Here is a 57,671-nt window from a genome sequence, read left to right on the forward strand (position 1 = left end):
TACCAACTTGTCCTTCTGTTTCTGTAGAGGCTAGTGCTACAACTTTCTGTTCTGGTGATGTTTCTACTTTGAGTGTGTCATCAGACTATACGTCTTATCAGTGGTATTTAGGTACTTCAAATAACAACGGTAACGGCAACGGCAATGGCAATATCACTTACAACATGATTGATGGTGCAACAAGTTCTACTTATTCAGCTTCTTCAGCTGGTAATTATTATGTTGTTGTACTTACTTCAGAAGGTTGTGAAGTAACTTCAGAGGTAATGACTTTAAATATGATTAGTTTAACTGCAGTAAGTACTATGGAGATTGACAATGTTACTTCTACTGCAGCGACTTTGGATTGGAATAATGCTTCACCGACAGGGGTTTACAACATCCGTTACAGTACTGATGGAGGTGCGACTTGGACTGCAATCGATGGTCATTTAGGTTCCTCTATTAATCTTACTAACCTTATTCCATCAACTACTTATGAAGTTGAGATTTATTCTTCAGCTTATGGTTGTTTATCAGTGCCTTATGTTACTTCGTTTTCAACTTTATTTGAGTGTTTAACTCCTGAAAACATTGTAATAAATTATAACCCATCTGAAGCTACTATTTCTTGGGATGAACTTGTCGGGTCGTTATCATATGAAATTTTGTATAATTTTGGTTCAGGTTTTACCACAGTAACAACAGAATCAAATAGTATTACGCTCAGCCTTTCGGGTTCTACAACAAATGTTTTCTATATTAGAGCAAACTGTCCAAACGACCAACAATCTGCTTGGTCTGCAGTACAGTCTTTCTCTTTAACTTGTGATGTGCCATCTGATATAGTCGTTTCTAATTCGGGAACAGACTTGACCATTGATTGGGAAGGTTCAGCCCCAATGTATAGATTGATTTACAATGTTGGTAACGGTTGGGTGAATGTTTATCCAACAGTTTCAGACTATACTGTTTCAGATGTTCCTGTTGGTACTAACGTTACCTATTATATAAGGTCTATTTGTGATGACGAAACAAACTTCTTCTCATCTTGGGCTTCAGGTTCGTATACGACACTGTCAGGAGGTAAAATAGCTCAGGACAATTCATTTGAGGTTGAAGTATATCCAAATCCAACTGATGGATTGGTTAATATTTCTTTCGATAAGATAATTGAGCAAAATGTAAATATTAGATTAGTCGATGCGTTTGGTAAAGAAGTTTATCGTAAGCAATTCAATGTTGGTTTTGAAACAAGTGTTATAGGCTTTGATATATCAAATTATGCTAAAGGAGTTTACTTCTTGCAATTGGTTTCGGACGATATTGTAAAAACAGAAAGAATAGTATTGCACTAGTAATAAGGTTTATTTTTGAAATATCTCTAAAAAAGTATTACATTTGCACACGATTGTTTTTTAATGAGGGGGCCTATCGCCCCCTCTTTTGTTAAATGTTTTTATGTTAAAAAAAGAGTTAATAATAAAACTTGTTGGCGATTACATTCTAGAAAACGAGTCTATTTTTCTTGTTGATGTGAAAGTTAGTTCGTCAAACCAAATAGAAGTTTTGATAGATTCTTTTGATGGTATAAGTATCAAAAACTGTATTACTTTGAGTAGGCATATAGAGTCAGCTTTAGATAGAGATGAATGCGACTTCTCTTTACAGGTTGCTAGTGCTGGTTTGAGTGAACCATTTAAGGTTTTTCAACAATATAAGAAGAGTATTGGTAGAGATGTCAACGTTTATCTAAAAGGCGGAAAAGAGCTGTTAGGTAAAATGCTTGATGCGAAAGAAGGAGAAGGAATAACATTAGAAACAATCACAAATAAAAAACAAGGAAAAAAGAAAACACAAATTATTGAACAACAATCATTAAGTTTTGACCAGATAGACAAAACTAAGGTTGTTATATCCTTTTAAATTACATTATAAAGATGAATGCGACAAATTTAATTGAATCATTTTCAGAGTTTAAAGAATTTAAAAACATAGATCGTGAAACGATGATGAACGTTCTTGAAGATGTTTTTAGAAGTATAATGATAAAACAGTATGGCACAGATGAAAATGTAGATGTCATTATCAATATTGATAAAGGTGATTTAGAAATCTGGAGAAACCGAGAAATTGTAGCTGACGAAGAAATTGAAGATAGTAATTTACAAATTTCTTATACAGATGCCATTAAAATTGAGCCAGATTTTGAGATTGGAGAAGAAGTATCTGAACAAGTTTTCTTGAAAGACTTTGGCAGAAGACAAGTTTTAGCATTAAGACAAACCCTTACTTCTAGAATTTTAGATTTAGAGAAAAAAGAAATTTTTGATAGATATGAAGATAGGATAGGTGAAATAATCAATGGTGAAGTTTATCAAGTTTGGAGAAATGAAGTTCTTATACTTGACGGGGAAGAAAATGAATTGATTTTACCAAAGTCTGAAGCTATTCCAAGTGATTACTTTAAGAAAGGTGACACCATAAGAGCAGTTGTTAAAAGCGTAGAGATGAGAAATCACAATCCATTAATCATCCTTTCCAGAACAGCTCCTGAGTTTTTAGCTCGATTATTTGAGCAAGAAGTGCCAGAGGTATTCGATGGACTAATAACTATAAAAAAGATTGTTCGTGTGCCAGGAGAAAGAGCAAAAGTAGCGGTTGAGTCCTACGATGAAAGAATTGACCCTGTTGGAGCTTGTGTCGGAATGAAAGGTGCTAGGATTCACGGAATTGTACGAGAATTAAGAAATGAAAATATTGATGTAATCAACTACACAGATAATATTCAGTTATTCATTACAAGGTCATTGAACCCAGCTAAAGTATCTTCTATTCAGCTAGATGAAGAAAATTCTAAAGCTGATGTATATCTTCACCCAGATCAAGTGTCTCTAGCTATTGGTAGAGGAGGATTCAACATACGATTGGCGAGTATGCTAACTGGATATGAAATTGATGTATATAGAAATATTGATGAAGCCGATGACGATGTTGAATTGACAGAATTTGTTGACGAAATTGAAGGTTGGATTATTGATGAATTAAAATCTATTGGTTGTGATACTGCAAGAGATGTAATAAAATTAGATATTGCAGATCTTGTAAAGCGTACCGATTTAGAAGAAGAGACTGTCAGTGAAGTATTAGAAATACTAAAGGCAGAGCTCGAATAAATATGATTTGAAACGAAATTATGGCAGAACAGTCACAAAGATTATCAAAGGTTGCTAAAGAATTTAATGTTGGTGTTGACACTATTTTAGAATTTTTAGCTAGTAAAGGGGTGGATGATTTGAATAGAAATTCAAAGATTTCACCTGAAACCTATGAAGTATTAGTAGATGAATATCAGCCTGATAAAAAGGTTAAAGCTGAGGCCAAAGAATTGAAGAAAGCTGAGACCGAGCAAAAAAGTCAGGAAAAAGAAGAAGTTCAAACAGTTCGTGTTTCTGTTCCTAAGATGGAGGGCTTAAAAATAGTTTCAAAAGTTGATATTGCTGAGGCAAAATCTACACCTAAACAAGAGGAGGTAAAAGCAGAGGTTGCTGAGCCATCGACTCAAAAGCCTGAAGCCCCTGTTCATGAAAAACCTTCTGATTCTCAAGAGTCTGATGAAAAAGTCGTTGAAAAAACTGACAAACAATCAAAAAACCCTGAAGAATCATCTCAAGATAATGTTGTTACAACTGCCTCTAAAGATAAAACGACAAAAGGAGTTTCTGTTATTCGTGCAAAAGCCAAAAAGTTGGATGGACCAACTATTGTATCCTCTGAAAAAATTGATTTATCTAAGTTTAAAAAGCCAGTTGCTTCTTCTTCTGCTAAAATTGAAGGTAAAAAGAAAAGAAAAAGAGTCTCTACAAAACCTAATACAGCTAAACCTAATAAAGATAGAAAAAACACGACTCCAAAGGTTGAACTTACACCTGAACAAATCCAAAAACAGGTTAGAGAAAACTTGGCTAAGTTACAAAGTGGAGGAAAGAACAAAGGAGCTAAGTTAAGAAGAGAGAAAAGACAAGCTCGAAAAGAACAAGAAGAAATAGACTTAATAAAAATTGAGGAGGAAAGCAAAACTATACAAGTAACAGAGTTTGTTACTACGGCTGAATTTGCTCAATTGATGAATGTTCCGCCAACAGAAGTTATATCTGCTTGTTTTTCACTTGGTATGATGGTGACACAAAATCAACGATTAGATGCAGAAACATTATCTATTGTTTCAGAAGAATTTGGATATACTATCGAATTTGTTGGCGCTGAAGTACAAGAGTCTATTTCTCAAGATGAAGACTCTGAAGAAGATTTGATGCCAAGAGCACCTATCGTAACGGTAATGGGACATGTTGATCATGGTAAAACTTCCCTTTTAGATTACGTAAGAAACGCAAACGTAATTAGTGGTGAAGCAGGTGGAATTACTCAGCACGTAGGTGCATACGAAGTGGATTTAAATGGTAAAAAAATTACTTTCTTAGATACGCCGGGACACGAAGCTTTTACAGCTATGAGGGCGCGTGGTGCTCAAGTTACAGATGTGGTAATTATTGTTGTTGCTGCTGATGATCAAGTAATGCCTCAAACCAAAGAAGCAATTAGTCATGCTCAAGCAGCTGGTGTTCCTATGGTTTTTGCAATCAACAAAATAGATAGAGAAACTGCCAACCCTGATAAAATTAAAGAGCAGTTATCAGCAATAAACATTTTACTAGAAGATTGGGGAGGTAAGTACCAATCGCAAGAGATTTCAGCAAAAACAGGACAGGGGATTAACGAGTTATTGGAGAAGGTATTGTTAGAGGCGGAATTACTTGACCTCAAAGCTAATCCTAATAAAAATGCTATAGGCACTGTAATTGAAGCTTCTCTCGATAAAGGTAAAGGTTACTTAACAACTATATTAGTGGAAGCAGGAACTCTGAAAGTAGGAGATTACGTCTTAGCTGGTTGCTATTCTGGTAAAGTCAAAGCCTTATTAGATGAGAGAGATGCTAAAATGAACCATGCAGGGCCGTCTACACCAGCTGTTCTACTAGGTTTAAATGGAGCAGCTCAAGCTGGTGATAAGTTCAATGTAATGGACGATGAGAGAGAAGCTAAAAACATCGCCACAAAGCGTATGCAGCTTCAAAGGGAGCAAGGAGTAAGAACTCAAAAACACATTACTCTAGATGAAATTGGTAGAAGATTGGCACTTGGAGACTTTAAGGAACTTAATATTATTATAAAAGGTGATGTTGATGGTTCTATAGAAGCTCTTTCAGATTCTTTACAGAAGCTATCAACGGATTTAATAGCAGTAAATATCATACACAAATCTGTTGGTCAAATTTCAGAGTCTGATGTGATGTTAGCAGCAGCTTCAGATGCGGTAATTATTGGATTCCAAGTAAGACCATCAGTTAATGCTAGAAAATTAGCAGAAAACGAACAAATTGATATACGTCTTTACTCCGTGATATATAATGCTATTGAAGAACTTGAAAAAGCAATGGAAGGAATGTTATCACCTGACATTGAGGAGAAAATAGTATGTAATATTGAAATTAGAGAAACTTTCAAAATTTCTAAAGTTGGAACTATTGCGGGATGCTATGTGCTGGATGGTAAAATGACTAGAAACACCCAAGTGAGAGTCATTAGAGATGGAATAGTAGTATATACCGGCGAATTAGCGACCTTAAAACGATTCAAAGACGATGTTAAGGAAGTTTCTTCTGGATATGAATGCGGATTAAGTATCAAAAACTTTAATGACATTAAGGTTGGTGATATTATTGAAGGATTTGAAGAAGTAGAAATAAAAAAGAAACTTTAATTAGTTTACAACTTCTTCGAACGGAACCGTAGCTGGAACGATGTAAGTACCTCTATATTTTCTGCTTATCTCTTTTTGAACTTTATGAGCATCAAGTTTGTTTACGAAGTTTCCAACTTGTATTTTATAATATGGCGATTTGAATTCTAGATAAGTCTTCAAATGAGGAAAATCTGATGAAAATTGTGCGCGTACTTTTTGAGATTCCTCCCTACTTTGACTTTGATTATGATGAATTTGGACTCTGTAGCCATCTACGCCACGTTTTGAATTATTTAGTTTAATTTGAGTTGACATTAAGCTATCAATTCGACTATCATTTATTGTCATATTTTCAGTGTTTTGGGCTATAATTGAGCCAGAAAAAAGACAAATTGTAATAAATATTAAACCTTTCATTTTGCAAATATAGATTTTTATGTTTCTAAGTGTGTGAATTTGAGTGTAATATAAGATTAAACGAAACTTATTTAGAATCAGTATAAATTGGGGTAAAAAAATAAAACTCATAAGACTAAAAATAGTGGAATGTAATACATTTGTGGTCGAGAAAAATCTAGCTTTTGCTACAACTGAATTATACGTTTATAAACATGACTAAATTTATTAAGTTAAGTAAGTATCCTGTCACAATATTCTCCTCGCTAATTATCCTATTATTTGCTATTTCCACTTCTGTATCAGCACAAAATGTTGAAGAAGGTGAGAAATTGTATAAAGCTAATTGTACAGCCTGTCACCAGATTGACAATAAGTTAATTGGTCCAGCCCTAAGAGGTGTTAGCGATAAATATTCTGAGGAATGGTTGATTAAATGGATTAAAAACTCTGCCGAGTTAATTGCTTCTGGAGATGCTGATGCAATTGCTATTTATGAAGAGTACAACAAGTCACCAATGACAGCCTTCCCGTACTTTTCAGATGATGATGTGAGAAATATCTTGGCTTATGTCGAAGAAGCTCCTGAAAAACAAGCTGTTACAGCAACAGCTTCTGCTGATGGTGGAACGCTTGTAGTTGAAGATCAAAAATCAGACTATGTAATACTCACTATTGCTATTGTCTTATTGCTTGTTATTGCAGGTTTATGGAAAATTAAAAACACGCTTAAGGAAGTTGCGGGAGAAGAAAGTGAAGATTTATTTAAATCTACAATCACACTAGCTAATGCATTCCTTGAAAGAAAATCATTAGTTGTTCTTACGGTCTTGTTTATTGCAGGTTTAGGTCTAAACTCTGCCTGGAATTTAATGTCAGGAGTAGGTGTTACTAAGGGCTATGCACCTGAGCAACCTATTGCATACTCTCATAAATTACACGCTGGTATTAATGGAATTGACTGTAATTATTGTCACCATTCTGCTAGACACGGTAAGTCCGCTGCTATACCATCTGCCAATGTTTGTATGAATTGTCACACTTACATTAACGAAGGGCCTTCAGGAAAAGCAGAGATTCAAAAGATTTACGATGCGGTTGGTTTTGACCCTGAAAAAGGACAATATATAGAAGGCTATGAACAAAAACCAATCAAATGGGTTAGGATTCACAACCTGCCTGACTTAGCTTACTTCAATCACTCTCAGCACGTTGTGGCTGGTGGTCTTGAATGTCAAGATTGTCATGGTCCTATTGAAGAAATGGAAGTTGTTGAACAACATGCTGAGTTAACAATGGGTTGGTGTATCGATTGTCACAGACAAACGGAAGTTAAAGTGGCTGACAACGATTATTATGAAGAAATGCATGCCAAATTTAAAGAGAATCATCCTGGAGAAACATTTAATGTTGAAGCCATAGGTGGTCTTGAATGTGGTAAGTGTCATTATTAGAATAGAAAATAAATTAGTTTAACATATGACTAAGCAAAAAAAATACTGGAAGGGATTAGCGGAATTAGCTAACGACCCAGTTGTTGACAAACTAAAAGAGAATGAATTTGTTGAAGACATTCCTGTTGATGATTTCTTAGGAGACGACAAAAATTTGTCAGAAACAAGTACCTCAAGGAGGGACTTCTTAAAATTCTTGGGTTTTAGTACAGCCGCTGCTACACTTGCTGCTTGCGAAACACCAGTTATTAAGTCTATCCCTTACGTAGTAAAGCCAGAAGAGATTACTCCGGGTGTTGCCAATTGGTATGCTTCTACTTTTTATGATGGCAATGATTTTGCTAACGTACTTGTTAAAACTCGTGAAGGAAGACCAATTTTTATTAAAGCTAACGATTTAACATCAGCAACTCCTAATGCAAGGGTTATTTCTTCTGTTTTATCACTATACGATTCAAATCGCCTTAAAGGTGCGATGAAAAATGGAAAGCCAGTTACTTGGTCTGATGCTGATGCTGATATTACAACTAGGCTTTCAAATGTAGAAGGTGATGTTGTAGTATTAACGAATACAATTATTAGCCCAACAACACAGGCCATTATTGATGCATTTGGTAAAAAGTATGCCGCAAAGCACGTTCAATATGACGCTATTTCTGCTCAAGGAATGCTAGATGCAAACAAAGAATCTTTCGGTCAAAGAGTAATACCTACTTATCACTTAGATAAAGCTGATGTTATCGTATCCTTTGGTGCTGACTTCTTAGGAAGTTGGTTAAACACCTCTTTTGAAAAACAATACATAGCAAATAGAAATCCGAAATCAGGAAAAATGTCTCGTCATTTTCAGATTGAGACCAACATGTCATTATCGGGCTCTAATGCTGATGTAAGGATTCCAGTAAAGCCTTCTGAGAAGCTAAACTTACTAGAAAACTTATACGATACTTTAAAAGGAAATTCTACAGCAAACGATAAAATTAAAGATATCGTAGAGGAGTTATCTTCAGCCAAAGGAAAATCCTTAGTAATTTGTGATAGCAACGATAAAGCTGTTCAGATTATGGTTAACGCTATAAACGATATGCTCGGCAACTATGGTAAGACCATAGATATGGGGCAGCCATCCTTGTTGAAAGCTGGTGATGATAATGCTGTTGCTCAACTAATAAAAGATATGAATGACGGAAAGGTTGGTGCACTAATTATGAGTGGTGTCAATCCTTCATACACTTTAGCTGACGCACAATCCTATAATGCTGGTTTGAAAAAAGTTTCTTTAACTATTTCTACGGCATTAAGTATGGACGAAACATCTACTAATGTAGAATATGTATGTCCTGATCGCCATTATTTAGAAAGCTGGGGAGATGCCAAAGCAACACCAAATCAAGTGGCATTTACACAGCCTACTATACAGCCTTTATTTGACAGCCGTCAAATACAAGAGTCTTTACTTGTCTGGAGTGGTGACGATACAGAATACTACACCTATTTAAAAAATTATTGGAGAAGTAAGGTTTCTTGGTCTTCTTCTTTGCACGATGGAATTGCAGAACTTTCTTCAGATACACTATCAGTATCCTCTTTCGCAGCTAACGTCAAGTCTGTTTCAATACAAGCTCAAGGATTAGAATTAGCACTTTATCAATCTAATTCCATTGGTGATGGCTCACAAGCCAATAACCCTTGGTTACAAGAGTTGCCAGATCCTATTACAAGGTCATGTTGGGATAATTACCTCACTATTTCGGCGACTACTGCTCGTGAAAATGGTCTTTCTAATTGGAATATTTCTGATGGTGCTCTAAATGGTGATATGGTTAGACTTACAGTTGGTGATGTCGTATTAGAAAATGTTCCTGTACTTATTCAGCCAGGACAAGCGATAGGCACTCTTGGTTTAGCATTAGGTTATGGACGTACAGCATCAGGTAAAGTTGGTAATGGAGTAGGAGTAAATGCATACCCATTAGTTCTTAACAATAGCTACACTTCTTCCGATGTTAAAATTGAGAAAGTTGAAGGCGAACACGGTTTTGCTTCAGTTCAGTTACATCATACCATGATGGGTAGAGACCTAATTAAGGAAGCAACACTTGTAGACTATATTGCTGACCCTAAAGCTGGTAATCCTGATCTTTTGTTTGATACTCATAAAGGTAAATTGTTTGCTGATGAGGTGAGTTTATGGAAAGAACACGATCACGAAACTGGTCATTTTTGGAACTTATCTATTGATTTAACTTCTTGTATAGGTTGTAACGCTTGTGTTGTAGCTTGTCATTCTGAAAACAACGTTCCTGTTGTTGGTAAAGAAGAAGTAAGAAAAAGTAGAGATATGCACTGGTTACGTATTGATAGATACTTCTCTAGTGATATGACTAAAGAAATTGCTGAGGAGCAAGGTCTTGGAGCAGTGTCAAAATACAAAGCTATGGAGGTTCCATCAGAAAATCCTGATGTGGCATTCCAGCCTGTTATGTGTCAGCACTGTAATCACGCACCTTGTGAAACGGTTTGTCCAGTGGCAGCAACTTCTCATAGTGCAGAAGGACAAAACCATATGGCTTACAACCGTTGTGTAGGTACACGTTATTGTGCTAACAACTGTCCTTATAAAGTACGTCGTTTCAATTGGTTTAATTATGCTGAAAACGATGCCTTTGACTACAATATGAATGACGACTTAGGTAAAATGGTATTGAATCCTGATGTTACTGTTCGTATTCGCGGTGTAATGGAAAAATGTAGCATGTGTGTTCAGATGATTCAAAAAACTAAACTTGATGCTAAACGTGATGGCAGAAAGGTATTAGATAAAGATGCACAAACCGCTTGTTCAACAGCTTGTCCTACCAATGCTCTTGTATTTGGTGATGTCAACGATGAATCAAGTGAAGTTAGACAATTAAAATCAGATGAAAGAAGGTATTTCTTGCTTGAGGCATTGAATACTGCTCCATCTGTATTTTATCAAACTAAGATTAGAAATAGAAAAGCTTAATTAATAAATTATGCAAAAAGAAAGCCCAATAAGAGAGCCACTAATTCTCGGTAACAAAAGCTACCACGATATTACCGTGGATGTAGCAAAACCAGTATTAGCCAAAGCCAACAAAATGTGGTGGATAGTATTTGGTATCTCATTAGTATTATTTGTTTGGTGGATTTTATCCGTAGGATATACCATAGGAACAGGAATTGGTGTTTGGGGATTGAACAAAACGGTCGGATGGGCCTGGGATATTACCAATTTCGTATGGTGGGTAGGTATTGGTCACGCTGGTACCTTAATCTCAGCAGTATTACTATTGTTCAGACAAAAATGGAGATTATCCATTAACCGTTCTGCAGAAGCCATGACCATTTTTGCCGTTGTTCAGGCAGCGATGTTCCCTCTTATTCACATGGGGCGTCCTTGGTTAGGGTATTATGTATTCCCAATTCCTAACAACTTTGGTTCGTTATGGGTTAACTTTAACTCACCATTATTGTGGGATGTATTTGCGATATCAACTTATTTTTCTGTATCCTTTGTATTTTGGTATGTAGGTCTTATTCCAGATTTTGCTATGATTAGAGATAAGGTTAATGAGAAATATTGGCCTTTACGTAAAAAGATATATAGTATACTATCATTTGGTTGGAGTGGTAGAGCTAAGGATTGGCAACGTTTTGAAGAAGTTTCACTTGTTCTGGCTGGACTAGCTACACCTTTAGTTTTCTCGGTACACTCTATTGTATCTTTTGACTTTGCTACTTCTGTAATACCAGGTTGGCACACTACTATTTTTCCACCATACTTCGTTGCAGGAGCGGTATTCTCGGGCTTTGCTATGGTACAAACCTTATTATTAGTTATGCGTAAGGTAGTAGGTTTAGAAGCTTATATTACCATCAAGCATGTTGAGTATATGAATATCGTTATTATGCTAACGGGTAACCTTGTTGGTATAGCCTATCTTACTGAGTTGTTTATGGCGTGGTATTCAGGCGTTGAGTTTGAGCAGTATGCATTCCTTAACAGAGCGACAGGACCATACTGGTGGGCTTATTGGAGTATGATGACCTGTAACGTTATATCACCACAGTTGATGTGGTTCAAAAAATTAAGAACAAACATTGTGTTTACATTCATATTAGCTTTATTCGTGAATATTGGAATGTGGTTTGAGCGTTTTGTAATTATCGTGACATCTATTCACCGTGATTACTTACCATCGAGCTGGAGTATGTTCTCTCCAACCTTTGTTGATATAGGTATTTTTGTGGGGTCTATTGGTTTCTTCTTTGTACTATTCTTATTGTACTCAAGAACGTTCCCAGTAATAGCACAAGCAGAATTAAAAACGATTGTTAAATCTTCTAGCGAACAATATAAAAAGTAAAAGACATGAGTAAAAAAGTCATTTACGGAATATTTGATGATGAGGAGGTACTACTTAACAGTGTTAAGGAAGTCCGTTCAAAAGATATTTCTATTAAAGAAGTGTATTCTCCATTTCCTATTCATGGTTTGGACCATGCCTTAGGTTTGGAAAGAACACGTTTGGCAATTGCAGCCTTTATTTATGGAGCCATTGGTTGTGCCTTAGCAATATGGATGACCTATTATATAATGATACTAGATTGGCCACAAAACATAGGGGGTAAACCAAGTTTTGCTTATTATCTGAATATGCCTGCTTTTGTACCTATTATATTTGAGATGACTGTATTATTTTCAGCTCACCTTATGGTAATAACTTACCTATTCAAATGTAAACTATTCCCTGGTCAGGAGTCTGCTAGTCCAGACCCAAGAACAACTGACGATAAGTTTCTTATGGAAATAGAGTCCGATGATGATAAGACAATTAGCACACTTTTGAAAAAGACGGGTGCTACTGAAATTAACGTTAAAGAAATTGCCTAAAAATGAAAAAAGTTTATAGTAATATCCTTCTAATAGCGATACCATTTTTAGTCTTATCGTTATTGTCTTCTTGTTCGAACAACGAAGTTGGCAAACCGGGTTATGAGTTTATGCCTGATATGTACCGTTCACCGTCCTTGGAAATTTATTCTTCGAATACATTTTTTAAAGATAGTTTGAATGCACGTCCGTCTGTTGAAGGAACTATGCCTAGAGGTTTTGTCGCATTCGATTATGATAATACTTTGGAAGATTATCTTTTAGCAGGTAAAGAGCTAGAAAATCCTTTTGAAAATACGGAAGATAATGTTGAAAAAGGAAAACAGCTTTATCAAATGTTTTGCGCACACTGTCATGGAAAAAATGGCGATGGTAAAGGAAGTATAACGCACCCTGTTTATGGAGCTATTCCTTCCTACGCTGATGATGTAATGATTCGTAGAACGGGTGAGAATATGAATGATTTAAATGCTGGTCATATTTATCACGCTATCTATTATGGGCTGAATGCAATGGGTCCTCACAATACACAAATAAATGATACGGAACGTTGGTTGATAACAATGTACGTTCAAGAATTACAAAAAGGAAACTAATTAAGATTAAACCAACTGTATATGTACACAGTAACAAAAAACACCAAGTTAATTTCTTACGTCTTAATGGCAATAGGATTAGTCGCTATTGTATTCGGATTTATTAATGATGCACACCGTGCATGGCCGAGTTTGATGGTTAATAATTACTTTTTCTTAGCCATATCGGCATTTGCTATATTTTTTATAGCACTTCAGTACGTTTCTGAGGCAGCATGGGCTATTCCTTTCAAGCGAATAGCGGAGGGTATTACTTCTTACTTCTTAGTTGGAGGTATTATTATGTTACTCATAATTGTAGCAGGAAAATTACATTGGAATCACATTTGGCACTGGATGGCTGATGGTATTATGGATCCTAATGATGAGCATTATGACCCTATAATTGCAGGTAAAGAAGGGTATTTAAATTTCCCATTTTTCTTTATTCGTGCAGCCGCTTACATCTTTGGTTGGTGGTATGCTGCCAAACGTTTAATTGCACTTTCAAGACAAGAAGATACAGAAGGTGGACTAAGTAGCTATAAGAGAAGTATAACCCTATCAGCCATCTTTATTGTATTCTTTGGCTATACATCTTCTATGATGGCATGGGACTGGATTATGTCTATAGACACTCACTGGTTCAGTACCTTATTTGGTTGGTTTGTATTTTCTTCAATGGGAGTTACAGGCTTTACTATGATTGCTATGGTTGCCATTGTATTAAAGCGTAAAGGCTATTTGGAGTATGTCAATGAAAACCACATTCACGATTTAGGTAAATGGATTTTTGCATTCAGTATTCTATGGACTTATATGTGGTTCTCACAATTTATGCTAATCTGGTATTCAAATATTCCTGAAGAAGTGACCTACTATATGGCACGTTGGGACAACTACAATGCTCTATTTTGGATAACTTCTGTGATTAATTTCATCTTCCCATTACTTATTCTGATGAGTAGAGATAGTAAGAGAAACTTCGGTTACATTATGACTATTGGTGTTATTGTTTTAATTGGTCATTGGTGTAACGTATTTTTAATGATAGAACCAGGAGTAATGAAAGATCATTGGCACATAGGCTTTACTGAAATAGGCATGTTTGCAGGATTCTTAGGGTTGTTTTTGTTTATCGTAAATAAAGCATTGACAAAAGCCCCACTATTTGTTAAGAATCACCCATTTGCTGATGAAAGTATACATCACCACATTTAATATAAAAGAGATAACGAATAAAATATACAGGCGAATATGACTACTTTTTTAAATTTCTTAATCATAGTCTTGACCATAATAGGAATCGTACAGATAGTACGTATCATTGAAATTGCGGCTAAATTAAAAGGGCCTCAAGACAAGATTACGACTGATCAAGATAATCGTTACAATGCCCTCGCAATGTTAATTGTCGGTTTAGGCTTCACAGCTTTTGTGGCTTATTCTTTCAAACTATGGGGACATTTAATTCTCCCAGACCCAGTAAGTGTACATGGTGCTGGAATAAAAATGTTATGGGATACAACCATGATATTGATACTTGTGACTTTCTTCATTACACAAACATTATTATTCGTTTTTGCATACAAATACAGAGGGAAAGAAGGTAATACGGCTCTATTCCAAACACACAACAATAAGTTAGAATTGCTATGGACTTCTGTTCCTGCATTTGTTTTAACAGGTCTAATTTTATTTGGGTTGAGTACTTGGAACAACACTATGGTGCCAGACACTACCAATGCCAAAGTAATGGAAGTTTACGCTCAGCAATTCAATTGGACGGCTCGTTATGCTGGTGATGACAATCAGTTAGGAAAAGCACATTACACACTTATCGGTGGTATAAACACTTTAGGGGTTGATGAAAGAGACTCTTTATCGCACGACGATGTAGTCGTGAGAGAAATACACTTGGTTAAAGACCAACAGGTATTAATGAAATTTAGGTCACAAGACGTTATTCACTCGGCTTATTTACCACACTTCAACGTACAAATGAATTGTGTACCAGGTATGAGCACTCAATTTGCATTCACGCCAACAAAAACAACCAAAGAAATGCGTGAAGACCCTGAGATGATTGAAAGAATGAAATTCATCAACGAGGCACGAGCTAAAAAAGGGGAGGAAGCTGTAGAGTTTGATTACGTCCTTCTTTGTAATAAAATATGTGGTTCTGCCCACTATAACATGCAGATAAAAGTGATTGTAGAAACCCAAGAAGAATTTGATGCTTGGATGGCAGAGCAAGACACCTTTAAAACTTTAGTAAGCGCACAATAAGAACATAGAATAATTAGAGATATGTCAGATCATAACGAACACCACCACCACGAAGAAACATTCATTTCCAAGTACGTTTTCAGTACTGACCATAAGATGATTGCTAAGCAATTCCTTATTACGGCTATGGTAATGGGTGTCATTGCTATATTGATGTCCGTATTTTTCAGAATGCAGTTAGCATGGCCTGCTGAAGGCTACCCTATACTAGAAACATTTTTAGGTAAATGGGCACCTGACGGTGTAATGGACCCCAATATTTACTTAGCCTTAGTAACTATTCATGGTACCATAATGGTATTCTTTGTGCTTACAGGGGGGCTTAGTGGTACGTTCTTTAATTTACTTATTCCTCTACAGATTGGAGCGAGAGATATGGCATCAGGATTTTTGAATATGTTGTCCTATTGGTTCTTCTTTGTATCATCTGTAGTGATGGTCATATCTTTATTTGTCACCTCTGGACCTGCCGCTGCTGGTTGGACTATATATCCGCCGCTTAGTGCTTTGCCACAAGCTATGCCGGGTTCTGGATTGGGTATGACACTATGGTTAGTTAGTATGTCTTTATTTATTGTTTCAGCACTACTTGGTGGTCTGAACTATATTGTAACCATTCTAAACCTTCGAACAAAAGGTATGTCTATGACGCGTATGCCTTTAACAATGTGGGCATTTTTAGTAACAGCTATTTTAGGGGTATTATCTTTTCCAGTTTTACTTTCAGCGGCTCTACTCTTGATATTCGATAGAGGTTTTGGAACAGCCTTTTACCTTTCTGATATTATGATACAAGGTGAGATGCTAACGCAAACAGGAGGTTCGCCCATTTTATTCCAACACCTATTTTGGTTCTTAGGACACCCTGAAGTTTACATTGTATTATTACCAGCTTTAGGTATTACTTCGGAAGTAGTATCAACAAATTCTCGTAAACCCATCTTCGGTTATAGAGCTATGGTAGGTTCAATATTAGCCATTGGATTTTTATCCTTTATTGTATGGGGACACCACATGTTTATGACGGGTATGAACCCATTCTTAGGTTCTGTATTTACTTTTACGACCTTACTAATTGCTATTCCTTCGGCAGTAAAAGTATTTAACTACTTAACTACTTTATGGAAAGGAAATATACAATTTACACCAGCCATGTTATTCTCTATTGGTTTAGTATCTACCTTTATTTCGGGTGGTTTAACGGGACTTATCTTAGGAGATAGTGCTTTGGATATCAATGTACACGACACCTACTTTGTAGTAGCTCACTTCCATATTGTAATGGGGCTATCTGCTATCTTTGGTATGTTTGCAGGTATCTACCATTGGTTCCCTAAGATGTATGGTAAGATGATGAATAAGAATTTAGGCTATGTACACTTCTGGCTAACCTTCATTTCAGCTTATGGGGTATTCTATCCTATGCACTTTATTGGATTGGCAGGTGTACCAAGACGTTATTATTCCAACACCGCTTTCCCAATGTTTGATGGCTTAGTTGAGATTAACGAATTAGTAACGGTATTTGCTATTTTGGGTGCGGTGGCACAAATCTTTTTCTTCTTCAATTTCTTCTACAGTATATTCAGAGGAAAAGATGCCCCACAAAACCCTTGGCGTTCTAACACTTTAGAATGGACCACACCTACACACGATAGAATACACGGTAATTGGCCAGGCGAAATACCAAGCGTACACCGTTGGGCATACGATTACAGTAAGCCCGGTGCTGATGAAGATTTTATTTCTCAGGTAGTACCACTCAAAGATGGCGAAGAAGAACATTAAAGTTTATTTAATATTGATTTAATAAAAGCCTCATCGACAGATGGGGCTTTTTTATTAACTTTGCTTATTCTTAAAGTCCCCATTATCATGAAAAAACAACTCAATGTTTCTGAAGAAACCAATTTTAAGATTGAATTTTATATTGATAAATTTCATGATATCTGTTTTATATTAACCAATAATTCAAACTTTGAAACTTTCGAAACCTATTTTGCTGGTTACGAAGTTGAATATTGGTCTGATGAATTGAGAAAATGGTTAGAGCGTATTGTTAAAGGCTCAAAGCACACACTTTTAATGTATAATGCAGAAAGTCTTGAACCTTCATTATGGTTTTATATCAAAGATAATCGTTACTATTTTAAAGTTATAGAAGAATATTCACCATTGAGACCACCATTTTTTGAAGTTCAAATTATAAATCTTGGGTCATTCATTAATGAAATTTACACAAAATATCTTCAGTTGCTTCAAGACTTAGTTAAGAAAAAAGATGATAACCAACATATTAGTAGTTGGAATGAGTCTCTTAAAAGTTTTAAATCTAGCAAAATAGAAAATTACCTAAATTCAAATTTTTAATCATGAAAACACACATTCTCTTATTTCTTTTTGTAGCGGCAACTTGTAGTCTGTCAGCCCAAGAAAACAGCAAAAGCAGTATTAAAGTTGGTTTGGGTTTAGGATTTTCTGATAACGATTTTAATTATGGTATTGGTTATGTTTACTCTTTAGGTTATCAAAGAGAAATTTGGAAAGACCGATTGAGAATAAACCCTAACTTAAGTATTGGTCATTATAATATGAAATTCCTAACTGGTGAGAGTGGCAATCAGTTTAGGTCTATATCTTATGCTTTGAATTTTAATGTTGATGTCCTCAAATACAAATCCACTTCTTTGTTATTTGCTTGTGGTGGCTTAGTCAATAATTCGCGCGGTAATAGCGACTATCACTATTATGACGACTATGGCACATACGTTTCATTAAATGAACCAATATACTTCAACGACTACTATTATGGGATTTCTCTAGCTGCTGGTTTTCGTGTGAATTCTAAAGATAAGCGCACCGCTATCAATATTTTACCTTTTTTTTATGAGCTAAGTAGTGTTTCTTTATTCGAATTTCACCCTAGCATACAGTTGGATTTTAAGTTTTAACAAACACTTTTTTCAAATTCAGTGTAACCAAAGCCTTAGTATATGCGTACAACAAAGTATCGTATAATTTAAGGCTGCGCTTATGAAAACCTTAACAAGACTCATCTTTTTAATACTTGTTTTTGGCATTTTTAGCATCTCAGCCGATGCTTTAAATGCTTTTAGTCACAGTATCATTTTTGACGAGCATAAAAGCACCTTAAATGCACACGATTGCTTAACCTTTCGTAAATATTTAGATAGCGTATGCCACACCAATGTGGTGGTTCGCATAGAAGTTCTGGGCTATTGCAACGATGGCGAATACCAGAACTTCTTCTTAAACCTAACCAAGAAACGCTCTAAGTTTATCACCAAAGAGTTAAAATCTTTTTTCAAAAATCAACCCTTGAAAAGTATCCATTTTTGTGTCCATTCTTCAGAAGATTCAAGTCCACCCAATGAAAAGGATGTCTTGATGGAAAAAAGCAGAAGAATAGATATTGTGTTTAGTATTAACACCAATCCCCACAGAAATATAAGTAAAGGCGATAAGTTTATATTGAATGGAATATTGTTTGAAGGCGGAAAAGACCTATTGTTAGAAGAGTCCATGCCAACGCTCAAAACCTTATATCAAGAGCTAGTAAAACACCCCCAATTGGTGATTCAGATACAAGGACATATCTATGACGCAGACTTTAGCTGGTCAGAAGAAAAGCAGAATGAAACACTTTCTGCTCGCCGTGCCAAGCGTATTTACGACTACCTCATATTCAAAGGTGTCAATCCTAATCGACTATCTTATATTGGTCTAGAAAACCAATTCCCTTTGCACAAGGGAGCCAAATACGATAGGCGAGTAGAAATAGAAATTATAAATATCTAATCCAGCCTTGTTTCGTTTACTTTGATTTTAGTTTATCTTTGTTCTAGATGAATGAGAATTTAAACCCAGAACGAGATTCACTATCCAATATAGATTTAGAATTGGACAAGGCATTACGCCCTAAACAATTTGATGATTTCAGTGGACAGCCAAAAGTGGTTGAAAACCTAAAGGTTTTTGTTAGTGCTGCCAAGATGCGAGGGGAGGCACTTGACCACGTTTTGTTACACGGCCCTCCGGGTTTAGGCAAAACGACATTGTCTAATATTATAGCCAATGAGATGGGCGTAGGTATAAAAATTAGCTCAGGCCCTGTTCTCGATAAACCTGGTGACCTAGCTGGTTTATTGACTAATCTCGAAAGTGGCGATATCTTATTCATTGATGAAATTCATCGTTTGAGTCCCATAGTTGAAGAATATTTGTATTCAGCTATGGAAGACTTTAAAATCGACATCATGATAGAGTCGGGGCCCAACGCTAGAGCTGTTCAGATAGAACTGAACCCTTTCACTTTAATAGGGGCTACTACTCGTTCAGGTTTGCTTACAGCCCCCTTAAGAGCACGTTTTGGCATCAACTCACGATTGGAGTATTATGATGTTGAAACACTTTCTAACATCGTTAACCGTTCTTCAAGTATTTTAGATATTTCTATTTCTAAATCAGCATCCGAAGAAATAGCAGGTCGAAGTCGAGGGACACCACGTATTGCTAATGCGCTATTGCGTAGAGTGAGGGACTTTGCCCAAGTCAAAGGCGATGGAAGTATTACTTTAGACATTACACACTTGGCTTTATCTGCACTCAATGTAGATGCTCACGGATTAGACGATATGGACAACCGTATTTTATCGGCTATAATTGAGAAATTTAAAGGAGGGCCTGTCGGACTAACCACCATAGCAACAGCAGTAGGTGAACAAAGTGGCACCATAGAAGAAGTGTACGAGCCTTTTCTAATACAAGAAGGCTATTTGATGCGTACTCCAAGAGGAAGACAAGCAACAGAAAAAGCCTACAAGCATTTGGGGCTAAACCCATCTTCACAAATCGGTGGACTTTTCGAATAAATCTTACAAATCATTAATTAGAAAGGAAGCCCAACGATTAGGGTTTTCTCATTGTGGTTTTTCTAAAGCTGATTTTTTGGAAGATGAAGCACCTCGTTTAGAACGTTGGTTAAATGAGAAAAAACACGGTGAAATGGCCTATATGGCCAATCATTTCGATAAGCGTTTAGACCCTCGATTGTTAGTCGATGGTGCTAAGACGGTGGTTTCTCTTTTGCTCAATTACTATACCGATGAGCAACAAAATAGCGATGCTCCAAAACTATCCAAATACGCTTATGGTGAGGATTATCATTTTGTTATAAAAGACAAGTTAAAGCAATTGCTACAATTTATTCAAGAAGAAATTGGGGAAGTTAATGGTAGAGTTTTTGTAGATAGTGCTCCTGTGATGGATAAAGCTTGGGCAGTTCGTAGTGGCTTAGGTTGGATGGGTAAAAACACGAATCTAATTAATAAGAAACAAGGCTCTTTTTTCTTCATTGCCGAGTTGATTATTGATTTAGAAGTGGAAGCAGATTTGCCAGTTCTTGACCATTGTGGGACATGTACCGCCTGTATTGATGCTTGTCCAACACAAGCTATCGTAGCACCCTATGAAGTCGATGGAAGTAAATGTATTTCATACTTTACTATCGAATTAAAAGATTCTATTCCAAATGAGATGAAGGATAAAATGGACGACTGGATGTTTGGTTGTGATGTTTGCCAAGATGTATGCCCTTGGAATAGGTTTTCTAGCTCACATAACGAAGAACGGTTTAAACCTCACCCAGATTTATTAGATATGAACAAAAGCGATTGGCAAGAACTGACGGAAGATACCTTTAAAAAAGTGTTTAAGAAATCGGCTGTAAAGCGGACTAAGTTTGCAGGTTTAAAAAGAAATATAGATTTTCTTAAATAGTGTTTTCGAACACATCGAGAATAATGTCTTTGTAGTTAGCAAAAGTAGTTAAACACCATATTTTTAATACCATTTGTTCTTTTTTATTGACTAAACGAGTGGATTTTTTAAGTTCTTTTTTAAATAAGTTTTTGTCGAAAGAAACTTTTTGTAAAATGGTTTTGCAAAAACGAAGCATAGTTTTGTAATTTACCACTATAACTACAAAACAAAAGGTATTATTGTCCCCATTGGTAAGAATCTTGCTCTAGTCCAGCTAAGGCAATAACTCTATCAACAACCGTAGACGCCAATTCTTCAAAAGTAGAAGGATTGCTATAAAATGAAGGGGTAGCTGGGCAAATGATACCACCTGCTTCGGTAACGGTCTTCATATTATTGATATGAATAAGATTTAAGGGAGTGTCCCTTGCCACTAGTATTAGTTTTCTTCTTTCTTTAAGGATAACATCGGCAGCTCGAGTAGTTAAGTCATTAGAAATGCCTTGAGCAATACGTCCTAATGTACCCATAGAACAAGGGCAAATAATCATTGTTTCAAAGCGAGCCGAACCAGATGCAAAGGGTGCGGTAAAGTCTTGTGGCTTATAAAATTTAAAAGGTAAATCTTTATAATCGGTATTACCCAATTCTGTTTTCCAAACGTATTTTGCATTATCAGACATCAAAATACCTACTTCTTCAACTTGATTATGCAGTTGTTGTAGTCTGTCGAATAACACTTTGGCATAGATAGCACCACTAGCACCACTTACCGAAACCACTATTTTTTGTTTCTTACTCATTCAGAGAACAAATATCGGAAAGAAAAACTTAATATGGAATTATATTTGCCTTTGTTTAGCCCGTAGGTAGCTCCACCAGGGTGGTCTTGTATGGGAAAAAAGGGAATACTATTGCTCAATTCCCAAAACATAGTCAGTTGAGGTTTGAGTTTAACTCCTGCAGCTAATTTTGCGCCGATATCAAATTTATGGAAATCATTTTTTTGAACGTCTTCATAGCCATAGATATCGTATGTTTTGCCATCTACCAAAACACCAAATAATAGTCCTCCTTCATAAATAAATCCTTTAGATGTTTTCTGAACGCACCATGACGTTTCAATATAGGATAAATCAATCCTAAAATCGCTATTGACATCATTACTCCCTTTGTCGATATAGTACAATGCTAGCTGACCACGACTAGCAGAATTTATAAAATGATTGACCGATGCACCAAACTTGATGCCTAATTTGTTAAAACCACCTAATTGGTCGCCAGATACTTGCGAAGTGCTAACACCAGCAATAAGTCCTGCTTTGAAATTTTGACCATAGCAATAACTACTTATGGCAAGGGAAAAAATACATATGAAAATTAATCGTGTCATCTAAAACTGATGCCAATTCCTGCCGATGTACTTGGATAGCTAGAAAAGGTCTGATTGGCATAAAGTGTAAAGATAGCAAATTGAAGTCGAACTCCTGCTGAAGCTTGCATTTCAGAAGTGTTTGACATATTAATTTCTAAGGGGAAATCAAAATTTAAAGTACTTGTGCTGCCTAGACTAAAGTTAGTATTGGCATTAAGTGTAGAGCTTACAAAATTTTGACCTAAACTAGCGTAAGCAGTTATCATGGCAAACTTTTTTGAAAAGATAAGATTGACTGTACTTGCTCGTATGTCTAAATCTACTCCTTGTCTAACGCTTTGACTTTCTATTTCAAAGGAGGTGTTGAATTGACTAAAAGCACCTTGAACCGATAAGTCGAAGGGTAAAAATTTATTTAAAGGCAACCATTGCAAAACATCGTGTTTTATTCCAGCACCGTAAAGTTCTACAGACCCTTTACCTACAAAGCCAATATCGTACTCATAAGTCGGAATATATCTTACATTGATTTCAGTTCCTTTTATTAAGCCTAGTCCTACATTTAAAGTTGGAATTGGTACAGCTTTTATTTCAATATTTTGGTCAGGCATTACAAATTGACCGTTTACATTTCCGTTTTGATAATTTATAATTGCACCTTCTCCACTCCCCATGATACTTGGAGTTGATGAAGAAGTACTGCTAAAGTTTTCTATACTATTGACATCAAATGAAGCTACTTCATCTGATATAGTAATTAAGTTTAGACTTAGACTAACATCAAAACCAGCCAATTTATGAGGCTTTGCTGTATTATACCAACCTTTGTTTAGGCCAGCTCCAATAGATTCAGCAAAGGGAGAGAAATAGGCTCCCAAAAAATTAGTAGCATCTGAAGTGTTACTAACAGTAATGTTCTGAGCTGAAACAAAAAGCGAAGAACAAACTAGGAATAAAAAGGTTAAGATTTTTGTCATTGTAAATAGTAATTAATCCGTAAGGTGTATTTTTTCGACTTGCAAAACTTCTTTATTGCTATTGTCGTATACGAAAGCCACTATATTGCAGTTACTTCTTACCCATGAATTTTCTAAAGTATAGTCATAGCTATATGTGCTTGAAGTACTACTCAATTGTATATTACTCCCCCAAGCTCCATTGATTACTTTTCTAAGTACATGATTATGTTCATACTCTTCAATTAAGTCTGAGCCATATATTTGTTTGTCAATAATACCATCTTCAGTAATACATACCACTAATTTCAGACTATTATTAGCCTCTGTAAGTCGTCTTGCTTGAACACTAACGGAATTATTTTCTTCAGAAATTGAGAGTTCAATAGTTGGTGCTTGTAGTAATTGTTCTCCAGCTTGACTAGCCCAATCGGTATAATTTAACAGAACATTATCAGGATATCCTTGTCTATTGACCATACCTATTGGAAAGCCTTCGGGGCCGAAAAAATCTGTAATTTCATTACCTTCATCTGTTCTAAAGTCTGTTACAAAAACACCACCTGGCTTTGCAAAAGTACCAGAATGAATGGCTATGCCGATTACTTTGTCAGGATAAAGTTCTTCAATCTTGTGTAGTTCAGAAGATGCGTCTGGACAATTAGTACACTTGTAGCCTGTGAAATCTTCAATTAGCACCTTTTTACCTAGCCAAGGAAAACCAGCGTTAGGATCTGTAAAATTATCTTTTTCGATGACATCACATGAAAAAGTTAAACTAAGTATAAATAAACTAAGAAATAAATAATAGGTCTTTTTCATAATTAAAAGCTTGAAGTTATATTAAGAGTAAATCCATTAGATGATGGTACATTACGGCAGACACCACCTACACAAAAAATACCCTCTCGGACCTTACCATATCCTAATTCAAAACGGTTTGTTCCTTTGCTGTAGCCACAACTGATATTGAGGTAATGTACAGCCTCATAGGTTTTGCCTTCGCTAGTATAGCCGCCATTATATTGATCTACAAAAGCAAAAAACCAATGTGGAGAAAAGGTATATTCTACCAACCCCATTACCCAATCGCCTTGATCTTTGTAGTATTCTTCACTCTTATCAACTGAAAGGTATTGAAATTCACTTCTTAAAGTGTGTTTAGGTTTTATTTTGTAATTAACCTCTGCTATTCCAATTCTAGCATGTACGTTTTTGCCAATAATTTTCCCTTCTATGACATCTTTATTGTAAATAACATCTAAGTAGTTCAGCATAACCTTGACCTTTTTACTAACTTTCTTTTTTAGGTCGAAGTTTAAATCTCTAAAATAGAGTTCTTCATTAATAACACTAAAAAACATGGGGGTATGGTCTCTGTTTATGGTTAACTCTGAAGGGCCGCCATTGAGTCCATTAATTCTTGAATAATTGACAGCAACTTGTGTGCCATATTTACCACCTAATTTACTTTTCTTTTTAAAAGTATAGTTGATTTCCCCTTGAAACCCTAATTCTCCTAAAGGCTGAGTAGCAAAAGGGTAGAATGCAGCCAAGGTGTAAGCGTGTTGTTTACTTATGGCTGGAATGTAATTTAAAGTGAGTTCTTTTCCTGTACCACCTCTTTTAGAACGGTAATCCATATTGTCAACTCTATGTGCTTCTAACATTATACCCAAGCCTCTTTGAGAATAAGAAAGGTTAGTCATTAAGGCACTTCCTGGAGCAAAATTATTATAGGTTATACCACCTGCCGGATCATTATATTTATAGGCGTATTCTGTATTAAAAGAAATTTTACCTCTGTTAACGGTAGAACGAATAGCATAAGCAGCTACGTTTTCAGGCAAATTAAATACAGGATTGTTATCATCTTGAAAACGACTCACAAAACTACCTCCGATTATAGCATTTGTCTTGCTGCTTTCTAAAGAAGATATAGCTTCATTCAGGTTTAAGTCAGCATCGAACCCTCTTATAATACCCGGGCCTTGTTCCCAAAATAAACGTTGAGTAGCAACAAACCCTTTAAGTGATAATCCTTTTAGTGGACTATACTTTAAACGAACACCATCCATAACATTGTCGATGCCTAGTGTTTTTTCTTCGTAGCTTCTAAAGATAAGACCATTTCCAAATTGTTCGTAAAAGTTACCTACTGTTATATCTAAGCCATTAACATTATACTGAGCAAATCGATAGGGTATGCCATTGCCATTAAAGTTTGATTCAAAACCTTGCAAAACGTTTAAATAACTTTCGAAACGTACACCGGCTGTAAAGTTGCCTTTGTTATATCGAATATTAGAATAAGCATTCATGAGTATAAACTCATCAACCTTTTCAGCGTTTATGGCAGGGTCTTCGTAATAACTCTGGGTGCTTAGATTAAAATCACCCTGAATAGTACCGTTAGAATTATCTTGTGCCCAAGTTATAAACGAAAAAAAACTACAGGTAATAATAATAGTGAGTCTTTTCATAATTTATTTTGATAAGGCTTCTATTTTTTTGAATAAATCAAATTCGTCACCATCTTTATAACCAGTATGTTGATAAACGATTTCTTTATTTTCATTAAGTAAAAAAGTGTGTGGCACTGAGCCAACACCCATAGCTCTTTTGAGTTCGCCATTAGGGTCGCAATACACTTCGTAATCCCATAACAAGGCATTTACTTTAGGTTTTACTTTGCTCATATTTCTAGCATCATCAATAGAAATAGCAATGACTTTAACACCTGTTTCGTCTTGCCAATCTTCATAAACTTCGGCAATATTGTTTAACTCTTTAATACAAGGTTTGCACCAAGTTGCCCAAAAGCTAATAACAATAGGTTTGCCATCATTATCGAAATCAGAAGTGTTAAAAGTATTATTGTCAAGTGTTTTCAAGTCTACTTTTGGCAAAGTTCTATTTTGAGAAAAAGAGAGTAAACTGAAAGATAAAAAAGCGGTAAAAATCAATAATTTTTTCATAGTATTTTTTAGTTTTTAAGCATTAAAAAAAGGCCAGTAAATTAGTTAGGCTAATCTACTGACCTTTTTTGTTTTGAGCAAATTATCCTTTATCTAGTAACTGTGATTTTTATTGTACTTGTTTCACCATTTGAAGTAAGGTGAGCAAAATAAATACCACTCGTTAAACTACTAACGTCTAAATCCAAAGAATTATTTCCTGCATTTAAACTAAATGTTCTAGTAAGGTTGATTTCTCCAAGTATATTAACAACATCTAGCCTCAAATCTGAACTTTCAGAAAGGTTAACATTTATTGTCGCCTTAGAGTTCATAGGGTTTGGATAGATAACAAAACCAAAGTTGTCATTTTCATCAATTGAAGATGTTCCAGCTTCAGTATTTTCAAAATAAGTATCGTCTTCATTTTCAAAATTCTGAACGGTTTGTTGACTAATGATGATACCGTTGTTGTCTTCAATAGACCAATCTCCATCAATACCACCGTTAGTGTTAGTTGAAGCTGCTAAGCCATCACCATAATAATCAGTAATTTCAAATTTAAAACAGCCTATTGTTGGAAGTGTAACATCCCACGAATAAAGTTGATTGTTTCCTAATGGATTAGTTGCATCTGCAGGTGCTAATTGACCAGTTCCAGATATTCCAGCAGTAGCCTCATTTCCTTCAAACCAGATAATGTTATTGTTTTCGTCAGTGATTTGCATATAAGTTTCGTTACCATAGTTGTCTGTAAGTAGGTTGACTTTAACCATCTGAGAAGACTGACCAGTTGAAAAATTAACAGTATGAGACATAGAGTTGTCATTGTCATTATCATCAGTAGAAGTAATATTTACTTCAATTGTTTCTGTCTCAACAGTAATATTTCCAAAATTGATAGTCGTTGTTTCGTAAGTATCAAGGTTTCCGTCAAAATCGTCTGATGCAATAGTCTGTCCGTTAGCACTTACTTCAACACTAAATGAAGTTAGGGTATTTGTTCCCATATTTTGAACAACAACTGAGAAATTTCCTGATGCACTTGATTCACATCCGTTAGGAAGAATATCAGTATCAATATTTAACAAGGCAGCGTTTGTTCCTTCAGTTTCTGTAGGACAGTTTGCAATGCCGTTATAGTGTGCTGATGCTGATAATTGACCAGACACAGTAAGGGTTCTATTAGGACAAATAGTGTAAATAATTGGCCAGTAAGGTAGTTGGTACAAGTCGGCAATGTTGTCATCATTACTAATTGGGAAATTTACTTCATTTCCATCTGGTGCTAACCAGTTTCCAAGGTTGCTATTTTCCAATTCACTAAGTGCAGTAGTGGGATCTCCTTCAAACCATAAAATCATTATGTCATCCGTTGTGTTTGCACTAACGCCTGGTTCTCCAACAGGTCCGTGAGCTTCCCAAATTTCTTCGAATGTACCGCCTGAGTGGTAGTTCCAGCAAGGACCACACCAAGTTGCACTAATGTCTAGAATTACTGTGTATCCGTTGTCTAAGTAGTCATATAGTCTGTGTTCATTTCCATTGACGTCTGTAGTTGTAAAGTCAGGAGCAATCGAGCCATCAGGAAGTTGAGCCGATGCAAGGAATGAAGTCGATAAGAATAAAACTATAAATAGGTTTTTGATAAAGTTAGTCATAAATGTATTGTTTTGTTAGGTTCACAAATTTAAGCAAATTTAAATTTAATTATGTAATTCCCTTATTATTTTTATTCTAAACTGCAGTTTTGCTTTAAGGTTGATTACAAATTTATGTTAAAACTAGAGTTATTGACAAAAAAAATAGCCCGAAGGCTATTTTTAAAAATTGATTTTTTAATCTGATATTATTCTATTTTTAAGATATTTTGAGACTGAACGAACGATTTAGATTCAATGCTTACAGTATAAATACCTCTTACAAGTTCAGCACAATTTATGTTGACTGTATTAGAGCCTTTAATTAGATCTACATCATTTAATTCAAGAATTTTTGATCCTAATACATTATAGATCGAAATTTGTGCGTTTTCAACAAATTCATTTGAGCTAATAGTGAGTTCAGATTGATTATACACTGGGTTTGGAAAAACTCCAAACTCAATGGAAGAATTTTCTTTCATATTTAGCCCATTACCATCTGAGGTTATTGCAAAAATTGTTTTAACATCAGTGCCAAAATTTGGTTTAGTCAGTTCACTAATTATGTCAGTACTAACAAGATTATGACCTGTTACAGCATATCCAGATTGAACTGTTGCATCTGACAAACCATCGCCATAACTATCTAAAATATTTAGTTCATAACATTTTGTACCCTCTGGAAGTGCCACATAATACTCGAATGATTTATTAGCGTCTTCGCCTCCAGATCCATTGGAGCCTGGTCCTGCTTGGTAAGGGCCAAAGCTTTTTAAAGTATTCCCATCACTATCTTTTAGGTTCCAAGAAGTTTCTCCAGGGTAATTGTCTGTTACAATTGTAATTTTAATGGTGTTTTCTGTTTCAGATGGAGCAAGTTCAATTTCCAAGCTTGACTCATTACCATCACTAAAAGTATCTGTATTATTATTGACGGTCACTAATCGTGCAGTATAGGAGCTATTACCAGTAATGTTACTTATGGTATTAAACTCAACACTTCCTTTAGCTAGTGATGTTAAGTTACCGCTCCAATCCGTTGAGTCTATGGCGTTATCATTTTCATATAGCTTAACTTTTGCACTTGTCAAATTGTTAGTTCCAAAGTTAATGATTTCTACTGAAGGCGTTACATCTTCTCCAGAAAGACAAACTTTCTGAATATTGTCATGTAAAGCGGCGTTATTAGATGTGCCCTGAATACTATTTCCGCACTTTTCTTCAAAAAGGGCCTTTAATTGAGCTGGAGTTTTTTGTCCAAATTGATAGATTTTTTTATCGGGACAAATACCATAGATTGTAGGGTAATATTGGATTTGAAATGTAGTTGAAAGAGAGGCGTTGTCAATTATTGGGTATGGCGTTCCCGTAATCCAATCGCCTGTAGTGTTAGAGCCAGTTCCTTGTAAGTCAGCTAAGGATGTGTTGGACGCTCCTTCTATAAGTATTACCATAAGTTCATTACTAGCATCTGGTCCATACATATTATAAAGATTTTTTAAAGCGTGTGATTCATGGTAAGACCAACACGGACCGCACCAAGTTGCTGAGATATCGATGAGAACTGGAATGCCTTTGTCTAAATAGTCGGCAAAAAGAGAATGGCTGTTGCCATTGATGTCGTCTGCTGTAAAGTCTGGGGCAGTACTGCCATCAGCCATTTGAGCATTTGCTTGTGTAAAAAACACAAAACATAAGGGTAAGAGTAGTAGATTTTTCATTTCATTTAAGGGTTTTATCTAACAATTATTTTATGTGTTGAAGATTGATTTCCATTTTGTAGTTCTAAGAAATAAATTCCACCAACAAAGTCAGAAATATCGACTTGTAGTTTGCTATGACCTGCTGAGAAAGTTTTTTGTTGTGACATTACATTTTGACCTAAAAGGTTGTATAGTTTAAAGCTTATGTTACTAACTTTTCTTATCTCAAATTCAACGTTTACTTTATCAATTGCTGGGTTAGGATAAATATCAATCGATTCTATTGAATTAGTAGCTTCAGTTATACTAGTTGCAGAACCCATCTTCGGCTTCATATGAGTAGTATTCAATACTTCTTGCCTATCTTCAGTTACAAAAACAGCGATATCTAAATCCTCTAGTTTTAAATCAACACCTTGAATGTTCTCAGGTAGATTATAAAAAACTTGCTTATAAACCAGTGTTCCAGCTGAAATGGAATCTATTTTTTCACCCCATTGACCTGTTGGCAAGTGCCTTAGAATATGTTTATGCTTATATTCTGCGTCAGAACCATCAGCAGGGTTGAAACTACTTGCTCCAGATTGACTTCCAATGATATCGTCTTGTAAAACAGCAACATTGAGTCTGTTAAAATCAACATCTTGATCTTCGTTATAAAATACTTCTACTTCAACATATAGTTTACGTGTTGCCGTATCCACTACAGCATTCATGCCGATGTTTAGAACAGCTTGTTCTAATAAAACATCGCTTGACACAGAAGCCCAGGCATTTCTTCCCATAGACATCGCGCTACCACTAAATACGTGTCTATTTATAGTTCCTGTTGGGTAGCCTGATATTCCAGATTGACCTGCTAGAGCTGAGCCAAAATCTGTGTTTAAGTTCGGATAACTAGTAGGGGCGTATCCTCCTGTATGAACTCTTATTAGTACAATATCATTAGGATTTGCTACTTTAATATCATTAGCTATTTTATGTCCATCGGGGCAATATGGACAAAGACGACCAGTATATTCTTCGAGTAACACATTTTTATTTTCTACTTGAGTAGTATCTACAAGGTTCTGAGCGTTCAAAGAAAAGCTAACAATTGTAGCAATGAGAAGTAATTTTTTTTTCATAATTTTTAAGTTTAGAGTTATTAATCAATTAAACCACAACATATCACTTATTAAGGGACTGCTAAATTAATGAAAAGTTGCCTCTTTAGAAAAGGTAAAACTAGAGTCTTAGCATTTTCTTACGTCTTCAATTGTGTTTTTTGGCAGGTATAATAGCGAACTAGTTTAGTATGTTTTTACTATATTTGTAATGAATAAATTAAACACACAGATTTAATATGAAAAATTTACTATTAATATCGGCTGTTTTGGTCTCTTTATCAGCTTTTTCACAGAGTATTAGTGTTGAGGCTCACACAACAGAGGTTGACCCTACTTGTTGTACGACTCTAATTGGAGATATAGGAACTGAAATAACTGTTAGGAACACAACAAATTCATCAATAGAAATTAGTGTTTCTAGACAAACGCTCAATCAAACATTGGGAACAGAAAATTATTTTTGTTGGACATCGTGTTACGGTTCGCAAACCAGTGTTTCTCCTCAATCTAAACTCTTTTCTCCGCAAGAAGTGGATCAGAATAGTTTTCAGGTACATTACGACAACAAAGGTTATACACCAGCCTCTGCTTCGGTAAAGTATTGCGCCTTTGTTACTTCAAACCCTTCTGACTCGGCATGTACTATTGTTAATTATACTGTAGGTATTACTTCTGTTGAAGACAATTTTAGTACTGTTTCTTTTTCAGAATTTCACCCAAACCCTACGTCTTCGATAGCTTTTTTAGATTATAATCTAGATTATTCTGATGTGGCTGAAATTGTTGTAACTGACATGCTTGGAAATGTGATTCGTAAAGAAAATATTAGCAGCCAAAGTGGCACTCTAAAATTTGATGTTAGTAATACCAAAGCGGGTTTATATTTTGCAAACATCTCAGTTAATGGAGAGTTAAAAACAATAAAGCGTTTAGTTGTTAGCAAATAATTGATTTATTATAAATTTATAAAACCGGTCTTAGTGCCGGTTTTTTTTGTTTAATTTTACGAGCTTATTCTAAAAAAACGTATGTCAAATAGAAGAAGAAAACAAGAATCGCTTGATTATCATAAATTAGGTCGGCCAGGAAAAATAGAGGTTATTCCTACTAAAAAACACAGCTCTCAGCGTGATTTGTCTTTGGCCTATTCTCCTGGAGTTGCTGAACCTTGTATCAAAATCAGTGAAAACAAAGATGATGTTTACGAATACACAGCAAAAAGCAATTTAGTAGCAGTAATAACTAACGGGACTGCCGTTCTTGGATTAGGAGATATCGGCCCTGAGGCGTCTAAGCCTGTAATGGAAGGAAAAGGATTGTTATTTAAGATTTTTGCTGATATAGACGTTTTCGACATTGAAGTTGATGCTTCAGAAGTAGATAAATTTGTTGAGGTTGTAAAGTCTATTGCGCCAACCTTTGGAGGTATCAATTTAGAAGACATTAAAGCTCCTGAATGTTTTGAAATAGAAAAGCGTCTTAAAGAAGAATTAGACATTCCCATAATGCATGACGATCAGCACGGAACTGCAATTATTTCTGCTGCTGCACTTTTGAATGCCCTTGAACTCGCCGACAAAAAGATAGATTCTATTCAGGTTGTCATAAATGGTGCTGGTGCTGCTGCTATGTCGTGCGCTAAATTATACCTTTCGCTTGGGGCTAAGAAGTCTAATATTATTATGCTCGATAGCAAAGGTGTAATCAGAAAAGATAGAGATAATTTAACCCAAGAAAAAGCATTCTTTGCATCTGATAGAAATTTAAGCACACTTGATGAGGCTATGAATGGAGCTGATGTTTTTTTAGGTTTGTCATCTGGAAACATTGTTTCCAAAGAGATGATTAAGTCCATGGCTAAAACACCAATTGTCTTTGCTTTAGCAAACCCTGACCCTGAAATATCTTACAATGATGCTGTATCTGTTAGAGAAGATATCATAATGGCTACGGGGCGTTCTGACCACCCTAATCAAGTCAATAATGTCTTAGGATTTCCATACATATTTAGAGGGGCACTGGATGTTAGAGCAACAAGTATAAATGAAGAGATGAAATTGGCTGCAGTTCGTAGTATCGCTGAATTGACTAAAGAAGTAGTCCCCGATACAGTTAATTTAGCTTACGGAGAAAAAGTTATCACTTTTGGCCCAGAATATATTATTCCAAAACCTCTTGATAATCGATTAATATCTGTTGTAGCTCCAGCAGTAGCAAAAGCAGCCATAGAGTCTGGAGTGGCTCAAAAGAATATTTCGAATTTTGAAGAATATGCCCAAGAATTGAATAAACGATTGGGCTTAGACAATAAACTAGTCAGAAGAATTACTACCAAGGCTAAAAGAAACCCCAAGCGTATTGTCTTTGCAGAAGCCGAGCATTATAAAATTTTGAAAGCTGCTCAAGAAGTTAAAGATGAAGGTATTGCCATTCCAATTTTATTAGGTAGGGAAGGTAGAATTAGACAGCTAATTGAGGATAATGTTTTGGATTTAGATGACGTTCAGGTACTAGACCCTAAGAGTGATGAGCAAAGGGAAATGAGAAATCAATTTGGACAGATTCTTTTTGAAAAACGCAAACGCAAAGGAATGACACTGCCAGAAGCGCAAAAGCTGATGCGTGAGAGAAATTATTTTGGCTCAATGATGGTCGATCAAGGTATGGCTGACGCTTTTATTTCAGGAATAAGTAGAAATTATCCTAGTACATTACGCCCAGCCTTACAAATTATAGGAACTGAAGAAGGAGTTGATAAGGTAGCAGGAATGTTTATCCTTAACACTAAAAAAGGAACTCTATTTTTAGCTGATACCACCATAAATATTAACCCTACGGCAGAAGAGTTAGCTAATATTGCGATGTTAACAGCCAAGACAGTACGCCGATTTAATGTAGTGCCCAGAATAGCATTGTTGTCATATTCCAACTTTGGTTCATCAATGAACTCAAAGGTTGCTAAAATAACGGAAGCCTTAAAAATAATAAATGAGGCAGAGCCAACTTTATCGGTAGACGGAGAAATACAAGCGGATTTTGCTTTAAACAAAGAAAAGAGAGAGCAAATTTTCCCTTTTTCTGATTTAAAAGAGAATGCTAATACGCTTATTTTCCCCAACTTAGAATCTGGAAATATAGCCTATAAGTTAATGCAAGAATTTGACGATGTAGAAGCGATAGGGCCTATTTTGATTGGCATGAAAAAGCCTGTGCATATTTTACAACTTGGTTGCTCGGTGCGTGAAATTGTAAATATGGTAACTATTGCCGTTATTGATGCTCAAACAAAAAGAATATGATTACACACATACAAGGAAAATTAGTAGAGAAAAACCCTTCATTTGTCATTATTGATTGTAATGGGATAGGTTATTTCTTGAGAATATCATTGCAAACCTTTTCCAAGTTGTCTAATGATGAACATTGTATGCTTTTTACTCATTTGTCTATTAAAGAAGATGCCCATACCCTTTATGGTTTTTTCGATAAAGACGAGCGTGAGTTATTTCGATTACTTATTTCTGTTTCAGGAGTAGGCCCTAACACAGCTCAGATGATATTGTCTTCATTAACTCCACATGAGATACAGCAATCGATACTTACAGAAAATGTTAGAGTTTTACAGGCAGTAAAGGGAATTGGTGGAAAAACAGCACAACGTATCATTTTAGATTTGAAAGAAAAAATTGCTAAACTTGGAATAAGCGCAAATTCTTCCTCAATTTCATACAATACTATTCGAGAAGAAGCGTTATCGGCATTAACCATGCTTGGGTTTTCTAAAAACAGTATTGAAAAATACATTGATAAAGAACTGCAAGAAGATGGGAGTGTTGAGGTCGAAGAATTGGTTAAACGAGTACTTAAAAAAATATAGAGATGACTCTCTAATTTAATGGAATTATAGTGTTTCAAAATAAGGCAATACATAAACAAGCACTTTGGTGCTTTTTCTTGTTTTTAGTGCTGAGTAAATTTTCATATTCTCAGTCCACTAATGATAGCCTAATTTATCAGATACCAGAAAATAATCCTTGGGATAATCCACTAGATAATCCAAATAGCGGTTTTTACCTAAACCCTCCCTCTAACCTGCAGCCTCAATTAGAGTACGACCCTGAGTCAAAACTGTATAGTGTAGAGCAAAAAATAAATGGTTTTAGACTTTCAAACCCTACATTTCTGAGTGCCGAAGAATACGATAATTACAATTCTAGACAATCTATATCAGACTATTGGAAAGAAAAAACTTCAAACCCCTCGCTTAGTGGAGATAACACCAATAAAGGCCCTTTGAGTATAGACATAGGAGGAGAAATTTTTGATAAAATATTTGGAAATAGTACGGTAGATATTAGACCCCAGGGCTCAGCAGAACTGATATTTTCTATTAAGCACAACAAGACCGAAAATAATGCTCTGCCAATAGATAAACAAAGCAACACCAGCTTTGACTTCAAACAAAAAATACAAATGAATGTCATCGGTAAAATTGGCGACAAACTCCAACTAAATACCAATTATAATACTGAAGCAATTTTTGATTTTGACAACAAGATTAAGCTGGAATACGAAGGTGAAGAAGATGAAATAATAAAGAAAATCGAAATTGGAAATGTAGGCTTACCTCTCAACGGTACTTTAATCTCTGGAAGTCAAAGTTTATTAGGTTTAAAAACACAACTGCAATTTGGTAGAGCAACAGTAACTACTATTTTTTCTCAACAAAAAAGTAATTCTAAAGTAATTGATGTTGAAGGGGGTGCACAAACCACAGAGTTTGATATCTATGCCGATCAATACGAAACCAACAAACACTTTTTTCTATCTCATTACTTTAAGTCAAGGTATAATGAGGCTATGTCACAACTACCTTTTATCAATTCGCCAGTAAATATTACAAAAATTGAGGTTTGGGTAACCAACAAAACAGGAACTGTAGAAGACACTAGAAATATTTTAGCCTTTTTGGACTTAGGAGAGTCTCAGTCCGATATGTATAACACGGTTTTATTTTCTGATAATGCTGACTTTTCCTATCCCGACAATGATAACAATACTCTTTATCAACAGATGCTCTCTGAAGGTGAGGCGTTGAGAAATATAAATCAAGTGAATAGCATATTTGGTACAGCTTCTTATCCTGACTTTTTAGGTTCGCAAGATTATGAAAAGTTAGAAAGAGCAAGATTATTGTCACCGACTGAATATACATTTCATCCCCAATTGGGTTATATATCATTAAACAACATCATTGGGCCTGATGAGGTTTTAGCTGTAGCTTTTCAATATACCATAGGAAATGAACTTTATCAAGTGGGTGAGTTTAGCTCAAATGGACCGTCAGCACCAAGCTCATTATTTGTTAAACTATTGAAAAATTTGAGTTTTTCTCCACAACTGCCTAACTGGGACTTGATGATGAAAAACATATATTCTTTAGGTGCATACAACGTTAGCCCTACAGAATTTTATTTAGATGTAGTTTTTGAAAATACTAGGGATAATGGTACAATTACGAACTATATTCCTGAAGAAAATCTAACAAATAAACCCATAATCAATCTTTTACGATTGGATCAATTAAATGCTCAGCAGGAGCGCAAGGCCGATGGTATTTTTGATTTCTTACCTGGCATTACAATCATTACCTCAAATGGTAAAATTATTTTTCCAGTAAGAGAACCTTTTGGTGAAGATTTAAGAGATAAATTTAGCAACAATGACATTGCAAACAATTACGTTTATGATGTCCTTTACGATTCTACTTTAACCATTGCTCAGCAATTTCCAGAATACAACAAATTCAGAATAAAGGGAAGTTATCAATCTGAGTCGGGAGCTGAAATTTATCTGGGAGTTTTTTCCATAGAACCAGGCTCAGTAGTAGTAACGGCTGGGGGTTTGCGACTTGAAGAAGGACAAGACTTTACCGTCAATTATTCTATGGGAAAAGTTAATATCATCAATGACGGTATATTGATGTCAGGAACTCCCATTAGAATTTCTGTTGAAAGTAACACCTTTGGCTTACAACAAAAAACACTAGTAGGTACTCATGTAGATTATCGTATTTCTGATGACTTTATGCTTGGGGGTACTATTCTAAACCTGACCGAAAAACCCTATACCAAAAAGGTGAATTCTGGCGACGAGCCTATCTCAAATACCATATGGGGCTTAGATGGTACATATAGACGAGAATCTAACTTATTGACCAAAATTGTAGATTTTTTACCACTATTAGAAACCAAAGAAAAGTCTATGCTTACTGCTCAAGGTGAGTTTGCTCATCTCATACCCGGTCATCAAAGAGCGATTGGTGAAAATGGAACAGCCTATATTGATGACTTTGAAGCTAGTAGCACAGGAATAGATATAAAAAATCCTGGGGCTTGGTTTTTAGCTAGTTTGCCCAACGACCCTGATTTATTCCCTGAGTCTGCATTACCTAATCAAAGTCCTAGACTTGGAAACTTAAACTCAGGAGCAAATAGAGCATTATTATCTTGGTATAATATTGACCCAGTATTTTACAGAAATACCAATAATACCCCAAGACATATAGCTGACGATGAGGTACAACTATCAAACCACAATGTAAGAGAAGTACTTGAAAAGGAAGTATTCCCCAATCGTGACCCCCAGTATGCTACTCAAGTATCTAATTTGCCAGTTTTTAACCTTTCCTATAATCCATCTAAAAGAGGACCTTATAATTTTGACACTGAAAATATTACCACCTCAGGATTATTACTAAACCCCGAAAATAGGTGGGCTGGAATTATGCGTAAGCTAGAAACAACAGACTTCGAATTGCAAAATATTGAGTTTGTTGAGTTTTGGATAATGGACCCTTTTAATGACGATTCTGAAAACCAAAGTGGTGGTAACTTGATTATGAATTTGGGTAATGTTTCAGAAGACGTTTTAAAAGATGGGTTTAAGAGTTTTGAAAATGGATTGCCTTCTTCAGATGTTGTAGAAAATGTTGACGATGAAAGTAGTGTATGGGGGCGTATGCCTACTACTTTTGCTTTAACAAACTCCTTTGATGTAAATGCAGAGTCACGTCAATATCAAGATGTGGGGCTTGATGGCCTTAGGGATGTTGATGAGCGTACATTTTTTGATACGGCTTATGTTCAAAAAATAGAATCCATTTATGGAGTCAATAGTAATGCTTATTCCTTAGCATCGACAGACCCTTCTTCTGACAACTACACTTATTTTTTAGGTAATGATTTGGACAATGAAAGTGCTTCTATTTTAAAGCGTTATGAGTATTTTTCTGGAATAGATGGTAATTCAGCAATTCCAGACCCTACACCAACTATGGCTACTACTATTCCAAACACAGAGGATATAAATTTTGACAATACACTCAACGAATCAGAGAGTTATTACCACTACAATATCCCCCTATTCCCTGGTATGCAAATTGGCGATAGTTACATTACCGATATACAAGAAACGGAGGCTAAAACACCAACTGGGGATAGAACAATAAAGTGGTATCAGTTTAAAATCCCAGTCCAACAGCCTGACAAAACAGTAGGTTCTATTCGTGACTTTAAATCCATACGATTTATTCGTATGCTACTCAAAGACTTTGACCAACCTATCGTAATGCGTTTTGCAACATTAGAGCTCGTTCGTGGCGAATGGAGACGTTATAATTTTAGTCTAAAAACAGAAGGAGAATATGTTCCAAATGATAATGCTAGTAATACTTCATTTGATGTTTCTGTAGTAAACATAGAAGAGAATGCTGAAAAAATTCCTGTGCCTTATGTCTTGCCTCCTGGTATAGAGCAAGAACTTGATAACACTACGACCTATGTTAGAAGGCAAAACGAACAATCTTTAGTCCTTAAAGTATGTGATTTGGAAGATGGAGATTCTAGAGCTGCGTATAAAACCTTCAACAACGACTTTAGAACATACAAGCGACTAAAAATGTACGTGCACGCAGAAGCATCTGGTGAAATAGAGTCAGCTCTTCAAGACGGTGACTTATCACTATTTGTTCGATTAGGTACAGACTTTAACGACAATTATTATGAGTATGAAATTCCACTCAAGGTTACTCCATGGGGTGTTTCTAGACTTGATGATCAACTTATATGGCCAGTAGAGAATGAGTTAAATATTACATTCGAACAACTGCTCGATGCCAAGCAAGAAAGAAACAAAGCCATAAGGGACGGAATACACACCAGTAGCACTGATCCTTTTTCAGGAACAGACAAACAAATAACTATTGTTGGTAACCCTAATATTAGTATGGTAAAAACCATTATGTTGGGAGTAAGAAATCCAAGAAAAGGGAGTTTTACTTCCACTGTCAATGATGATGGCTCTTCCAAATGTGGAGAGATTTGGTTAAACGAATTGCGTCTAACGGACTTTGACGAACGAGGTGGATATGCCGCCAATGGTCGTATAAATGCTAGGTTGGCTGATTTTGCTAATATTAATCTTACTGGAAGTATGAGTACTATCGGTTTTGGTTCTATTGATCAAAGTCTTACAGCCAGACAAAAGTACGATGCATACCAATACGATTTTTCATCAACTTTTGCCTTAGGAAATTTCTTCGGAGAAAAAGCAGCTATTAAAATACCTATGTATGTTGGCGTTTCTGAAGCTATTCAAAACCCACAGTACAACCCATTAGATCCAGACATCACTTTAAAGGCATCTTTAGATGAATTACAATCCAATGAAGAGAAAGAAGAACTGAAAGAGATAGCACAAGACTTAACAAAAAGAAAGTCAATTAACTTTACTAATGTTAGAAAAAACAAATCTTCTTCCTCGGGTAATAATGCTAAGATTTATGATATAGAAAACCTGTCAGCAACCTATTCGAGAAATGAAACTTTTTCTAGAAATGTTAATCTTAAAGAAAGAACAACAGTTAGTACGAAAGCTTCTCTAAATTATACTTATTCTTCAAAGCCCAAAAACATAAAGCCATTTCAAAAAGTAAAGTTATTTAAGAACAAGTATTTTGCATTATTGAAAGACTTTAACTTTTACACCTTACCAAAATCAATATCATTTCAAACAGATTTGGATAGATACTATAATAAAACACAATTTAGAAACATCAACAATCCTGATTTCACTTTACCGCCATACTACAACAAGGCATTTGTTTGGAATAGAAATTATAGCATTAAGTACGATTTGACACGTACACTAAAAACAGAATTTAAGGTAAATAATTCGGCTAGTATTGACGAGCCCGATGGTGAGCTAGTAAAAACAGATCCATATTTTCAAGAAAAGAAAGACTCAGTATGGAATAATATTCTAAATTTTGGAAGACCGACTTTGTATCATCATTCATTAAATGCGAGTTATAATGTTCCTTTGAATAAGTTCCCCCTAACTTCTTGGATAAATCTGAACACTAAATATGTAGCCAATTACGATTGGTTAGCAGCACCATTAAGTTTACAAAGTTTGGGTAATACCATTCAAAATAGTAATAACAAACAAATTAACTCAACATTTAATTTTGGTCAGCTATATAATAAAGTACCTTTCCTTAAAAAGTTAAATCAAACTGGCCCTAGTGTAGGTGTAAGAGGTAGAGGTTCAAGCAGAGAAACGATTCGATTGCCCAATGAAGCCCCCGATACCGTAAAAGTTTCTTTTAAAGAGATTGCAAATACACTTTTAAGAACAACTTTATTAGTCAAAAACTTATCGATTTCTTATCGACAAAATCAGGGCGTTGTATTACCAGGCTTTAATAAAAAGCCTCATTTCTTCGGTCAAGATTGGGATGCTATGGCTCCAGGAATACCTTTTGCTTTGGGAAGTCAAAATATTGACATTAGAGAGCTAAGTTCACAAGGCGGTTGGCTCACTTCCAATACTAATTTGAATCAATTTTTTAAACTGACCAATAGCGAAACTCTTAACCTTAGAGGAACTCTTGAGCCTTTTAAAGGATTTAGAATAGAGCTAACTGCTAATAGAACAAAAACGAATAATGTTCAAGAAATCTATAGATTTGATTCGGACTTAGGCGACTACGATTCATTTAATAGTATCGAAAATGGTAGTCACAGCATCTCGTTTATTAGTTGGAACTCTGCTTTTATAAAAGACGATGACAATTATTCAAATGCTACCTTTCAGCAGTTTAGACAAAATAGAGAAATAATTGCTAACAGACTTGCTGAGTCAAATCCATACGACAACAGCATTGTTGATAGTACTGGATATCCATTAGGATATCAAAGTACTTCTCAAGAGGTGTTGATACCCGCCTTTTTAGCAGCTTATTCAGGAAAAAATGCTTCTTCGGTAGGTCTTAATAATTTCCCAAATATCCCTTTGCCAAATTGGCGAATTAATTTTGATGGTTTACGTAATCTTAAGTGGATAAAAAAACGAATGAATAACATAGTTTTAAGTCATTCCTATCAATCTACTTATAGTGTAGGTAACTATGTGACTAGTCTAGACTATGAAGAGGGTTTTGATGAATGGCCCAATGCGATTAACGAGGCTACCTTAAACTATTACGATAAGTACGAAATTAATCAAGTAACATTACGAGAAAGTCTGAATCCCCTGTTTAAGATAGATATGACTTTCAAAAATAGTATGACAGCGCGTCTAGAAATAAAGAAAGAAAGAACTTTAAGTTTGGGCTTGAGCAATAATCAACTCACAGACCGTTCTTCTGATGAATGGATAATAGGAACAGGGTATAGAATTAAAGAGTTAGCCTTTAACGTAAGAGCAGCAGGCAGACAAAGAAAAATAAGCTCAGATTTAGATTTAAAATTAGATTTCTCACTTAGAAGTAATAAGGTTGTAATTAGAAAAATAGAAGAAAACCAAGAAGAAATAACGGGTGGTAATAGTGTAATTACGTTGAAGTTTACTGCCGACTATGTTGTTAGTAGCCGATTTAATCTACGTTTATTCTATGATAAAGTGATGACAAACCCTTATGTTTCAAATACTTTTCCTTCAGCTATTACAAATGGTGGATTTAGTGTAAGATTCACCTTAGCTCAATAGCTATATTTTAAACTTTAAGTTGTACTTTTGTAGCAATAAAAAATATAACTCAAATGAATATTCCAGCAGAATTAAAATACACGAAAGATCACGAATGGGTAAGAATTGAAGGCGATGAAGCAGTTATTGGGATTACTGATTTTGCTCAAAGTGAATTAGGAGATATCGTCTTTGTTGAGGTAGAAACAGAAGGTGAAAGCATTGAAAGCGAGGAAATATTCGGTTCTGTTGAAGCGGTCAAAACAGTTTCAGATCTTTTTATGCCTTTGAGCGGAGAAGTTCTTTCTTTTAATTCTGAATTAGAAGACACTCCTGAAGTTGTTAACTCTGACCCGTATGGAGAAGGTTGGATGATTCGTGTTAAAATATCTGATGTCTCAGAAATAGAGAATTTGTTATCAGCTGATCAATATAAAGAGTTAATCAGCTAAATGCGCTACACTATTGCAATAGTGTGGGTTGTTGTTATAGCAATTTTACATGCTATTCCAGGCTCTGACTTTCCAGAGGTTTCTTTTTCTGACTTTTTTCAATTAGATAAATTAATACATGCTTTCATATTCATGCTTGGGGTATATTTGTTTGCTATAGCTTTGAATGAACAACAAAAAAGTCAATTTTTACGTTACATAGTAATATCATTTATTGCATACGGCTTATTGTTAGAAGTGCTTCAAGGTCTTGTTTTTGTTGAAAGGAGTGCTGATATCTTAGATTGGTTAGCAGACACCATAGGCGTATTTTTAGGTGTTTGGATTTTTAAGAAATTTCCCTTTCCCGTATCAATGAATTCAGCTAAAAAAGATTAAATTTGCTCAAGTAACCCAATTTTATGGAACCAAAAAAAAACCCCAAAGTAGATTTAGAGAAAAAAAGAGGTTTGTTTATGCAAATCGGCTTAGCAATGTCTCTTTTAATCGTTTTAGGCGCTTTTGAATACAGAACGTATGAAAAAGTTGTTGCTTCATTAGGTGATTTAGTATTAGATGCAGAGTTTGAGGAAGAGATAGAAAATACATTTAGAGAGAAAAAGCCACCTCCACCACCTCCACCACCACCAGATGAAATCGTTATTGTTGAAGATGACGAGGAAATTGAAGAGGTAGAAATAGAAGATACAGAATCTGATGAAGACCTCGAAGTAATAGAAGAGGAAGAAGAGACAACTGATGAAATTTTCATGGTTGTTGAAGATATGCCTCGCTTTGAAGGGTGTACTGATGAAACTTGTACCCAAACAAAGATAATGCAGTTTATCGCTACAAAAACAAAGTATCCACCAATCGCTAAAGAGAATAATATTACTGGTAGAGTTTTTGTGAGTTTTGTTGTAGATAAAACAGGAAAAGTTACTAATGTTAAGATTTTACGTGGAGTAGATAAATATTTAGATGCCGAAGCGGTTCGAGTAGTTTCAAGTTTGCCAAAATTCAAGCCTGGCAAACAAAGAGGTAAGCCTGTAAAGGTGCAATACAACGTGCCAATAAGCTTTAAATTGAATTAAAAATTTTTACTTTTTATTAAAAAGGCTCTCCATTTGGAGGGCCTTTTTTAGTAGTGGATTTTCTAGTTTTAAATCGTTATTTTTACTGACCCAAACAAGACACAACATGAACTTTAACATCACTAGTTTTTTTGATTCCACATATCTCAAAACAAAAGAACAATCAGGTCTCAGTGACAAAGAAGAAAAACAAGTTGTTAAATCTTTTGTCTTAGAGGCTGTTGAGTATGGTTTCAAATTGGTGATGATTCGTTCAAACCATATTGCTTTTGCAAAAGAAATAATAGCCGACAACGCTAGCAATGTTTTAGTTGGAACGGTTATTGATTTTCCTAATGGAAATTCATCGACAGAAAGCAAATTAGATGAGATTAGTAAAGCTATCAAGTTAGGTGCAGACGATATTGATGTTGTTATTAACTATGAGCTTTTCAAAAAAGGGGATTACGATTATATTGTCAATCAAGTTAAAGAATGTACTGCTCTGTGTTTGTCCAATAATAAGACTATAAAATGGATAATAGAATCAGCGGCATTAAGTGATAATGAAATAATAGATATATGTCAGCTCATTAGAAATGTTGTCATAGATAATTTCGGTCAAAATAAAGCTCATCATGTTTTTGTAAAATCATCAACAGGATTTTATGTTAGTCCTGACTCAGCGCCAAATGGTGCAACTGTGTCAGCGATAAAACTAATGTTAGATAATTCCTCACCTTTGCCAGTAAAAGCATCTGGAGGAATCCGAAATATTGAAGACTTTAAGACGATGGTTGACTTAGGTGTAAAACGCATTGGAACATCGTCTGCGCTTTCTATTTTACTTGGCAAACAATCCGATTCAAACTATTAGAATTTTTGAATAAAATAAAATCATATCTATCTAAGTACTCAAGAGATGTTCATTTTGTTGAGCTTATTAAAGGAGCATCTAGCACTTTTATCTTGAAAATTGTAGGCTTACTAGTTGGCTATGTTCTTGCTATTTTCATTACTAACAAATTTGGAGCTTTTGTATTTGGTCAGTATGTAACCGCCTTATTAATAGTTGAAATTTTAAGTATCATTTCAAGGTTAGGAATAGACACCGCTTTAGTTCGATATATCTCTAGATATGTGCACAATGGAGCCTCTCAATTAATCAATAAACTTTTTTTTAAATCGATAGCTATTGTCACTTTAGCTGCTATTATTTTCACCTTACTGTTATTGTTTTTTTCATCCTATATCGCTGATTTTATGAATCTTGAAGAGGAGTACCTTTTAATCGTATCCTTTTCTTTCATTCCATTAGTATTGTTTCATATGAATGTTCAAGCCATTCGAGGGTTGAAGAAAATGCTTTCTTTTTCTTTTTTGAATAATGTTGCGATAACCCTATTCACTTTCATTATTATGGTGGTATTGGTGTCGTATACTTCTTCTGAAAAACTTCCTATTTACGCCTATGTATTGAGTGTTTTTATAATGACATTTTCTTCTTATTTTTTATGGTTCTATCATAAAACAAGACTTGAAAATTCTAAGGTCATTAATAGTGAGACAGAACTCACTACAAAAGCACTATTTAAGGTGTCTATACCATTGTTATTGGGGCAATCAATGATGCTTATAATGGGGAAAGTAGATTTGTTTATGTTAGCAAATATGACTTCCTCAGACCAAGTTGGAATTTATAACATAGCCTTAAAGTTATCGATGTTAGCATATATGGGGCTTATGGCGGTTAATAGTATTGCTGCACCCAAATTTTCAGAAATTCATTCTTCAGGAGATATTGATGCGCTTAAAAAAATAGTACAACAATCAACTAAAACCATATTTTGGGTTACTGTTCCAGTAATAATATTATTTTTATGCTTTCCTAAATCTATATTAAGCGTATTTGGAGAAGAATTTAAGTTAGCAGCTATGGCGTTAATTATCTTATCAATAAGTAAAATGTTCAGTGCAATTTCTGGCTCGGTAGGTACATTCTTGCAAATGGTTGGCAAACAAAATGTGTTTCAGAATATACTTATCCTTACAGCTATTATAAATATTGGTTTAAACTATATTTTAATTCCAAAATATGGTATTGATGGAGCGGCTTTTGCTAGTGCTATTAGTGGAGTGATATGGAATGTTCTTATGATAGTTTACATCAAGAAAAACTTTGGATTTTATTCAATTTATTTCCCAGGTATTAGATAATGAATTATCCTAACTTATATATCGTAGGAGCACCCAAGGCTGGCACAACTTCTTTGTATCATTATCTTAGTCAACATCCAGATATTGCTATACCTGATAAAGAGCCACGATTTTTTATAAAGGATAGTATTCAAAACATTTCTGAGGCAGACCCAATCAAACCTTATTTATTGAGAAGTTCAGTACTTGATGAACTTGCTTACACCAATCTTTATGCCAATAAAAGTGAAAAAATAATTTGTGACGCTAGCACACAATATTTATACCATCATCATGAAGTAATTCCTAAAATAAAACAACTGAAAGATGGTCAGTCACCAAAAATTTTAATTCTTTTAAGAAATCCTATTGAGAGAGCATTTTCAAATTATTCTCATAATTATTCAACTTTTGAAAACTTGGATTTTAAGCATGCACTTGAGCAAGAGTCAGAGCGAATTTCAAAAGGCTTTAATTCCTTTTGGCACTATAAAGGCTTAAGCACATATGCTGATTCGGTAAAAGCTTATAAAGATGCTTTTAAGGAAGTAAAAGTTGTTTTTTTTGAAGATTTTGTAAACGATATTGACAAATCATTAGTCGATATTTTCGATTTTTTAGGAGTTGATAATAGCTTTAAAGTATCCCATTTTATGATAAATAAAAAAAGCACGGGTGCACCAAAGAGTAAAAAATTAAACACAATTCTTCAATCATCTTCTAAGTTTAGTTTTATAAAAAAAATACTTCACAACACTATTGGAGAACAAAAAACTAAGTTGATTAGAGAGTTGATAATGCGTAAAAATTTATCTAAGTCAAAAATTTCTTTAGATGAATCTTTAAAATCCAAATTAGAATCCTATTTTGTAGAAGATATTGCTCAGCTAAAAAAAATATTGCCCGAGCATAACATAGGCTGGTTAAATAATGGAACAAATTCATAATATATATCGCAGAGTAAGGGATAAGGTTTTTACTTTTCTTTATCGTTTTTCGTTTAAGGAGTTAGCATCAAAATCAACACTATCTATGCCATTTTCTGTTGAAGGGGCAAGATATATTGCTATCAAAAAAGATGTTTTTATTAAACCTAACGCTTGGTTTTTGGCATTAAACTATTCCGACTCAACATCTAAAGACACTAAACTTTCTATTGATGAAAGTACCTATATTGGAAGAAATGCTCATATCGTTTCTGTTAAAAGTATACGAATTGGCAAGAATGTATTGATGGGTGATAATGTATATATAGCTGATAATTTTCATCGTTTTAATAGGGTTGATTTGCCTTATAAAGACCAAGGAGTGGGCTTTAAGGCTGAAGTAGAAATTGGTGATGGCACATGGCTAGGAGAAAATGTTTGTGTCATCTCATCTAAGATAGGTAAACAGTGTATTGTAGGAGCAAATTCTTTGGTTATTCATGATGTGCCAGACTATTGTATGGTAGTAGGTTCACCTGCTCGAATAATCAAGACTTACAACCACACTAAACAAAGTTGGGAAAGGATCAAAGATTAATCATGAAACTAACGTCAAAACATCTCAAATTTTCTTGGTTTCCTATGCTTTTTTTGGTACTAACAGCAGGTAGTATGCTTTTCATATTTTTTAGAAAGGAGATGCTATATTTTGTCTTTTTTCTATTCTCATCTCTTTTTGTTGTTAAGAATCTTTACAAAAGAGAACTGCTAATTTTTTTGCAGCTTTTGGTATTGTTTTTGTCCTTACTCACTATCAACTACATAGTTGCATCATCGCCTCAATCAACACAAAAGTTATTGGCCAATATTGTCATTTTTACTACCTCTATTTTTTCAGCTATGTATTATAATAGAGAAGAAAATAAAAAACTGTTCATTCCTCATCTTTACTTGGTTTTAAAAATAATTTTAATTCACGCCCTGATAAGCTTTTTTATTTTCCCTTTTGTAAAACCTTTTTTAAATGATATTAGTAATAGCCGTTATGAATGCGTTACTTTTCTAAACATTTTCTTTTATCTTAAGTATACGCACTCATTTTCTGTATTGGGAATTGAGCTCGTTAGAAATCAAGGTATTTTTTGGGAACCTGGCGTCCTTCAGATTTTTCTTAACCTATTACTTTTTATCCTCTCTTTTATTAAAAAGAAAAGAGGAATAATATTTTGGTTGACTATCCTAGCTATTTTTACAACCTTTTCAACTACTGGATTAGTTGTATTGTTTATCCAACTTCTATTGTCATTTAGTTCTGAGATTAGAAAAAATATTTTGTTCTTGCCCATAGCAGTATTTATGACTTTATTGGTGTATTTCATTACATCTATTAATATTTCTGACAAGCTTCATGGCAAAGGACAGTTTTCTTTTCAAGCTCGATTTTTTGATTTAGTTCAGCCCTTATATATTGTTGCTGAAAATCCCATTACTGGCGTTGGTTTGGACGATGAACAATTTGTTCAACTTCGTCAAAAAACTAAATTTTCATTAAATCTAGAAGCTATTGATTTTTCAAATGTAAATGACAAGGGTTCGACTAACTCTATAATGTTTTTCTTGGCTGCTGCAGGGGTGCCATTTACCTTGATTCTTATAGTGATGTTATACTTGCAGGATTTTGTTCCTGAAAAGCGTAAATGGTTTTTCATTTTCGTGATAATTTCATTAATGACAGAGCCTATTTTGCTAAGACCTTTTTTCCTTACTTTTGTAATGTCAGGAGGTATTTATATAATTAACAAGTTTAGATGGAAAATATATTAATTTCTGGAGGAGCAGGATTTATTGGCTCTAATTTAGCGTTGAAGCTTGTTAGTCTTGGGCACAATGTAAGTGTGTTAGATAACCTTTCGCCCCAGATACATACCAATTCCAAAGAAAATTCTCAGTTATATCAGTCTATAAAAGGTAAAGTTACTTTTATAAACGGAGATGTAAGAAATAGAAAAGATTGGCAAAACGCTATTGTAAACACTACTATTATTGTACACTTGGCAGCAGAAACCGGTACAGGTCAGTCCATGTATCAAATTGAAAAATATGTTCAAGTGAATTGTGGTGGGACAGCCCTAATGTTAGATGTATTAGCCAATGAGAAACATACTGTTAAGAAAGTAGTAGTTGCCTCATCACGTGCAATATATGGTGAAGGGAAATACCATTGTGATTTACATGGCGAGGGATATCCTAATGAACGAGAAGACGCCCAAATGTCAAACGGGCAATTTGAGCCATTATGTAGCATTTGCAAACAACCTTTGAGTATGTTAGCAACTGATGAAGACTCTAAGATTCATCCGTCTTCTATATATGGAATTACTAAAAGTGACCAAGAACAAATGATTCTTGTGGCTTGTAAGAGTTTAGGTATTTCCGCTATTGCTTTGAGGTATCAAAATGTCTATGGACCGGGACAATCCCTTAGTAATCCATATACTGGAATTTTATCCATTTTTTCTACTCGCATATTAAATAATAACCCCATAAATATTTTTGAAGACGGCAAGGAAAGTCGTGACTTCGTATTTATAGACGATGTTGTCAGTGCGACTGTTTTAGCTATACAAGACAATAAACTTAAGTCGTGTTCATTAAATGTGGGTTCAGGAGTTTCGACTACGGTAAAAACGGTTGCAGATAGTCTAAAAAAACTATATCAATCTGATGTAGATATAAACGTTTCAGGAAATTATAGGCTTGGCGATATTCGACACAATAAAGCTGATATTAGTAAAATAAAAAAACTCTTAGGTTTCAGTCCAAAAGTGTCATTTGAAGATGGACTAAAACAATTTGTAGATTGGGTTAAAAAGCAAGAAGTCAATTCTGATAATTATGAACAGTCTATAAATGAAATGAAAGATAAAGGGCTAATGAAATGAAAATAGGTATTGTAACAGTCACTTTTAATAGTTCTTCTGTATTAGACGATTTTTTCACTTCTATTGAGCAACAAGATTATTCAGATTTCAATATTTACATTGTCGATAACAATTCTGTTGACGATACACTTTCAAAAGTAGGTAGTTGGAGTTTTAAATCTAAAGTACTTTTAAAGAACACCAATAACTTAGGTGTTGCAGCAGGAAATAATCAAGGTATCAAGTTGGCACTTAAAGACGGTTGCGATTTTGTGTTGTTATTAAACAACGATACAGTTTTTGAAGATAAGTTATTGTCAAAACTAGTCGAGACCTACAACAGTTACGGCTCATCAATAGTAGTCCCCAAGATGAATTATTTTTCTCCATCTAATATGATTTGGTATGCTGGAGGCTTTTATAACCGAAAAAAAGCATTTTTAAATTTTCATCGTGGGCAGGGAGAGATTGATAACAACCAATACAATGTTGACGATAAGATAGAATATGCCCCAACATGTTGTGCCTTAATACATCAATCTGTTTTTGAAGATATTGGTTTGATGGATGAGAAGTACTTTGTATATTTTGATGATACCGACTTTTTCTTTCGAGTTTTACAAGATGGAAAACACGAAGCTAGGTATAGGCACGACGTTCATTTTTTGCACAAAATAGGTAGTCTTACGAAATCTAGAAATAAAGAGAAACCAAAAAAATATGGAGAGTTCTTTATAAAGCAGAATAGCAAAAACCACGTCTATTTTTTAAGAAAACAAAAAACATTAATTGCGCACGTCAATTTAATTTATTTGTGGTTTTATTTGACCATTCGTTTTTTCATAAGTCCTAGGTTTGAAAAAAAATGGAGTATCTTTTACCTCATACAAACGTCCTATTTTCAAGGATTTAAAATGTAATAATGAAAGTAAATACATTCATTGTAGGCGCACCAAAAGCAGGAACTACCTCCTTGCATCATTATCTCAATCAGCATACTGATGTGAGCATGAGCAGTGTCAAAGAGCCTAACTTTTTTTCCTCAAAAGAAGTAGAGTCTTTGTTCTATAATTCCAAATGTATTGACGATAGTAAGGACTATCACCAATTATTTTCCAAAGAAAAAAGACGAATTAGAGGAGAAGCTAGTGTGTCTTATTTGTATTATGAAAATGTGCCTAAGCGTATTCATGATTACAACCCTGAAGCCAAAATTATCATTATGCTGAGAGAGCCTATTGAACGTGCATTCTCTCATTATTTGATGGATTGTCGATTGGGTTTTTGCTCAGAAAAATTAGAAGATATCATAGCTAATCCACAAATCTATCCTCAATATTTTCAACAATACTTAGAGTTAGGCAATTATTATTCGCAATTGAAAAGGTATCAAGATATCTTTGGAAAAGAACAGCTTTTGGTTATTTTTTACGAAGATTTCAAGACTGACACTAAAAAAGTGATGAAAAGTGTTTTTAGTTTTTTACAAATAGAACAACAGGAGATAGATTTTAGCATTAAAAATCCTTTTTTATCTCCTTCTAACACATTGATTTCTAAGTTGTATAAATTCAACATTATAAGAAAAGGGGTAAAGACATTTATGCCTGAACGTTTTTTGACATTAATTAGGTCTAAGTATTTTTCAGCTAAGTCCAAGCCGATGCTTTCAAAGGCTACAGAGCAAGAGTTGAAAGCATATTACAAGTCCGATGTTTTTCAGCTTGAAAAACTCTTAAATATAGATTTAGCTAGATGGAACATAAAATAGCTATTATTGACCCGGTAGGAATAAAAAGCGGAATGAATCATTACGATACATTTCTGTGCACTTCATTAGATAAATTAGGTGTTAATACCTACATCTACTCCAATTTTGATGTGCAATCCGAAACTATCGTTTCTAAGCCAGTTTTCGGAACTTTTTTTAAAAATAAACTTTCCCAAACGTATAATTTTATCATGGGAATGTTTAAGTCTTGTAGAGATTGTAGAAGGAACAAAATCAATATGGTAATAATTCACGTTTTTTCTACACACAATATGGCAATATTGACTTATGCTATCAGCAAATTGTTTGGGCTAAAAACGATAACCATTTCTCATGATGTTTTTTCATTTACAGATCAAGATAACAAGTGGTATCATCACTTAATTTACAACCGTTGGTCAGATAGAATTGTCGTTCACAATAGTTTTTCTTTAGATTATCTTCTGCCGCAGATTGAATCCAAGATGCATTCCAAAGTAAGCGTTTTAAAACACGGCGCTTTTGTTGGCTTATCAGATAATTCAATAAGTAGAAAGTTGGCTAGAAAAACATTGAATTTTGAACAGCAAAGGCAATACATTTTGTTTTTTGGTCGCTTAAAGCCTAACAAACGTTTAGATCTAATGCTTAGAGCGATGCCTAATATTGATTCCTCAATACACCTTGTTATTGCTGGTCATTCAGGAAAAGATGACTTTAACTACTACCAATCCATCATCGATGAATTGGATTTGTCAAGTAGATTAGTTTTAGATATTAACTACATCAGCGAAGAAAAAAGAGAATTATATTTTAAGGCGGCCGATTGTTTAGCCTTGCCCTATGAACTCATTTTTCAAAGTGGTGTTTTATTGATGTCAATGTCTTACGGTTTGCCAGTGGTAGCTTCTCAAATACCTTCTTTTGAAGAAGTTATTGAAGATGGAAAAAACGGTTTGCTTTTTGAAAAAGGAAATGCAGACGATTTGGCTAACAAGTTGAATGCTTTGATGAATAATAGGGATTTATTGAATGAAATACCGCATAATGCAATTAGTAATATGAAAGAAAACTATTGTTGGGATTCTATTGCTGAGGGCTATGTTGAGCTAATAAAAACTCTCTAAGGTTTGTTTTGTTTACCTTTGTTTTTGGAGAAACTCTTTTGACTAAATAAATTACAAATGAAGAAATACTTTTTAAGTTTTATATTGGTTCAGTTCTCACTAATAGTGATAGGGCAAACCAATGCACCTTTAAGTCATTCTTATTATTCGTATTTAGAAAAGGATATGCATGACATAGGCGTTTCAAAACACACCTCATTTAAGCCTTTTTTATATTCTACGGATGACACCACATTTTACAATTCTTTTAAGCCAATTGTTTCAAAAAAGTCATTCATTCATAATTTTCTTAACTCCAATTTACTAAGTATTGAACATGCAGATTATAGTTTTGTACTTAACCCTCTTTTTCATTTTGAGATAGCTGAAGATAATGACAGAAGATATGTCAATACAAGAGGGATTGAGGTGAAAGGTAGGGTTGGTGAAAAGTTATCTTTTTATTCATCTTTCTATGAAAATCAAATGGTACTTCCAGATTATTTAGAGAATTATGTAAAAGGTAATAATTATATTCTGCCTGGCCAGGGCATTATAAAGTATTATCCCTTTATAAATGAGGGTTTAATGGATTTTTATTACGCTAATGGCTACATCAATTATGATATTAATCGCTTTTTTGATGTACAGTTAGGGCATGGCAAACATTTTATTGGCGATGGGTATCGTTCTATGATGCTTTCCGATAATTCATTTAATTATCCTTATTTGAAAATAACTACGGATGTATGGAAATTTAAGTACGTCAATCTATTTTCTTATTTTCAAGATATCAATTTCGACATAGACGCGCCAGATATAAGCAAGTCAAAATTTAGTGCTATTCACTACTTGAGTGCTAATATAGGTGAACGTTTGAATATTGGCATTTTCGAGTCCATAATGTTGGGTGAAGATAGTTTAGGCAATGTCTTTGACATCAACTACATGAACCCCATTGTTTTTTACAGACCTGTAGAGTACTCTATTGGCTATTCAAGACAAGGTAACGCATTGCTAGGTTTGTCATTAAAGTACAAGTTGACATCTACTTCTCATTTGTATGGTCAAGTAGTTCTTGATGAGTTTGCAATAAGTGATTTTAGAGCTCAAAATGGGGCATGGCGCAATAAGTATGGAGGGCAACTAGGCATGAAATATTTCGATGCCTTTGGTTTTGAAAATTTATCTCTTCAATCAGAACTTAACTTTGCTCGACCATTCACGTATTCTCATTTCAATCCCATACAAAATTATGCTCATTACGCACAGCCTTTAGCTCACCCTTTAGGAACAAGTTTTTTAGAAAATGTAAGTATAATTCGTTACAGAAAAGATAGATGGACGGCGGATTTGAAATTGATACACGCTAAACATGGCGGAGAAATTGCTGGAGATACTACAAATTATGGTAGTGATATTTTTATGCCTTATGACGAGAATTATAAAGAGCTTGGCAATGATATTGCTCAAGGAAACACCTCTAATTTACAAATCATAGATTTTAGAATTGGCTACATTGTCAATCCAAAAACTAATATGAAGATAGAATTAGGTCTTACAAATAGGTCGTTAAGTGATAGAACTACCACCACTGACAATCAGTATTTGTTCTTTTCCTTCAAAACCGATTTACAGAATTTTTATTACGATTTTTAGATTAATTCTAAATTTAAAATTTTGCTAAATATTTAGCAAATAAAGCCTATGAAAATATAAAAAGTGGTAAATTTATCCCCTAGATAAAAATTGATGATTTTTATCTCAAAACATTCTAAATCAAACACTTACAAATTGTCTATAAACGACGTTTTACAACTTTCAAAAATAAGATTGACTACGAGTGTGGTATTTTCTGCCATTGCGGGTTATTTTATTGCTGGAGGAATATTTCAGTCCTTTGATTTGATAGCACTTATTTTGGGTGGTTTTTTGGTCGTGGCATCATCGAATGGTTTCAATCAAGTTATAGAAAAAGACTTGGATAAGCTGATGAAACGAACTGAAGACAGGCCCTTGCCAAAACAAAGAATGACCACCAATCAAGCACTAATTTTGTCATTAGCGATGGGACTTGTAGGCGTGTTTTTCTTATTTTCAATTAATTTTTACTCTGGATTTTTTGGTTCGCTTTCAGTCCTCTTGTATGTGTTAGCTTATACCCCTTTAAAACGGATTTCATCTTTTTCAGTTTTTGTAGGAGCTTTTCCTGGTGCTATTCCTTTTATGTTAGGTTGGGTAGCAGTCACCAACGATTTTGCTATTGAAGCAGGCATCCTATTTGCTATACAATTTATCTGGCAGTTTCCTCATTTTTGGGCTATTGCTTGGGTTTCAGACGAAGACTATACCAAAGCAGGTTTCAAAATGCTTCCCGGTGAGAAAGGAAAAGCTACCGCTTTCAAAACATTGATTTACACCTTATTCTTAATTCCTCTATCCATATTACCCATTTTTGGATTTTCTGGAGAATTAGAACTTTCATTATTAGCCTGCTTATTGGCAGTGATTTTAGGCTTATGGTTTTTTACAAAGTCCGTAATGTTATTCAAAACACTCTCCGATGAAGATGCTAAGAAGCTCATGTTTGCTTCCTTCATATACCTTCCTTTATTACAATTGATTTACGTTATCGATAAACTATTATGACAACATTTGAAGAACAAAAAAAGAAGTCAGCCAAGCCACTATTATGGATTTCTATGATAAGTATGTCCATGGTTTTTGCTGGTTTAACAAGTGCCTTAGTGGTCAGAAAAGCTGAAGGAAATTGGTTAGTTTTTGATTATCCGATTTGGTTTTATATCAGCACAGCTCTTATCATACTTTCAAGCTTTACGATGAATTGGGCGAAAAATAACGTCAAGAAAGATAATCTTGATTTGGCTAACAAAGGCTTTCTATGGACTTTAATATTAGGTTTAGGCTTTGCCCTTTCGCAGTACCTTACTTGGGGTGCTTTGTATAATGAAGGCGTTTATTTTACAGGACCTGGCAGTAATGCTTCGGGCTCTTTTCTTTATGTCCTAACTTTATTGCACTTATTGCACTTGGCAGGTGGGATAATTGCCTTGTTAATTACGACTTACAAAGCTAAAACTGGAGCTTACTCTAGTCAAAATTCTTTAGGGGTAGAGCTGTGTGCTATCTTTTGGCACTTTTTAGATTTTTTATGGCTTTATTTATTCCTATTTTTACTATATATTCACTAATATTGCAAAACTTTTCAAACCTAGAAAAAATGGCAGACATTACAACAAATGAAAACAAAGCTTGGACAGGAGGAGATATTCCTTTCAAAGCAAGTTATGGCAAACTGATGATGTGGTTCTTCTTAGTCTCAGATGCACTTACTTTCTCCGGATTCTTATGTGCTTACGGATTTATGCGTTTCAAATACGCTCACGTATGGCCTGTAGCTGATGAAGTCTTTACTCATTTTCCATTTTTAAAAGGAGAATATCCTATGTTGTTTGTTGCATTAATGACATTCATTCTAATTATGAGTTCTGTAACAATGGTACTTGCGGTTAATGAAGGTCATAAAAACAACAAGAGCAAAGTGATTTTATGGCTTGGATTAACCATTGTTGGAGGTTTTATCTTCCTAGGTTCTCAAGCGTGGGAGTGGGGACACTTCATTCATGGAGACAAAGGAGGTATAGAATTAGCAAACCACGATATAGTACATGTTGTTGATGCCGATGCTCATTTTTATTCTATTTATGACTTGGTTGGCGTAGATTCATATGCCGATGATGTTAATATTACTATCGATGATGTCAAAGGAGCATTGATGGCAGATAGTCAATACGGCATACGATTAGCTGATAAGTCTGTCGTTAGTGGAGAAGCAGCAATGGCTTATTTGAATAATGCCGAAGTAGTACTAGGTGCTAACCTTGTAAGAAATGAGTACGGACACCAATTATTCGCTAATTTCTTCTACTTCATTACAGGTTTTCACGGTTTTCACGTATTCAGTGGTGTAGTGATACTCATTGTAATTTTTATTAATGTAATTAAAGGTACATACGAGAGGAGAGGACACTATGAAATGGTTGAGAAAGTAGGTCTATATTGGCACTTTGTCGATTTGGTATGGGTATTCGTATTTACCTTCTTCTATTTAGTATAAACAAACAATTTAAACAGATATATTATGTCAGAGCAAACAGGAACTTGGTGGATTTGGAGAGTATTTTGGATTCTATTAATTGTTACAGCAGTTGAGGTAATTTTAGGTATCATTAAACCTGCAGTACTTATTGATAATTCATTTCTAGGAACAACATTGTTGAATCTTATTTTTATTATTCTTACCATCATAAAGGCAGCTTACATTGTAATGGAGTTTATGCACTTAGGACATGAAGTAAAAGGTTTAAAACTTTCTATTCTTTTACCAGCAGTAGTGTTGATTCCTTATCTTATATTTATTCTTTTAACAGAGGGTCATTATATTTTTGGAACACTATAGCCAATGAAGAAGTATACAGGTTTATTAGCAATTTTAATTCTGATTTTACCTACTGCCATTTATGTTTTTTTGACCTATGGCAAACATAACTTCACGCATTTGCCTTACGTAGGTCCACAGACCGACTCTACTTATCACAGTATTCCAGACTTTGCCTTTGTCAATCAGTTTAACGACACCATCAGTCAGTCCGATTACGAAGGTAATATTTACTTAGCGAATTTTGTTTTTACAACTTGCCCAACCATATGTCCTGTAATGACATACAATATGCGTAGAGTACAGCAAAAGATGGCGCAATACCCTAATTTTATGATACTGTCACATACTGTATTTCCAGAATACGATACGCCCGAGGTACTCTTAGAATATGCCAACAAGATGGAAGCCGATTTGTCCAATTGGAATTTTGTTACAGGAAATAGAGAAGACATTTATTCCATTGCCAATTCTTATTTTGTTAATGTGATGGAAGACAGCACAGCCCAAGGTGGTTTTCTGCATTCTGAATACTTTGTATTAGTAGATAAAGAAGGGCGTATTCGAGCTAGAGACGACGATAATGGTAACAATATTGGTGTTTACGATGGCACTGACGATTACGAAGTCGGACTTTTGATAGATGACATTAAGGTTTTGATGGCAGAATATAATTTAGCAAAGAAAGATAAGAATGAATCAAAACGATAAATTCTATATCCCATTGATAGTAGCCTTATCGGTTATTATTCCTTTGGCAGTAGCAGGATTAATGTTCTTGCCTGACGATTTACGTCTTTCTTTCGGCGGTGCTGATTTACGTTCCTTACCATTTTTTCA

The 57,671-nt window shown here is 34.8% G+C and carries 50 protein-coding genes (1 of these 50 running past the window's edge); 40 read left to right on the top strand and 10 right to left on the bottom strand.

From position 1 onward, the window contains the following. The 4 genes from ISP71_02970 to infB form a co-directional block, all read left to right on the top strand. Positions 1 to 1,337: T9SS type A sorting domain-containing protein (locus ISP71_02970; protein ID MBL6663044.1), on the top strand; the 1,337-nt coding region annotated here is incomplete at its 5' end. A 103-nt stretch (positions 1,338 to 1,440) separates the two neighbouring features. Continuing rightward, positions 1,441 to 1,905: a ribosome assembly cofactor RimP gene (rimP, locus tag ISP71_02975; protein MBL6663045.1), complete on the top strand. Its 465-nt coding sequence runs from the start codon at positions 1,441 to 1,443 to the stop codon at positions 1,903 to 1,905. 14 nt (positions 1,906 to 1,919) lie between these two features. Continuing rightward, entirely contained in the window at positions 1,920 to 3,155 is a 1,236-nt protein-coding gene (gene nusA, locus ISP71_02980) for a transcription termination/antitermination protein NusA (GenBank protein MBL6663046.1), read from the top strand. A gap of 20 nt (positions 3,156 to 3,175) precedes the next feature. Continuing rightward, positions 3,176 to 5,800, top strand: a complete 2,625-nt coding sequence (infB, locus tag ISP71_02985) for a translation initiation factor IF-2 (protein MBL6663047.1) — start codon at positions 3,176 to 3,178, stop codon at positions 5,798 to 5,800. Here infB and ISP71_02990 read toward each other — a convergent pair whose 3' ends face one another. Continuing rightward, positions 5,801 to 6,199 carry an SPOR domain-containing protein gene (locus ISP71_02990; GenBank protein MBL6663048.1) on the bottom strand — a complete coding sequence of 133 codons (399 nt, stop codon included), beginning with the start codon at positions 6,197 to 6,199 and terminating at the stop codon, positions 5,801 to 5,803. It abuts the gene before it with no gap. Between the two features lie 194 nt (positions 6,200 to 6,393). Between ISP71_02990 and ISP71_02995 the strand changes: the two genes are divergently transcribed. The 13 genes from ISP71_02995 to queG all read left to right on the top strand — a co-directional run bounded on the left by ISP71_02995 (position 6,394) and on the right by queG (position 21,213). Continuing rightward, positions 6,394 to 7,632, top strand: coding sequence for a c-type cytochrome (locus tag ISP71_02995; protein ID MBL6663049.1), 1,239 nt, complete (start codon positions 6,394 to 6,396; stop codon positions 7,630 to 7,632). Positions 7,633 to 7,657: 25 nt separating this feature from the next. Beyond that, the gene (locus tag ISP71_03000; GenBank protein MBL6663050.1) at positions 7,658 to 10,639 is read left to right on the top strand and encodes a TAT-variant-translocated molybdopterin oxidoreductase; all 2,982 of its coding nucleotides are present in this window, start codon (positions 7,658 to 7,660) and stop codon (positions 10,637 to 10,639) included. Between the two features lie 10 nt (positions 10,640 to 10,649). Then, positions 10,650 to 12,023, top strand: coding sequence for a polysulfide reductase NrfD (nrfD, locus tag ISP71_03005; GenBank protein MBL6663051.1), 1,374 nt, complete (start codon positions 10,650 to 10,652; stop codon positions 12,021 to 12,023). A gap of 5 nt (positions 12,024 to 12,028) precedes the next feature. Then, positions 12,029 to 12,550 (top strand): DUF3341 domain-containing protein, encoded by a 522-nt coding sequence (locus tag ISP71_03010; GenBank protein MBL6663052.1) that lies wholly within the window; start codon positions 12,029 to 12,031, stop codon positions 12,548 to 12,550. Between the two features lie 2 nt (positions 12,551 to 12,552). Next, complete coding sequence (locus ISP71_03015; protein MBL6663053.1) at positions 12,553 to 13,146, top strand: cytochrome c; 594 nt, start codon at positions 12,553 to 12,555, stop codon at positions 13,144 to 13,146. Between the two features lie 66 nt (positions 13,147 to 13,212). Further along, positions 13,213 to 14,346 (top strand): quinol:cytochrome C oxidoreductase, encoded by a 1,134-nt coding sequence (locus ISP71_03020; protein MBL6663054.1) that lies wholly within the window; start codon positions 13,213 to 13,215, stop codon positions 14,344 to 14,346. Positions 14,347 to 14,382: 36 nt separating this feature from the next. Beyond that, positions 14,383 to 15,414 carry a cytochrome c oxidase subunit II gene (locus tag ISP71_03025; GenBank protein ID MBL6663055.1) on the top strand — a complete coding sequence of 344 codons (1,032 nt, stop codon included), beginning with the start codon at positions 14,383 to 14,385 and terminating at the stop codon, positions 15,412 to 15,414. A 21-nt stretch (positions 15,415 to 15,435) separates the two neighbouring features. After that, positions 15,436 to 17,202, top strand: a complete 1,767-nt coding sequence (locus ISP71_03030) for a cbb3-type cytochrome c oxidase subunit I (protein MBL6663056.1) — start codon at positions 15,436 to 15,438, stop codon at positions 17,200 to 17,202. A gap of 87 nt (positions 17,203 to 17,289) precedes the next feature. After that, positions 17,290 to 17,784, top strand: coding sequence for a hypothetical protein (locus tag ISP71_03035; protein MBL6663057.1), 495 nt, complete (start codon positions 17,290 to 17,292; stop codon positions 17,782 to 17,784). Between the two features lie 2 nt (positions 17,785 to 17,786). Continuing rightward, complete coding sequence (locus ISP71_03040; GenBank protein MBL6663058.1) at positions 17,787 to 18,365, top strand: hypothetical protein; 579 nt, start codon at positions 17,787 to 17,789, stop codon at positions 18,363 to 18,365. A gap of 82 nt (positions 18,366 to 18,447) precedes the next feature. Beyond that, complete coding sequence (locus ISP71_03045) at positions 18,448 to 19,233, top strand: OmpA family protein (protein MBL6663059.1); 786 nt, start codon at positions 18,448 to 18,450, stop codon at positions 19,231 to 19,233. A 47-nt stretch (positions 19,234 to 19,280) separates the two neighbouring features. Continuing rightward, positions 19,281 to 20,306, top strand: coding sequence for a Holliday junction branch migration DNA helicase RuvB (gene ruvB, locus ISP71_03050; GenBank protein MBL6663060.1), 1,026 nt, complete (start codon positions 19,281 to 19,283; stop codon positions 20,304 to 20,306). Next, positions 20,290 to 21,213, top strand: coding sequence for a tRNA epoxyqueuosine(34) reductase QueG (queG, locus tag ISP71_03055; GenBank protein MBL6663061.1), 924 nt, complete (start codon positions 20,290 to 20,292; stop codon positions 21,211 to 21,213). Before ruvB ends, queG begins: the two co-directional genes overlap by 17 nt. Positions 21,214 to 21,431: 218 nt before the next feature. On the opposite strand, the gene ISP71_03060 is transcribed toward queG, so the two are convergent. The 9 genes from ISP71_03060 to ISP71_03100 form a co-directional block, all read right to left on the bottom strand. Then, positions 21,432 to 21,998, bottom strand: coding sequence for a UbiX family flavin prenyltransferase (locus ISP71_03060; GenBank protein MBL6663062.1), 567 nt, complete (start codon positions 21,996 to 21,998; stop codon positions 21,432 to 21,434). Further along, entirely contained in the window at positions 21,995 to 22,588 is a 594-nt protein-coding gene (locus ISP71_03065) for a hypothetical protein (GenBank protein MBL6663063.1), read from the bottom strand. The genes ISP71_03060 and ISP71_03065 overlap by 4 nt, the downstream gene beginning before the upstream one ends. Then, on the bottom strand, positions 22,585 to 23,547 hold the full coding sequence (locus tag ISP71_03070; protein ID MBL6663064.1) for a hypothetical protein: 963 nt from the start codon (positions 23,545 to 23,547) through the stop codon (positions 22,585 to 22,587). Before ISP71_03070 ends, ISP71_03065 begins: the two co-directional genes overlap by 4 nt. A gap of 12 nt (positions 23,548 to 23,559) precedes the next feature. After that, on the bottom strand, positions 23,560 to 24,348 hold the full coding sequence (locus tag ISP71_03075) for an Omp28 family outer membrane lipoprotein (protein MBL6663065.1): 789 nt from the start codon (positions 24,346 to 24,348) through the stop codon (positions 23,560 to 23,562). A gap of 2 nt (positions 24,349 to 24,350) precedes the next feature. Next, on the bottom strand, positions 24,351 to 26,009 hold the full coding sequence (locus ISP71_03080) for a hypothetical protein (GenBank protein ID MBL6663066.1): 1,659 nt from the start codon (positions 26,007 to 26,009) through the stop codon (positions 24,351 to 24,353). Positions 26,010 to 26,012: 3 nt separating this feature from the next. Continuing rightward, positions 26,013 to 26,504 carry a TlpA family protein disulfide reductase gene (locus tag ISP71_03085; protein ID MBL6663067.1) on the bottom strand — a complete coding sequence of 164 codons (492 nt, stop codon included), beginning with the start codon at positions 26,502 to 26,504 and terminating at the stop codon, positions 26,013 to 26,015. Between the two features lie 89 nt (positions 26,505 to 26,593). Further along, positions 26,594 to 28,144 (bottom strand): T9SS type A sorting domain-containing protein, encoded by a 1,551-nt coding sequence (locus ISP71_03090; GenBank protein ID MBL6663068.1) that lies wholly within the window; start codon positions 28,142 to 28,144, stop codon positions 26,594 to 26,596. A 188-nt stretch (positions 28,145 to 28,332) separates the two neighbouring features. Further along, on the bottom strand, positions 28,333 to 29,847 hold the full coding sequence (locus ISP71_03095; GenBank protein MBL6663069.1) for a T9SS type A sorting domain-containing protein: 1,515 nt from the start codon (positions 29,845 to 29,847) through the stop codon (positions 28,333 to 28,335). A 14-nt stretch (positions 29,848 to 29,861) separates the two neighbouring features. Then, positions 29,862 to 30,956: an Omp28-related outer membrane protein gene (locus ISP71_03100; protein MBL6663070.1), complete on the bottom strand. Its 1,095-nt coding sequence runs from the start codon at positions 30,954 to 30,956 to the stop codon at positions 29,862 to 29,864. 218 nt (positions 30,957 to 31,174) lie between these two features. Between ISP71_03100 and ISP71_03105 the strand changes: the two genes are divergently transcribed. The 23 genes from ISP71_03105 to ISP71_03215 all read left to right on the top strand — a co-directional run. Then, positions 31,175 to 31,885, top strand: a complete 711-nt coding sequence (locus tag ISP71_03105; GenBank protein ID MBL6663071.1) for a T9SS type A sorting domain-containing protein — start codon at positions 31,175 to 31,177, stop codon at positions 31,883 to 31,885. An 81-nt stretch (positions 31,886 to 31,966) separates the two neighbouring features. Further along, a complete protein-coding gene (locus ISP71_03110) occupies positions 31,967 to 34,237 on the top strand; it encodes an NADP-dependent malic enzyme (protein MBL6663072.1) in 2,271 nt (756 codons plus the stop codon). After that, complete coding sequence (ruvA, locus tag ISP71_03115) at positions 34,234 to 34,815, top strand: Holliday junction branch migration protein RuvA (GenBank protein ID MBL6663073.1); 582 nt, start codon at positions 34,234 to 34,236, stop codon at positions 34,813 to 34,815. The genes ISP71_03110 and ruvA overlap by 4 nt, the downstream gene beginning before the upstream one ends. An 86-nt stretch (positions 34,816 to 34,901) precedes the next feature. Then, positions 34,902 to 41,990, top strand: a complete 7,089-nt coding sequence (gene sprA, locus ISP71_03120; GenBank protein MBL6663074.1) for a cell surface protein SprA — start codon at positions 34,902 to 34,904, stop codon at positions 41,988 to 41,990. A gap of 53 nt (positions 41,991 to 42,043) precedes the next feature. Beyond that, positions 42,044 to 42,421: a glycine cleavage system protein GcvH gene (gcvH, locus tag ISP71_03125; protein ID MBL6663075.1), complete on the top strand. Its 378-nt coding sequence runs from the start codon at positions 42,044 to 42,046 to the stop codon at positions 42,419 to 42,421. Continuing rightward, the gene (locus ISP71_03130; protein ID MBL6663076.1) at positions 42,422 to 42,799 is read left to right on the top strand and encodes a VanZ family protein; all 378 of its coding nucleotides are present in this window, start codon (positions 42,422 to 42,424) and stop codon (positions 42,797 to 42,799) included. It abuts the gene before it with no gap. A gap of 23 nt (positions 42,800 to 42,822) precedes the next feature. Next, on the top strand, positions 42,823 to 43,494 hold the full coding sequence (locus ISP71_03135; GenBank protein MBL6663077.1) for an energy transducer TonB: 672 nt from the start codon (positions 42,823 to 42,825) through the stop codon (positions 43,492 to 43,494). Between the two features lie 106 nt (positions 43,495 to 43,600). Further along, complete coding sequence (gene deoC / locus ISP71_03140; GenBank protein ID MBL6663078.1) at positions 43,601 to 44,350, top strand: deoxyribose-phosphate aldolase; 750 nt, start codon at positions 43,601 to 43,603, stop codon at positions 44,348 to 44,350. Positions 44,351 to 44,355: 5 nt separating this feature from the next. Further along, the gene (locus ISP71_03145; protein ID MBL6663079.1) at positions 44,356 to 45,690 is read left to right on the top strand and encodes a flippase; all 1,335 of its coding nucleotides are present in this window, start codon (positions 44,356 to 44,358) and stop codon (positions 45,688 to 45,690) included. Next, positions 45,690 to 46,616, top strand: coding sequence for a sulfotransferase (locus ISP71_03150; protein MBL6663080.1), 927 nt, complete (start codon positions 45,690 to 45,692; stop codon positions 46,614 to 46,616). The genes ISP71_03145 and ISP71_03150 overlap by 1 nt, the downstream gene beginning before the upstream one ends. Continuing rightward, entirely contained in the window at positions 46,600 to 47,193 is a 594-nt protein-coding gene (locus tag ISP71_03155) for an acyltransferase (protein MBL6663081.1), read from the top strand. The genes ISP71_03150 and ISP71_03155 overlap by 17 nt, the downstream gene beginning before the upstream one ends. Positions 47,194 to 47,387: 194 nt before the next feature. Next, complete coding sequence (locus ISP71_03160) at positions 47,388 to 48,419, top strand: hypothetical protein (GenBank protein MBL6663082.1); 1,032 nt, start codon at positions 47,388 to 47,390, stop codon at positions 48,417 to 48,419. After that, positions 48,404 to 49,537, top strand: coding sequence for an NAD-dependent epimerase/dehydratase family protein (locus tag ISP71_03165; GenBank protein ID MBL6663083.1), 1,134 nt, complete (start codon positions 48,404 to 48,406; stop codon positions 49,535 to 49,537). Before ISP71_03160 ends, ISP71_03165 begins: the two co-directional genes overlap by 16 nt. Further along, positions 49,534 to 50,436: a glycosyltransferase family 2 protein gene (locus tag ISP71_03170; protein MBL6663084.1), complete on the top strand. Its 903-nt coding sequence runs from the start codon at positions 49,534 to 49,536 to the stop codon at positions 50,434 to 50,436. The genes ISP71_03165 and ISP71_03170 overlap by 4 nt, the downstream gene beginning before the upstream one ends. 2 nt (positions 50,437 to 50,438) lie before the next feature. Then, entirely contained in the window at positions 50,439 to 51,287 is an 849-nt protein-coding gene (locus tag ISP71_03175) for a sulfotransferase domain-containing protein (protein MBL6663085.1), read from the top strand. Next, a complete protein-coding gene (locus tag ISP71_03180; protein ID MBL6663086.1) occupies positions 51,272 to 52,393 on the top strand; it encodes a glycosyltransferase family 4 protein in 1,122 nt (373 codons plus the stop codon). Before ISP71_03175 ends, ISP71_03180 begins: the two co-directional genes overlap by 16 nt. A 57-nt stretch (positions 52,394 to 52,450) precedes the next feature. Then, positions 52,451 to 54,031, top strand: coding sequence for a gliding motility protein RemB (locus tag ISP71_03185; protein ID MBL6663087.1), 1,581 nt, complete (start codon positions 52,451 to 52,453; stop codon positions 54,029 to 54,031). A 93-nt stretch (positions 54,032 to 54,124) separates the two neighbouring features. Beyond that, positions 54,125 to 55,021 carry a protoheme IX farnesyltransferase gene (gene cyoE / locus ISP71_03190; GenBank protein ID MBL6663088.1) on the top strand — a complete coding sequence of 299 codons (897 nt, stop codon included), beginning with the start codon at positions 54,125 to 54,127 and terminating at the stop codon, positions 55,019 to 55,021. Then, a complete protein-coding gene (locus tag ISP71_03195; protein MBL6663089.1) occupies positions 55,018 to 55,584 on the top strand; it encodes a cytochrome c oxidase subunit 3 in 567 nt (188 codons plus the stop codon). The genes cyoE and ISP71_03195 overlap by 4 nt, the downstream gene beginning before the upstream one ends. 29 nt (positions 55,585 to 55,613) lie before the next feature. Further along, the gene (locus ISP71_03200) at positions 55,614 to 56,510 is read left to right on the top strand and encodes a cytochrome c oxidase subunit 3 (protein ID MBL6663090.1); all 897 of its coding nucleotides are present in this window, start codon (positions 55,614 to 55,616) and stop codon (positions 56,508 to 56,510) included. A gap of 24 nt (positions 56,511 to 56,534) precedes the next feature. Beyond that, positions 56,535 to 56,852: a cytochrome C oxidase subunit IV family protein gene (locus ISP71_03205; protein MBL6663091.1), complete on the top strand. Its 318-nt coding sequence runs from the start codon at positions 56,535 to 56,537 to the stop codon at positions 56,850 to 56,852. A 3-nt stretch (positions 56,853 to 56,855) separates the two neighbouring features. Then, positions 56,856 to 57,542, top strand: a complete 687-nt coding sequence (locus ISP71_03210) for an SCO family protein (GenBank protein MBL6663092.1) — start codon at positions 56,856 to 56,858, stop codon at positions 57,540 to 57,542. Then, a protein-coding gene (locus ISP71_03215; GenBank protein ID MBL6663093.1) for a DUF420 domain-containing protein crosses the window boundary here: on the top strand, positions 57,526 to 57,671 show its 5' end (the start). It continues 391 nt past the right edge of the window; only the first 146 of its 537 coding nucleotides appear in the window; the start codon lies at positions 57,526 to 57,528; its stop codon lies off the right edge, out of view. The genes ISP71_03210 and ISP71_03215 overlap by 17 nt, the downstream gene beginning before the upstream one ends.

The sequence above is a fragment of the Flavobacteriales bacterium genome (assembly GCA_016779995.1).
In the GTDB taxonomy this organism is placed as follows: domain Bacteria; phylum Bacteroidota; class Bacteroidia; order Flavobacteriales; family UBA7312; genus UBA8444.

Coding starts and splice junctions, on each gene's coding strand:
- ISP71_02990 (MBL6663048.1), bottom strand. CDS start 6,199: ATGAAAGGTTTAATATTTATTACAATTTGTCTTTTTTCTGGCTCAATT.
- ISP71_03170 (MBL6663084.1), top strand. CDS start 49,534: ATGAAAATAGGTATTGTAACAGTCACTTTTAATAGTTCTTCTGTATTA.
- ISP71_03130 (MBL6663076.1), top strand. CDS start 42,422: ATGCGCTACACTATTGCAATAGTGTGGGTTGTTGTTATAGCAATTTTA.
- ISP71_03195 (MBL6663089.1), top strand. CDS start 55,018: ATGACAACATTTGAAGAACAAAAAAAGAAGTCAGCCAAGCCACTATTA.
- ISP71_03205 (MBL6663091.1), top strand. CDS start 56,535: ATGTCAGAGCAAACAGGAACTTGGTGGATTTGGAGAGTATTTTGGATT.
- ruvB (MBL6663060.1), top strand. CDS start 19,281: ATGAATGAGAATTTAAACCCAGAACGAGATTCACTATCCAATATAGAT.
- nrfD (MBL6663051.1), top strand. CDS start 10,650: ATGCAAAAAGAAAGCCCAATAAGAGAGCCACTAATTCTCGGTAACAAA.
- ISP71_03180 (MBL6663086.1), top strand. CDS start 51,272: ATGGAACATAAAATAGCTATTATTGACCCGGTAGGAATAAAAAGCGGA.
- ISP71_03135 (MBL6663077.1), top strand. CDS start 42,823: ATGGAACCAAAAAAAAACCCCAAAGTAGATTTAGAGAAAAAAAGAGGT.
- ISP71_03060 (MBL6663062.1), bottom strand. CDS start 21,998: ATGAGTAAGAAACAAAAAATAGTGGTTTCGGTAAGTGGTGCTAGTGGT.
- ISP71_03210 (MBL6663092.1), top strand. CDS start 56,856: ATGAAGAAGTATACAGGTTTATTAGCAATTTTAATTCTGATTTTACCT.
- ISP71_03040 (MBL6663058.1), top strand. CDS start 17,787: ATGAAAACACACATTCTCTTATTTCTTTTTGTAGCGGCAACTTGTAGT.
- cyoE (MBL6663088.1), top strand. CDS start 54,125: ATGATTTTTATCTCAAAACATTCTAAATCAAACACTTACAAATTGTCT.
- ISP71_03185 (MBL6663087.1), top strand. CDS start 52,451: ATGAAGAAATACTTTTTAAGTTTTATATTGGTTCAGTTCTCACTAATA.
- ISP71_03105 (MBL6663071.1), top strand. CDS start 31,175: ATGAAAAATTTACTATTAATATCGGCTGTTTTGGTCTCTTTATCAGCT.
- ISP71_03155 (MBL6663081.1), top strand. CDS start 46,600: ATGGAACAAATTCATAATATATATCGCAGAGTAAGGGATAAGGTTTTT.
- ISP71_03015 (MBL6663053.1), top strand. CDS start 12,553: ATGAAAAAAGTTTATAGTAATATCCTTCTAATAGCGATACCATTTTTA.
- ISP71_03000 (MBL6663050.1), top strand. CDS start 7,658: ATGACTAAGCAAAAAAAATACTGGAAGGGATTAGCGGAATTAGCTAAC.
- nusA (MBL6663046.1), top strand. CDS start 1,920: ATGAATGCGACAAATTTAATTGAATCATTTTCAGAGTTTAAAGAATTT.
- ISP71_03150 (MBL6663080.1), top strand. CDS start 45,690: ATGAATTATCCTAACTTATATATCGTAGGAGCACCCAAGGCTGGCACA.
- ISP71_03065 (MBL6663063.1), bottom strand. CDS start 22,588: ATGACACGATTAATTTTCATATGTATTTTTTCCCTTGCCATAAGTAGT.
- ISP71_03085 (MBL6663067.1), bottom strand. CDS start 26,504: ATGAAAAAATTATTGATTTTTACCGCTTTTTTATCTTTCAGTTTACTC.
- ISP71_03030 (MBL6663056.1), top strand. CDS start 15,436: ATGTCAGATCATAACGAACACCACCACCACGAAGAAACATTCATTTCC.
- rimP (MBL6663045.1), top strand. CDS start 1,441: ATGTTAAAAAAAGAGTTAATAATAAAACTTGTTGGCGATTACATTCTA.
- ISP71_03090 (MBL6663068.1), bottom strand. CDS start 28,144: ATGACTAACTTTATCAAAAACCTATTTATAGTTTTATTCTTATCGACT.
- ISP71_03080 (MBL6663066.1), bottom strand. CDS start 26,009: ATGAAAAGACTCACTATTATTATTACCTGTAGTTTTTTTTCGTTTATA.
- ISP71_03095 (MBL6663069.1), bottom strand. CDS start 29,847: ATGAAAAATCTACTACTCTTACCCTTATGTTTTGTGTTTTTTACACAA.
- infB (MBL6663047.1), top strand. CDS start 3,176: ATGGCAGAACAGTCACAAAGATTATCAAAGGTTGCTAAAGAATTTAAT.
- ISP71_03010 (MBL6663052.1), top strand. CDS start 12,029: ATGAGTAAAAAAGTCATTTACGGAATATTTGATGATGAGGAGGTACTA.
- gcvH (MBL6663075.1), top strand. CDS start 42,044: ATGAATATTCCAGCAGAATTAAAATACACGAAAGATCACGAATGGGTA.
- ISP71_03175 (MBL6663085.1), top strand. CDS start 50,439: ATGAAAGTAAATACATTCATTGTAGGCGCACCAAAAGCAGGAACTACC.
- ISP71_03200 (MBL6663090.1), top strand. CDS start 55,614: ATGGCAGACATTACAACAAATGAAAACAAAGCTTGGACAGGAGGAGAT.
- ruvA (MBL6663073.1), top strand. CDS start 34,234: ATGATTACACACATACAAGGAAAATTAGTAGAGAAAAACCCTTCATTT.
- ISP71_03035 (MBL6663057.1), top strand. CDS start 17,290: ATGAAAAAACAACTCAATGTTTCTGAAGAAACCAATTTTAAGATTGAA.
- ISP71_03020 (MBL6663054.1), top strand. CDS start 13,213: ATGGCAATAGGATTAGTCGCTATTGTATTCGGATTTATTAATGATGCA.
- ISP71_03100 (MBL6663070.1), bottom strand. CDS start 30,956: ATGAAAAAAAAATTACTTCTCATTGCTACAATTGTTAGCTTTTCTTTG.
- ISP71_03075 (MBL6663065.1), bottom strand. CDS start 24,348: ATGAAAAAGACCTATTATTTATTTCTTAGTTTATTTATACTTAGTTTA.
- ISP71_03110 (MBL6663072.1), top strand. CDS start 31,967: ATGTCAAATAGAAGAAGAAAACAAGAATCGCTTGATTATCATAAATTA.
- ISP71_03045 (MBL6663059.1), top strand. CDS start 18,448: ATGAAAACCTTAACAAGACTCATCTTTTTAATACTTGTTTTTGGCATT.
- ISP71_02995 (MBL6663049.1), top strand. CDS start 6,394: ATGACTAAATTTATTAAGTTAAGTAAGTATCCTGTCACAATATTCTCC.
- ISP71_03070 (MBL6663064.1), bottom strand. CDS start 23,547: ATGACAAAAATCTTAACCTTTTTATTCCTAGTTTGTTCTTCGCTTTTT.
- deoC (MBL6663078.1), top strand. CDS start 43,601: ATGAACTTTAACATCACTAGTTTTTTTGATTCCACATATCTCAAAACA.
- ISP71_03025 (MBL6663055.1), top strand. CDS start 14,383: ATGACTACTTTTTTAAATTTCTTAATCATAGTCTTGACCATAATAGGA.
- ISP71_03165 (MBL6663083.1), top strand. CDS start 48,404: ATGGAAAATATATTAATTTCTGGAGGAGCAGGATTTATTGGCTCTAAT.